Annotated in this window: 55 protein-coding genes (2 of these 55 cut by a window edge); 34 read left to right on the forward strand and 21 right to left on the reverse strand. The window is 63.2% G+C overall.

All coding sequences use genetic code 11. The annotated features are described in order from the left end of the window. The 6 genes from EN804_RS13765 to lpxK form a co-directional block, all read left to right on the forward strand. Window positions 1-1,316, forward strand: partial view of a TldD/PmbA family protein gene (locus EN804_RS13765; RefSeq protein WP_127869691.1) — the 3' portion only. 28 nt of this gene lie to the left of the window's left edge; the window shows 1,316 of its 1,344 coding nt (coding positions 29-1,344); its start codon lies off the left edge, out of view; it ends in the stop codon at window positions 1,314-1,316. Further along, the gene (locus EN804_RS13770; protein WP_135919791.1) at window positions 1,303-2,106 is read left to right on the forward strand and encodes a 3'(2'),5'-bisphosphate nucleotidase CysQ; all 804 of its coding nucleotides are present in this window, start codon (window positions 1,303-1,305) and stop codon (window positions 2,104-2,106) included. Before EN804_RS13765 ends, EN804_RS13770 begins: the two co-directional genes overlap by 14 nt. A gap of 76 nt (window positions 2,107-2,182) precedes the next feature. Further along, window positions 2,183-2,428, forward strand: a complete 246-nt coding sequence (locus EN804_RS13775; protein WP_015318348.1) for a DUF4170 domain-containing protein — start codon at window positions 2,183-2,185, stop codon at window positions 2,426-2,428. 5 nt (window positions 2,429-2,433) lie between these two features. Next, window positions 2,434-3,225 carry a lysophospholipid acyltransferase family protein gene (locus tag EN804_RS13780; protein WP_127280825.1) on the forward strand — a complete coding sequence of 264 codons (792 nt, stop codon included), beginning with the start codon at window positions 2,434-2,436 and terminating at the stop codon, window positions 3,223-3,225. Further along, a complete protein-coding gene (gene waaA / locus EN804_RS13785) occupies window positions 3,222-4,538 on the forward strand; it encodes a lipid IV(A) 3-deoxy-D-manno-octulosonic acid transferase (RefSeq protein ID WP_127869690.1) in 1,317 nt (438 codons plus the stop codon). Before EN804_RS13780 ends, waaA begins: the two co-directional genes overlap by 4 nt. A gap of 1 nt (window position 4,539) precedes the next feature. After that, a complete protein-coding gene (gene lpxK, locus EN804_RS13790; RefSeq protein ID WP_135919793.1) occupies window positions 4,540-5,565 on the forward strand; it encodes a tetraacyldisaccharide 4'-kinase in 1,026 nt (341 codons plus the stop codon). On the opposite strand, the gene EN804_RS13795 is transcribed toward lpxK, so the two are convergent. Next, window positions 5,562-5,795 (reverse strand): DUF2093 domain-containing protein, encoded by a 234-nt coding sequence (locus EN804_RS13795; protein ID WP_127278225.1) that lies wholly within the window; start codon window positions 5,793-5,795, stop codon window positions 5,562-5,564. The genes lpxK and EN804_RS13795 overlap by 4 nt on opposite strands. 114 nt (window positions 5,796-5,909) lie before the next feature. Here EN804_RS13795 and EN804_RS13800 point away from each other — a divergent pair, with 114 nt between their 5' ends. Continuing rightward, window positions 5,910-6,503, forward strand: a complete 594-nt coding sequence (locus EN804_RS13800; RefSeq protein WP_135919795.1) for a hypothetical protein — start codon at window positions 5,910-5,912, stop codon at window positions 6,501-6,503. Window positions 6,504-6,610: 107 nt separating this feature from the next. On the opposite strand, the gene EN804_RS13805 is transcribed toward EN804_RS13800, so the two are convergent. After that, a complete protein-coding gene (locus EN804_RS13805; RefSeq protein ID WP_135919797.1) occupies window positions 6,611-7,537 on the reverse strand; it encodes a LysR substrate-binding domain-containing protein in 927 nt (308 codons plus the stop codon). Window positions 7,538-7,628: 91 nt separating this feature from the next. On the opposite strand from EN804_RS13805, the gene EN804_RS13810 reads away from it, so the two are divergent. Both EN804_RS13810 and EN804_RS13820 read left to right on the forward strand, forming a co-directional pair. Continuing rightward, on the forward strand, window positions 7,629-8,522 hold the full coding sequence (locus EN804_RS13810; protein ID WP_135919800.1) for a DMT family transporter: 894 nt from the start codon (window positions 7,629-7,631) through the stop codon (window positions 8,520-8,522). Window positions 8,523-8,656: 134 nt separating this feature from the next. Beyond that, window positions 8,657-9,418, forward strand: a complete 762-nt coding sequence (locus EN804_RS13820) for a hypothetical protein (protein ID WP_210237367.1) — start codon at window positions 8,657-8,659, stop codon at window positions 9,416-9,418. A gap of 22 nt (window positions 9,419-9,440) precedes the next feature. Here EN804_RS13820 and mutL read toward each other — a convergent pair whose 3' ends face one another. Together mutL and EN804_RS13830 are read right to left on the reverse strand one after the other, a co-directional pair. After that, window positions 9,441-11,330, reverse strand: coding sequence for a DNA mismatch repair endonuclease MutL (mutL, locus tag EN804_RS13825; RefSeq protein ID WP_135919880.1), 1,890 nt, complete (start codon window positions 11,328-11,330; stop codon window positions 9,441-9,443). Between the two features lie 68 nt (window positions 11,331-11,398). Continuing rightward, window positions 11,399-12,301, reverse strand: a complete 903-nt coding sequence (locus EN804_RS13830) for a LysR substrate-binding domain-containing protein (RefSeq protein ID WP_127278231.1) — start codon at window positions 12,299-12,301, stop codon at window positions 11,399-11,401. 92 nt (window positions 12,302-12,393) lie between these two features. Here EN804_RS13830 and EN804_RS13835 point away from each other — a divergent pair, with 92 nt between their 5' ends. The 7 genes from EN804_RS13835 (at window position 12,394) to EN804_RS13865 (ending at window position 21,020) form a co-directional block, all read left to right on the forward strand. Then, window positions 12,394-13,944: a trimethylamine methyltransferase family protein gene (locus tag EN804_RS13835; RefSeq protein ID WP_135883610.1), complete on the forward strand. Its 1,551-nt coding sequence runs from the start codon at window positions 12,394-12,396 to the stop codon at window positions 13,942-13,944. Between the two features lie 45 nt (window positions 13,945-13,989). Further along, complete coding sequence (locus tag EN804_RS13840) at window positions 13,990-15,639, forward strand: ABC transporter substrate-binding protein (protein WP_135919805.1); 1,650 nt, start codon at window positions 13,990-13,992, stop codon at window positions 15,637-15,639. A gap of 118 nt (window positions 15,640-15,757) precedes the next feature. After that, window positions 15,758-17,740 (forward strand): FAD-dependent oxidoreductase, encoded by a 1,983-nt coding sequence (locus tag EN804_RS13845; protein WP_135919807.1) that lies wholly within the window; start codon window positions 15,758-15,760, stop codon window positions 17,738-17,740. A 52-nt stretch (window positions 17,741-17,792) separates the two neighbouring features. Next, a complete protein-coding gene (locus EN804_RS13850) occupies window positions 17,793-18,902 on the forward strand; it encodes a mandelate racemase/muconate lactonizing enzyme family protein (protein ID WP_135883658.1) in 1,110 nt (369 codons plus the stop codon). Between the two features lie 124 nt (window positions 18,903-19,026). Continuing rightward, the gene (locus EN804_RS13855) at window positions 19,027-19,503 is read left to right on the forward strand and encodes a DUF3828 domain-containing protein (RefSeq protein WP_127280283.1); all 477 of its coding nucleotides are present in this window, start codon (window positions 19,027-19,029) and stop codon (window positions 19,501-19,503) included. A 4-nt stretch (window positions 19,504-19,507) separates the two neighbouring features. Next, window positions 19,508-20,116, forward strand: coding sequence for a hypothetical protein (locus EN804_RS13860; protein WP_127280282.1), 609 nt, complete (start codon window positions 19,508-19,510; stop codon window positions 20,114-20,116). A 28-nt stretch (window positions 20,117-20,144) separates the two neighbouring features. Further along, window positions 20,145-21,020, forward strand: coding sequence for an alpha/beta fold hydrolase (locus EN804_RS13865; protein WP_127869684.1), 876 nt, complete (start codon window positions 20,145-20,147; stop codon window positions 21,018-21,020). A gap of 7 nt (window positions 21,021-21,027) precedes the next feature. Here the strand turns inward: EN804_RS13865 and queF are convergent, their stop codons facing one another. Next, on the reverse strand, window positions 21,028-21,489 hold the full coding sequence (gene queF, locus EN804_RS13870; protein WP_127869683.1) for a preQ(1) synthase: 462 nt from the start codon (window positions 21,487-21,489) through the stop codon (window positions 21,028-21,030). 56 nt (window positions 21,490-21,545) lie between these two features. Here queF and EN804_RS13875 point away from each other — a divergent pair, with 56 nt between their 5' ends. Further along, window positions 21,546-23,591, forward strand: a complete 2,046-nt coding sequence (locus tag EN804_RS13875) for an NADH:flavin oxidoreductase (RefSeq protein ID WP_135919809.1) — start codon at window positions 21,546-21,548, stop codon at window positions 23,589-23,591. 100 nt (window positions 23,592-23,691) lie between these two features. Here the strand turns inward: EN804_RS13875 and EN804_RS13880 are convergent, their stop codons facing one another. Continuing rightward, window positions 23,692-24,099, reverse strand: coding sequence for a hypothetical protein (locus tag EN804_RS13880; RefSeq protein WP_127280021.1), 408 nt, complete (start codon window positions 24,097-24,099; stop codon window positions 23,692-23,694). A 175-nt stretch (window positions 24,100-24,274) separates the two neighbouring features. On the opposite strand from EN804_RS13880, the gene EN804_RS13885 reads away from it, so the two are divergent. Further along, window positions 24,275-24,673 (forward strand): MarR family winged helix-turn-helix transcriptional regulator, encoded by a 399-nt coding sequence (locus EN804_RS13885; protein WP_246693428.1) that lies wholly within the window; start codon window positions 24,275-24,277, stop codon window positions 24,671-24,673. An 18-nt stretch (window positions 24,674-24,691) separates the two neighbouring features. On the opposite strand, the gene EN804_RS13890 is transcribed toward EN804_RS13885, so the two are convergent. Both EN804_RS13890 and EN804_RS13895 read right to left on the reverse strand, forming a co-directional pair. Beyond that, window positions 24,692-25,432, reverse strand: coding sequence for a polysaccharide deacetylase family protein (locus EN804_RS13890; protein ID WP_127869681.1), 741 nt, complete (start codon window positions 25,430-25,432; stop codon window positions 24,692-24,694). A 73-nt stretch (window positions 25,433-25,505) separates the two neighbouring features. Then, window positions 25,506-27,578 carry an EAL domain-containing protein gene (locus EN804_RS13895; RefSeq protein WP_127869680.1) on the reverse strand — a complete coding sequence of 691 codons (2,073 nt, stop codon included), beginning with the start codon at window positions 27,576-27,578 and terminating at the stop codon, window positions 25,506-25,508. Between the two features lie 35 nt (window positions 27,579-27,613). On the opposite strand from EN804_RS13895, the gene EN804_RS13900 reads away from it, so the two are divergent. From EN804_RS13900 to tdh, 3 genes are read left to right on the forward strand one after another with little or no spacing between them, the layout of a single operon-like run. Then, a complete protein-coding gene (locus EN804_RS13900) occupies window positions 27,614-27,883 on the forward strand; it encodes a hypothetical protein (RefSeq protein ID WP_127280017.1) in 270 nt (89 codons plus the stop codon). 2 nt (window positions 27,884-27,885) lie between these two features. Then, entirely contained in the window at window positions 27,886-29,073 is a 1,188-nt protein-coding gene (locus EN804_RS13905; protein WP_135919811.1) for a glycine C-acetyltransferase, read from the forward strand. A 45-nt stretch (window positions 29,074-29,118) separates the two neighbouring features. Continuing rightward, complete coding sequence (tdh, locus tag EN804_RS13910; protein ID WP_127869678.1) at window positions 29,119-30,153, forward strand: L-threonine 3-dehydrogenase; 1,035 nt, start codon at window positions 29,119-29,121, stop codon at window positions 30,151-30,153. Here tdh and EN804_RS13915 read toward each other — a convergent pair. Further along, a complete protein-coding gene (locus EN804_RS13915) occupies window positions 30,065-30,619 on the reverse strand; it encodes a hypothetical protein (RefSeq protein WP_135919813.1) in 555 nt (184 codons plus the stop codon). The genes tdh and EN804_RS13915 overlap by 89 nt on opposite strands. A gap of 77 nt (window positions 30,620-30,696) precedes the next feature. Beyond that, the gene (locus EN804_RS13920; RefSeq protein WP_127869676.1) at window positions 30,697-31,146 is read right to left on the reverse strand and encodes a MarR family transcriptional regulator; all 450 of its coding nucleotides are present in this window, start codon (window positions 31,144-31,146) and stop codon (window positions 30,697-30,699) included. A 93-nt stretch (window positions 31,147-31,239) separates the two neighbouring features. Here EN804_RS13920 and hmgA point away from each other — a divergent pair, with 93 nt between their 5' ends. The 4 genes from hmgA (at window position 31,240) to EN804_RS13940 (ending at window position 35,081) form a co-directional block, all read left to right on the forward strand. Next, a complete protein-coding gene (gene hmgA, locus EN804_RS13925; RefSeq protein WP_135863939.1) occupies window positions 31,240-32,553 on the forward strand; it encodes a homogentisate 1,2-dioxygenase in 1,314 nt (437 codons plus the stop codon). Window positions 32,554-32,564: 11 nt separating this feature from the next. Beyond that, on the forward strand, window positions 32,565-33,419 hold the full coding sequence (locus EN804_RS13930) for an MBL fold metallo-hydrolase (protein ID WP_189343644.1): 855 nt from the start codon (window positions 32,565-32,567) through the stop codon (window positions 33,417-33,419). 89 nt (window positions 33,420-33,508) lie between these two features. Continuing rightward, entirely contained in the window at window positions 33,509-34,522 is a 1,014-nt protein-coding gene (locus tag EN804_RS13935) for a fumarylacetoacetate hydrolase family protein (RefSeq protein ID WP_135883621.1), read from the forward strand. Between the two features lie 22 nt (window positions 34,523-34,544). Next, window positions 34,545-35,081 (forward strand): DinB family protein, encoded by a 537-nt coding sequence (locus EN804_RS13940; protein ID WP_135919815.1) that lies wholly within the window; start codon window positions 34,545-34,547, stop codon window positions 35,079-35,081. Window positions 35,082-35,099: 18 nt separating this feature from the next. Here the strand turns inward: EN804_RS13940 and EN804_RS13945 are convergent, their stop codons facing one another. The 3 genes from EN804_RS13945 to hppD all read right to left on the reverse strand — a co-directional run bounded on the left by EN804_RS13945 (window position 35,100) and on the right by hppD (window position 36,883). Further along, complete coding sequence (locus tag EN804_RS13945) at window positions 35,100-35,477, reverse strand: type II toxin-antitoxin system VapC family toxin (protein ID WP_135919818.1); 378 nt, start codon at window positions 35,475-35,477, stop codon at window positions 35,100-35,102. Continuing rightward, window positions 35,474-35,698, reverse strand: coding sequence for a type II toxin-antitoxin system prevent-host-death family antitoxin (locus EN804_RS13950; protein ID WP_023780515.1), 225 nt, complete (start codon window positions 35,696-35,698; stop codon window positions 35,474-35,476). Before EN804_RS13950 ends, EN804_RS13945 begins: the two co-directional genes overlap by 4 nt. 72 nt (window positions 35,699-35,770) lie before the next feature. Beyond that, a complete protein-coding gene (gene hppD / locus EN804_RS13955; protein ID WP_135919820.1) occupies window positions 35,771-36,883 on the reverse strand; it encodes a 4-hydroxyphenylpyruvate dioxygenase in 1,113 nt (370 codons plus the stop codon). 139 nt (window positions 36,884-37,022) lie between these two features. On the opposite strand from hppD, the gene EN804_RS13960 reads away from it, so the two are divergent. Together EN804_RS13960 and EN804_RS13965 are read left to right on the forward strand one after the other, a co-directional pair. Beyond that, window positions 37,023-37,490, forward strand: coding sequence for an Lrp/AsnC family transcriptional regulator (locus EN804_RS13960; protein WP_032933331.1), 468 nt, complete (start codon window positions 37,023-37,025; stop codon window positions 37,488-37,490). Window positions 37,491-37,510: 20 nt separating this feature from the next. Then, window positions 37,511-37,837, forward strand: coding sequence for a hypothetical protein (locus tag EN804_RS13965; RefSeq protein WP_135883624.1), 327 nt, complete (start codon window positions 37,511-37,513; stop codon window positions 37,835-37,837). A 33-nt stretch (window positions 37,838-37,870) separates the two neighbouring features. On the opposite strand, the gene EN804_RS13970 is transcribed toward EN804_RS13965, so the two are convergent. From EN804_RS13970 to aztA, 6 genes are all read right to left on the reverse strand, one after another. Beyond that, the gene (locus tag EN804_RS13970) at window positions 37,871-38,209 is read right to left on the reverse strand and encodes a TIGR01244 family sulfur transferase (RefSeq protein ID WP_135919823.1); all 339 of its coding nucleotides are present in this window, start codon (window positions 38,207-38,209) and stop codon (window positions 37,871-37,873) included. A gap of 67 nt (window positions 38,210-38,276) precedes the next feature. Further along, window positions 38,277-38,714, reverse strand: a complete 438-nt coding sequence (locus tag EN804_RS13975; protein WP_127279827.1) for a DUF6691 family protein — start codon at window positions 38,712-38,714, stop codon at window positions 38,277-38,279. 2 nt (window positions 38,715-38,716) lie between these two features. Continuing rightward, on the reverse strand, window positions 38,717-39,139 hold the full coding sequence (locus EN804_RS13980) for a YeeE/YedE family protein (RefSeq protein WP_127279828.1): 423 nt from the start codon (window positions 39,137-39,139) through the stop codon (window positions 38,717-38,719). Window positions 39,140-39,292: 153 nt separating this feature from the next. Then, window positions 39,293-40,234 (reverse strand): zinc ABC transporter substrate-binding protein AztC, encoded by a 942-nt coding sequence (gene aztC / locus EN804_RS13985; protein WP_135919825.1) that lies wholly within the window; start codon window positions 40,232-40,234, stop codon window positions 39,293-39,295. Window positions 40,235-40,261: 27 nt separating this feature from the next. Beyond that, window positions 40,262-41,137 carry a zinc ABC transporter permease AztB gene (gene aztB / locus EN804_RS13990; protein WP_135919828.1) on the reverse strand — a complete coding sequence of 292 codons (876 nt, stop codon included), beginning with the start codon at window positions 41,135-41,137 and terminating at the stop codon, window positions 40,262-40,264. Further along, window positions 41,137-41,949 carry a zinc ABC transporter ATP-binding protein AztA gene (aztA, locus tag EN804_RS13995; RefSeq protein ID WP_127869669.1) on the reverse strand — a complete coding sequence of 271 codons (813 nt, stop codon included), beginning with the start codon at window positions 41,947-41,949 and terminating at the stop codon, window positions 41,137-41,139. The genes aztB and aztA overlap by 1 nt, the downstream gene beginning before the upstream one ends. A gap of 227 nt (window positions 41,950-42,176) precedes the next feature. Between aztA and EN804_RS14000 the strand changes: the two genes are divergently transcribed. Continuing rightward, window positions 42,177-42,521 carry a RidA family protein gene (locus EN804_RS14000; protein ID WP_127281273.1) on the forward strand — a complete coding sequence of 115 codons (345 nt, stop codon included), beginning with the start codon at window positions 42,177-42,179 and terminating at the stop codon, window positions 42,519-42,521. Between the two features lie 264 nt (window positions 42,522-42,785). Here the strand turns inward: EN804_RS14000 and hutC are convergent, their stop codons facing one another. Further along, window positions 42,786-43,532 carry a histidine utilization repressor gene (gene hutC / locus EN804_RS14005; RefSeq protein WP_189524515.1) on the reverse strand — a complete coding sequence of 249 codons (747 nt, stop codon included), beginning with the start codon at window positions 43,530-43,532 and terminating at the stop codon, window positions 42,786-42,788. Between the two features lie 5 nt (window positions 43,533-43,537). After that, on the reverse strand, window positions 43,538-44,893 hold the full coding sequence (locus tag EN804_RS14010; RefSeq protein WP_135919830.1) for a formimidoylglutamate deiminase: 1,356 nt from the start codon (window positions 44,891-44,893) through the stop codon (window positions 43,538-43,540). Between the two features lie 98 nt (window positions 44,894-44,991). Between EN804_RS14010 and hutI the strand changes: the two genes are divergently transcribed. The 6 genes from hutI to EN804_RS14040 all read left to right on the forward strand — a co-directional run. Next, complete coding sequence (hutI, locus tag EN804_RS14015) at window positions 44,992-46,224, forward strand: imidazolonepropionase (RefSeq protein ID WP_135919832.1); 1,233 nt, start codon at window positions 44,992-44,994, stop codon at window positions 46,222-46,224. Further along, the gene (gene hutH / locus EN804_RS14020; protein ID WP_127280648.1) at window positions 46,221-47,756 is read left to right on the forward strand and encodes a histidine ammonia-lyase; all 1,536 of its coding nucleotides are present in this window, start codon (window positions 46,221-46,223) and stop codon (window positions 47,754-47,756) included. Before hutI ends, hutH begins: the two co-directional genes overlap by 4 nt. Then, a complete protein-coding gene (hutG, locus tag EN804_RS14025) occupies window positions 47,753-48,568 on the forward strand; it encodes an N-formylglutamate deformylase (RefSeq protein ID WP_135919834.1) in 816 nt (271 codons plus the stop codon). The genes hutH and hutG overlap by 4 nt, the downstream gene beginning before the upstream one ends. A gap of 28 nt (window positions 48,569-48,596) precedes the next feature. Next, on the forward strand, window positions 48,597-50,267 hold the full coding sequence (gene hutU / locus EN804_RS14030) for a urocanate hydratase (protein ID WP_135919836.1): 1,671 nt from the start codon (window positions 48,597-48,599) through the stop codon (window positions 50,265-50,267). A gap of 11 nt (window positions 50,268-50,278) precedes the next feature. Further along, window positions 50,279-50,857: a HutD family protein gene (locus EN804_RS14035; RefSeq protein ID WP_135883633.1), complete on the forward strand. Its 579-nt coding sequence runs from the start codon at window positions 50,279-50,281 to the stop codon at window positions 50,855-50,857. 289 nt (window positions 50,858-51,146) lie between these two features. Beyond that, window positions 51,147-56,658, forward strand: the 5' portion of a protein-coding gene (locus tag EN804_RS14040; protein ID WP_135919838.1) for a glucoamylase family protein. 3,074 nt of this gene lie beyond the right edge of the window; only the first 5,512 of its 8,586 coding nucleotides appear in the window; its start codon is at window positions 51,147-51,149; its stop codon lies off the right edge, out of view.

Raw genomic sequence — 56,658 nt, forward strand, 5'->3', positions numbered from 1 at the left:
TGACGGACCGCGTCGCGGCCCTGGTCGAGGCCGCCAAACGCGCTGGCGCCGATGCCGCGGACGCCGTCGCGGTGCGTGGCCGCTCGACCGGTGTTTCGGTGCGGCTTGGCAAGGTCGAAAACACCGAAGCATCCGAGGGCGACGATGTTTCGCTGCGGGTCTTCGTCGGCCAGCGTGTGGCCAGCGTATCGGCCACCGCCGCGTCCGATCCGAAGGCGCTTGCCGAGCGTGCCGTTGCCATGGCCAAGGTGTCTCCCGAGGATCCCTACCAGGGTCTTGCCGACCCTGCGCTGCTCGCCAGGCAGACGCGCGACCTGGACCTGTTCGACGCGACCGAAGTGTCGGCCGACCAGTTGAAGGAAGCGGCCCTTGCGGCCGAAGCGGCGGCTCTCGCCGTCAAGGGCGTGACCAATTCGTCCGGCAGCAATGCCAGCGCCGGGCTGGGCGGGATGGTTCTGGCCACCTCGCACGGTTTTCTCGGCCAGTATGTCGCCTCGCGCTTTTCGCGCTCGGCCAGCGTCATTGCCGGCGAGGGCACCGGCATGGAGCGCGACTATGAATTCTCCTCGCGCCAGCATTTTGCCGATCTCGACGCGCCCGAGGATATCGGCCGCATGGCCGGCGAACGGGCCGTGCGTCGTCTTGGCGCGCGCAAGGCGGCGACCGGACCGGTCGACGTGGTGTTCGACCCGCGCGTCGCGCGCGGCATTGCCGGCCATATCGCCGGCGCCATCAACGGTGCTTCCGTTGCGCGAAAAACCTCGTTCCTGCGCGACATGATGGGCAAGCAGGTGGCCGCTGCCGCCATCACCGTCACCGACGAGCCGTTGCGGCGCCGTGGCCAGGCCTCGCGTCCATTCGATGGCGAAGGCGTCGAGGGCGAGAGGCTCCTGATGATTGAAAAGGGTGTCCTCAACCACTGGTTCCTGTCGACGTCGGCGGCGCGGGAGCTCGGCCTTGTCACCAACGGTCGCGGCGCGCGCGGCGGCTCCTCCGTCTCGCCGTCGTCGACGAACCTTGCCATCGAGGCGGGCGAGCGCTCGCCGGAGGATTTGATCGGCTCGCTCAAGACCGGCTTCTACGTCACCGAAGTGTTCGGCCAAGGCGTGGACATGCTCACCGGCGAATACAGTCGCGGCGCCTCGGGCTTCTGGATCGAAAATGGCGCGCTCGCCTATCCGGTCGCCGAAGTCACCATCGCCTCGAACCTGAAGACGATGTTCCTCAACATGGTGCCGGCCAATGACCTCGACCGCAATTTCGGCACCGCGGCCCCGACGCTCCTGATAGAAGGCATGACCCTTGCCGGAGCATGACCTGACCACTGCCGGTGCCGATCAGGACTTGCCGCTGCTGCGTGACGCCGCCCGCGAGGCCGGTCTTATCGCCATGCGCTACTTCGGCAACAATCCGCAGGTCTGGATGAAGGGCGGCACCTCGCCGGTCAGCGAAGCTGATCATGCCGCCGATGCGTATCTGCGCCAGACGCTGCTTGCGGCACGGCCGGATTATGGCTGGCTGTCGGAAGAGACGGCCGACGATCCGGCACGGCTTTCGGCGCGCCGCACCTTCGTTGTCGACCCGATCGACGGCACGCGCGGCTTCCTCGAAGGCCAGCGGACATGGTGCGTCAGCGTTGCCGTCGTCGAGAATGGCCGCACGCTCGCCGGGGTGCTCGAATGTCCGGCGATGGATGAGACCTACTCGGCGCTGCCCGCTCAGGGCGCCTTCCGCAACGACAAGCGCATCGCGGTGCGCAAGCCTGGGGACAAGGCTGAAATTTCAGGATTGAAGCAGTTGATCGACCTGGTGCCTGCCGGCTGGCAGAAGCGGCTGCAGCGGGCACCCTACATCCCCTCGCTCGCCTACCGCCTGGCGATGATCGCCAACGGGACGCTCGACGCAACGTTCGTCAAGCCGAACGCGCATGACTGGGACATCGCAGCCGCCGATCTCATTCTGCGCGAGGCGGGCGGCCAGCTGCTGGATCCGAATGGCCGGGCGCCGCTCTACGCCGGCGAGGTGATCCGCCACGGCGCGCTCGCAGCCGGCAGCGGGGACCTGCTGGCGGTGCTTGTCGATGTCATCGCCGGGCTGGATGCCTGAAAGCGTTTTCGAAGGTTCCAAAGTCGGCGGCTTTGGTCTAGACCTGTCACAAACTCACGATATGTGAAGGACCGACATGGCCGCGGAAGACGGAAAGAAACAGCTTTTGCATCTGGTGTTCGGCGGCGAACTCAAGAAGCTTGGCGGTACCGAATTCCGGGATCTCGACGCGCTCGACATCGTCGGCGTCTATCCCGACTATCAATCCGCGCACACTGCGTGGAAAGCCAAGGCGCAAGCCAGCGTGGACAATGCTCATATGCGTTATTTCGTCGTTCATCTGCACCGCCTGCTGGATCCTGATAGCAAGGCCGCCGGTTGACCTCGATGGAGCATGATCTGGCGAAACAGCCAGCCAGCGAGGCCGCGCCCACGGGCAGGGGCGGCAGCCGCACGACCAAAGCCTTCTGGCGCCGCATTCGCGAGCCGCTCGCGCAGTCCCGATTCGTCAAGAACGCCATTGCCAGCCTGCTCGCGCAGTTCGTGCGGCTGGTTCGCCTGACCAGCCCCCTGGTCGCCGGATCGGCGCGCTTTTCGGGTGGCGCCTACGCCGAGTTCGAGCCGGGGATCATTGCTCTGTGGCATGGCCAGCATCTTTTGACACCGGCTTATTACCCCAAGCGCAAGCCGTTGGTCGCCATGGTGTCGCGCAGCGCCGATGCCGAGCTCAACGCGCTGATGCTTGAGAAGTTCGGCATCGAGGCGGTGCGCGGTTCGGGTGGACGTGACAATGCCAGGCATCTGGACAAGGGCGGGGCCAAGGCGCTCATCGCCCTCAAAAAGTCGCTCACCGCAGGCAAGAACGTCGCCATGATCGCAGACATTCCCCACGGTACCCCGCGCGATGCAGGGCTCGGTATCGTTCTCCTGGCTCGCCTCTCCGGCCGGCCGCTCCTGCCCGTCGCGATCGCCACCAGCCGCCGCAAGGTGCTGGAAAAGAGCTGGGACAAGACCACCATCAACCTGCCCTTCGGCCGCTCCGCCGTGACCATCGGCGCGCCGATCTTCGTGGCGGCGGATGCCGACGACGCCGAAATGGAACGCAAGCGCCTGGAAGTGACGGCCGCCCTCAACGCCGCGACCGCCGAGGCCTACCGTCTCGTGGACGGTCCTCGATGAGCGGCCGCTGGGCCCGCACCATGCTGTCGGCATATCGATTTGCCGGCGCGGCCGCCTATCCGCTGGTCGGACCCTATGTCGCCTGGCGCACTTCGCGCGGCAAGGAAGACCGCAACCGCCGCCGCGAGCGCTACGGCGTCGCCGGCCGGCCGCGCCCCGAGGGGCCGGTGATCTGGATCCATGCCGCGAGCGTCGGCGAGACCTTGGCCGTCGTGCCGCTGGTCGAAAGCATCCTCGACTACGGCGTCAACATCGTGCTGACGACCGGCACGGTAACCTCCGCCCAGGTCGTCGACGAGCGGCTCGGCGACCGCATCATCCACCAATATGTGCCGCTCGATCTGAAGCCGGCGGTCAGCCGCTTCCTCGATCACTGGAAACCGGATCTGGCGATCATCGCCGAATCCGAGATCTGGCCGATGACCATCCTCGAACTCGGTGCTCGCCACGTGCCGCAGGTGCTGGTCAATGGCAGGCTCTCCGATCGCTCGTTCACGTCGTGGAAGAAGCGGGCCAACATCGCCGAGGCGCTGTTCGAGAATCTGGCCCATGTCGTTGCCCAGTCCGACGTCGACGGCGAGCGCTTTCGCGCGCTCGGCGCCCGGCCGGTCACGGTGTCGGGCAACCTCAAGGTCGACACCAACCCGCCTCCGGTCGACGATCGCGCGCTCGGCATTTTGCAGCGGCAGATCGGCGATCGGCCGACCTGGGCGGCGATCTCGACCCATGATGGCGAGGAAGTGGTCGCGGCGGAAGTCCACGCGACGCTGCACAAGCGTCACCACGGCCTTTTGACGATCGTCGTTCCGCGTCACCCCGATCGGGCCGAAGCCCTTGCCGCGCAGATTTCCGGCATGGGGCTGAAGGTCGCGCGGCGCAGCAAGGGCGACCGTATCGGACCCGACACGGATATCCTGCTTGGCGATACGATCGGCGAAATGGGCTTGTACCTCCGCTTGACCGAAATCGCTTTCGTCGGCCGCTCGCTGACCTCCGAAGGCGGCCAGAATCCGCTCGAGCCGGCCATGCTCGACACCGCCGTTTTGGCCGGGCGCAACGTGCAGAATTTTCGCGAGGCCTATCAGCGCCTGCTCGACAGCGGCGGCGCCAAGCTGGTGCGCGACCGCGACATGCTGGCTGGCGCCGTCAATTTCCTCCTGACCAACGAAGTGGCGCGCCACGAGATGATGGCGGCGGGGATCGCCACCGTCGACGAGATGCGCGGTGCGCTGGCACGTACGCTCAAATCGCTCGAACCATATATCCAGCCGCTGGTGGTCAAGGCGCGCCTGAAAGGCGCGAACGGGCGTTAGCGTGGCCACCGAGGCACCGCCATTCTGGTGGGAAGAGCCGGACTGGAAGGTCCTGGCGCTGTCCCCGCTGTCGGCTGTCTACGCGCTGGCCGCTGGCCGCGGCATGCGCAGGGCCCGGCGAGAGAAGATCGACGCGCCGGTTTTGTGCGTTGGCAATTTCACCGTTGGCGGCACCGGCAAGACGCCGGTGGCGATCGCGCTCGCCCAACAGGCCAGGCGCATGCAGCTGAAGCCCGGTTTCCTGTCGCGCGGCCATGGCGGCTCGTTTGCCGAGCCGCATGTCGTCGATATCAGCCATGACAGCGCCAGACATGTCGGCGACGAACCGCTGCTGCTGGCCGAACATGCTCCGGTGGCGGTGACGCCCAATCGTGCCGCCGGCGCCCGGCTGCTGCTGGAAAAACACGGCTGCGATTTCCTGATCATGGACGACGGCTTCCAGAGCGCGCGCATCCATATCGATTATGCGCTGGTCGTCGTCGATGCCCGTTACGGGATCGGCAATGGCCGCGTCATCCCGGGCGGTCCTCTCAGGGCCAAGATCGTCGACCAGCTGGTCTTCACCAGCGGGCTGCTCAAGATGGGCGAGGGCACCGCTGCCGATGCCGTGGTCCGCCGGGCAGCGCGTGCCGGCCGGCCGATCTTCGAGGCCCACACCGAGCCGAGCAGCAAGGCCGGGCTTGCTGGAAAGCGGTTTCTGGCCTTTGCCGGTATCGGTCATCCCGAAAAGTTCTTCGACACGGTGCGCGAGGCCGGCGGCGAAGTGATCCTGTCCAGGCCCTTTCCGGATCATCACTTCTACGCGGAGGACGAGCTCGCCGAACTGGCCGCGACGGCGCGGACCGAAGGCCTAGGGCTGATCACCACCGCCAAGGACGCCGCCCGGTTGCGCCACGGCGCCCCGCGGGATTTTCTCGACCGTCTCGACGTGCTGGAAATCGACACCGTGTTCGAGCTTGATCACGTGCCCGAACGCATCATCGGGGAGACGCTCGATGCCTGGCGGCAGCGCAAGCTGAAAGGCTAGCCCCGTTTGCGCAACTCCGGGTGCATCTCGATTTCGCGGCGCAGCGAGGCAGTGGCGTTCACATAAGGCTCCTGCCTGGCGACGCTCCAATATTTCAGCTCGTCCAATGGGATGTTTTCGCCCGTCACCGCGCAGCGCACGAACGAGCCGGGGCTGGTGACCTGGAAATCGCCATCGAGGTAGCGGATGCGGGCTTCCTTGCCGCCGGGGCCTTCGAAACGGTTCATCATGCAATGGCACTTGAGTTCATCGGGATTCAATCGCCATAAATCGTCGGCAAGGTCAAGCTTGGCGCAATGCTCATGTAATATTGCCCTATGGCACAATGGTTGTCAGGAAGCGCCATGGACATCGCCAATGCAAGCATGCCGTCTTTGCTGAGAGAAGCGCTCACGCCCCAGCCGGTGCCTTCGCCCAAGGCCGATCCAGCGACCGCGGCGCTGGTCAAGGTGCTCGTCCAGCCGGCGGCGCCCGCTATGGTGCAATCGGCGCAGTTCGCCACCCAGGCGCTGCAAAGCTCGCTGCCGCGACCGGCCGCTCAAACCTCGCAACGCCTGTCGTCCTCCGAGATCGAGGATGCTTACCGAGCCGTCATGGAACCTGACGCCACCCACCATGCACCGGCCCGAGCCTCGGCGGGTGGGGCAGGGGCGGATACCGATCAGGCTTCGCGCGGCTTCGCGCCGTCGCAGACGACGGCCACCGACAGCACACCCAAACTGGCGCCGGCCCTGTCCACATTTTCGCCGGCCGTCGCTTCCGCGGCGGTCCTGGTCGCGGCCAATGCCAACGCGCCGCAACCGCGCGGCGCCTCCATCCGTCCGGCTGGCCATGCGCCACGATCCGAGCCAGCTCCGTTGTCGCTGTGGACGATATCGATTGTGACGGCCATCGTCTCGGCCGTGACCTCCATGATCGTGCTTTTGCTATTCCGTTAAGCAGGGTTCACGCGATTTCCGACAGGGAACCGCCACGCATTTTCCTGGGAGTTGCACTGGCGTGCATGTCCTGAAAGCGGGCCGGCGATGGCCGGATGCCTTCGAGCCTAATCGTCATCCTGCAGGAAAGCTTCCAGCCTTGCCGAAGCAAGCCCGGCCTGTTCGGCAATGCGCCTGGCGAGATCGGTGGCGGCCGCGCGCGGCCGGCCGACCGGACGATCCAGCCAGTAGGAAACCGGATTGAGCGTGGTGCGATCGTCGACGGCGACGAGGCGCCCCGATTCTATCTGGTGCTCGGTGAGCGGCGGCCGGGCTAGCGCGATGCCGAGGCCATGGGCTGCTGCATCGAGTACCAGATTGTAGTCCTCGAAGCGGCGGTCCTGCGGGCGCGGCCGGTAGTCCACGTCCTGCGCGGCGAACCAGGCACGCCAGCCCGACGCGTCGGAATCGTTGATCAGCGGGAATTTGAGCAGCCGGGCCGGGTCACCACCGCCGATCTCCCGTGCAAGGTCTGGCGAGGCGATCGGGAAGAGATGTTCCTCGAACAGTTGCACCGAGACGCGGCCCGGGATGCGGCCGCGACCGCAGCGGACCGAAAGATCGATGCCTTCGTCGGCGAGATCGGCCTGACGGTTGTCGACGTCGAGCACGATGCGCAGGCGGGTAGGGTCGTTTTCCAGCGTTGCCATGCGCGGCATCAGCCATAGGCCGCTCACCGATGGAATGGAGGCCAGACGCACCACCGCGGTGCCACGCGGCTCCACCCAGCGGTCCGAATCGACCGAGATCAGGGCGAAAGCTTCGGTGGTCCTGAGATGCAGGCGATTGCCTTCGTTGGTCAGCGTCACGCCGCGCGCGCCGCGTTCGAACACCTTCAGACCAAGCCAGTCCTCGAGCTTGGCGATCTGCCGGCTGACGGCGCCATGGGTAAGGTTGAGCTTTTCAGCGGCGGCCGAAAAGCTTCCCGTGCGCGCCGCGGCGTCGAAGGCGCGCAATGTCTCCAGCGGCAGCATAGTGTTCGAGCTGTGATCCATGCTCACAGGTGACCCTCGATTTGGTCGTTTGTCAATCGACCCGGAAAGGCGTTTTCTGCTCTCGAAACTCGAAGATTCCGAGGGCACAGAGATGAGCACGACGACAGGCACGTTGAATTCGACACAGCGGATGGACACCACGGCCGCCATCGCCGTGGCGCTGACGGTGATCGGCTGGGCTTCCGCCTTCCCGGCGATCCGTGCCGGACTCGCCGCCTTCCAGCCGCTGGAGCTTGGCGCCCTGCGCTTTGCTATCGCCGCCGTGCCGGCGGCGATCTACCTTGCCGTCAAGCGCCCGGCACTGCCCCGGATCGGTGATTTGTGGCGCCTCGCCTTCGGCGGCGCCATCTTCGTCGCGCTCTACACCGCGATGCTCAATTTCGGCGAACTGACCGTCTCGGCTGGAGCCGCCGGCTTCATTATCAATGTCAGCCCTATCTTCACTGCCATCATGGCGATGGCGCTGCTTGGCGAGCGTTTCTCCGGCATAGCCTGGATCGGTACGGTCATTTCCTTCGCCGGCATCGGCATCATTGCCATCGCCGACGGGCATGGCCTGCATTTCAATGCCGGCGCACTGCTGGTGCTCGGCTCGGCACTCTGCTCGGCCGTCAACACCATCGTCCAGAAGCCGCTGTTTGCCCACCATCATCCGCTGACCATCGCGGCGTCCAACATGGTGCTCGGCGCGCTCTGCCTGGCGCCCTTCCTGCCCGCCGCTCTCCAGCAAGCCGCCGTCGCCAACACCGCCGGCCTCGGCGCCGTCATCTATCTCGGCATCGTGCCAAGCCTGATCGCCTATGCGGCCTGGGCGACCGCGCTGTCGCGCCTGCCCGCGGCGCGTGCTTCGAACTTCTTGTACCTGGTCTCGCCGATGTCGGCGCTGATCGGCTTCTTCTGGCTGGGCGAAGTGCCGACGCTGCTCGGCATCCTCGGCGGCGCGCTGGCGCTCGGCGGCGTTATCGTGGTGAATTTGAAACGCTAAATCAAAAGGTTGCGGTCTTTCCCTGACTCGTATCAAGAACCGCGGATTTCATCGCCAGTTGACGGCCGCCCCAACGCAAGGCAACCGTCACGTGGTCTTGGCGGATTGTCATCGCGGAGCGCAGCGAGGTTGGGATGGGAAGACGTTTTATCTCAACGGTCGTTTGCTTGTTGCTGCTCAACGCAAAAGCCGTTGCGGGTTGGTATCACGTGGAAAACTACGAGGGTTTCCTCGGGTCGTCTCCTATCCATTTCTCCATACAGACATATGACAGCTTGGGCAGCGCGCCAAGGGTCGATGGAAGCTACTTCTACGACGCGGAGCAAATCCCGATTGCGCTGTATGGCATCGTCAGCGGTACCAGGTTCGTACTGTGCGAGATTTCAGACGATAAGGAGCTTTATCGGATAATGGTGCAGGGACCGAGACCCCCTGTCGACACCACGAGGTGCCCGTTCTCCCTTGACCTCAATGAAGGCGTTGCGACAGGAAGCTGGAGCAAGGGCACGGATAGATATCCCGTCACCCTCAAGAAAATTGCGAGCCTGGATGACACCGGCGAGGGAAAGATCGACGGCACCGTCGAGATTCCGTTCTGGGCGCAGACAGCCACCGACAGGTTCTCGGGAGTTTACACGAATACCAGCGCCGGCCTTTGCATGGAAAAAATGCAGGTCATCAAAAAGAGCAGCCGCAAGGTTGTCCAGGAAATTGCCTTCGCCGATGACGACGCTTGCAGTGCCGGCATGCTGATGACGACCATCTACATGAACGTCGAGAAATGGGTGGAGCGAGGCAAGGACATTATTTCCGTGAATTTTCGAGGCGGCGGCGCCGGAACCGCGGTCGATTACGTCTTCAATTCACGAACAAGGAAATATCAGCAGAGCAAGTGAGGACTGGGCCGTTGAAACCGGTTCACCGCCGCCCGAACAGCCGCTCGATGTCCGCCAGCTTGAGTTCGATATAGGTCGGCCGGCCGTGGTTGCAGGTGCCCGAGCCGGGCGTCGCCTCCATCTGGCGCAGCAGCGCGTTCATCTCCTCGGCCTTGAGCAGCCGGCCGGAGCGCACCGAGCCGTGGCAGGCCATGGTGGCCGCGATCGTGTCCAGCCGTTCCTTGAGTGTCTCGACCGTATCGTTGTCGGCGATTTCGTCGGCGAGGTCGCGCACCAGTTGACCGACATTGGTTTCGCCCAGCATCGACGGCGTCTCGCGAACGGCAACCGCGCCCGGGCCGAAACGCTCGATGCCGAGGCCGAAGCGGGCGAGTGTTTCGGAATGCATGGCGAGGCGCTCGGCGTCCTCTTCCGGCAGGTCGATGATCTCGGGCAGAAGCAGCATCTGCGAGGGCACCGGCCGCGAGTGGAGGGCGTTCTTCAGCGCCTCGTAAACCAGCCGTTCATGCGCCGCGTGCTGGTCGACGATGACGAGTGAATCCCTGGTCTGGGCGATGATGTAGTTCTCGTGCACCTGGGCGCGTGCCGCACCCAGCACCGCGCCGAGCAGCGTCTCGGTTGCCTCATTCTGCCCCGCACGCGCATCGGCGCTGGCGAGCGGGCCGGCATCGAATGCCGCCTGGTCGCTCTCGCCGAAGCCGCCGGTTCTTGCGTTGCCGCGTTCAAAGCCTGCGCCTGCGAATTGCATGTCGAGCGGCCGCTGCGGCGAGCGCGAAGGGTCGAAGCCCGTGGGGCCGGACGCATGGAAAGCCGCTTCGTAGCTGCGATGGCCATTTGTCGGGCCACCGTGATCATAAGATGCGGCGCCCGGACGGAACGCAGCCATCATGCCGGCTGCACCCGTGGTGGCGGAGCGGATGCCGGCCTCGGCCAACGCCTGCCGGATCGCGCCGACGATCAGCCCGCGCACGAGACCCGGATCACGGAAGCGGACATCGGCCTTGGCCGGATGGACATTGACGTCGACGATGGCCGGGTCGAGCGAAAGAAACAGCACGGTCACGGCGTGGCGGTCGCGCGGCAGGACATCGGCGAATGCGCCGCGAATGGCGCCGGCGATCAGCTTGTCGCGCACCGGCCTGCCATTGACATAGGCATATTGCTGCAGCGCGTTGGCGCGGGTGAAGGACGGGATCGACACATGGCCGGTCAGATGCACGCCTTCGCGCATCGCGTCGATGGCAATGGAATTGTCGGGAAAGTCGGCGCCCATCACCTGCGCGACACGACGCAGGCTGCCGTCCGCGCTGTCCTCGGTCGCCGGCAGGTCCAGCGTCGTGCGGTCGGATCCGGCCAGCGTGAAACGCACCGTGGGGAAGGCGATGGCGATGCGCTTGACGATGTCGCTGATGGCCGAGCTCTCGGCGCGTTCGCCTTTCATGAATTTCAGCCGCGCCGGCGTGGCGAAGAACAGGTCGCGCACCTCGACCGTGGTGCCTCGATTGGCGGCCGCCGGCTTGACCGGCAGGACGCGGCCGCCGTCGATGCCGATCTCGGCGGCGCTGTCGCCCGAAGCGGTGCGCGAGCGGATCGACAGTCGCGACACCGAGCCGATCGACGGCAATGCTTCGCCGCGAAAGCCGAGCGAACGGATGTCATGGATATCCTCGGCGAGCTTGGAGGTGCAATGGCGCGCGATGGCCAGCGCCAGTTCCTGTTCGGGAATACCGAAGCCGTCATCGGTGACGCGGATCAGGTTCAGCCCGCCACCCGCTGTGACGACCTCTACCTTGCTTGCACCGGCATCGAGCGCGTTCTCGACCAGTTCCTTGACCACGCTCGCCGGACGCTCGATGACTTCGCCGGCGGCGATCTGGTTGATCATCGTTTCGGAAAGCTGGCGGATGGGCATGACGATAGTATAGGCGGATTCGTGTCGTGCGGGCGAGGGCGAACTGCGGCCGAAACGGTGAAACGACTTCACGCCTGCGCCAGCAGCCAATCCCTTACCTTGCGCGCATTGTCGCTGAGCTCGCGGTTCTTCGGCCAGATGACGTAGAATGCCGTGCCTGTCTTCATAACGTGGTCGGTGACCGGCACAAGCAGCCCCGTCGACAGCAGCCGCTCGACAAGGTGGCGCCAGCCGAGCGCGATGCCTTGCCCTTCCATGACGGCCTGGATCACAATCGCATAATCATTGATGCGCAAGCCACGCTCGGCATTGCGGAGACTGGCTCCGGCCGACTGGAACCATTCGTCCCAGTTCGGGGCCTCGCGATATGGCTCCTCCAGATGAATGAGGCGGTGTGTCGCTAGTTGTTCCACGGTCTCGGGCCTGCCGAATTTCGCCAGATAGCTGGGGCCGGCGACCGGAAAGATCTCTTCGTCCGAGAGCGACAGCGAATGATAATCCGGCCAGTCGCGCGGCACGCCGCCGCGCACCCCGAGCGGAATCCCCTCGGCGATGATGTCGAGGTCGCGATCGGCGGTCTGGATGCGCAGATCGACGCCCGGCAGTTCGTCGCGGAACTGCTGCAGGCGCGGCATCATCCAGAACGAACCAAAGGCCGTCGAGGCGGCGAGCGTCACATGGCCGCCGGTCGCCTGCAGGCGCAGGTCCTCGGCCGACTTGCGGATGTGGGAAAGGCCGAGTGAGACGTCGGCATGGAAGCGCTCGCCGGCCTCCGTCAGGAGCACCTGGCGATGGCGGCGCTGGAAGAGCTGGGCGCCGAGCTGTTCTTCCAGCCCGCGCACCGCATAGGAAACGGCGGCCTGGGTCATGCCGAGCTCGCGCCCGGCGGCGGTGAAACTCGACAACCGGCCTGCCGCCTCGAAGACGATCAGGCTGCCGGCGGAGGGCAATAGATGGCGCAGGCTTCGCATAAGCACAGCTTATACAAGAGATCAGGATTTTCCAGCGTCACATCTATATTTCGCCTCGCTAAGTTGACCGGGATCGAAGGGATGGAGGCTCCATGAACGCACCGGCCGCTGAATTGACCGAACAGACCCACCGCCGTGGCGGCGGCCGTCTCGGGCGCAAGGCGCTCCGCAGCGCACCAATTGCCTCCTTTCCGACCCTGGTACGGCAGATTCCCGTCTATCAGATGGTTCCGGACGAGGCGGTGGAACTGATCCATGAGGAGTCGCTTTCGATCCTGGAAGAGGTCGGCTGCGAATTCCGCGACGACGAGGCCATTGCCTTATGGAAGGCGGCCGGCGCCGACGTCCGGGAAACGCGGGTCCGCATCGATCGCGCGCTGCTGATGGAACTCGTCGCCAAGGTTCCCTCCGAGTTCACGCTGAACGCGCGCAATCCCGAGCGCACCGTGCGCGTCGGAGGCAAGAATTCGATCTTCGTGCCGATGTATGGCGCGCCTTATGTGCGCGACCTCGACAACAACAGGCGCTACGGCACGATCGCCGACCTCAACAATTTCCACAAGCTCGCCTACATGGCCCCGGCGCTGCACTCGTCGAGCTCGATCATCTGCGAGCCGATGGAAATTGCCGTGCCCAAGCGGCACCTGCACATCATCCATTCGGCGCTGAAATATTCCGACAAACCATTCATGGGCATCGTGACCTCCAAGGAGCGGGCGGAAGATACCATGGCGATGGCTGGCATCGTGTTCGGCGAGGAGTTCGTCCGCGACAATCCGGTGCTGGTGGCCATCACCAACTGTAATTCGCCGCTGGTCTGGGACGCCACCATGCTGGACGCCATGAGGGTGTATGCGCGTCACAACCAGCCGCTGATCCTGGCGCCCTTCGCGCTCTGCGGCGCCTCGACCTCGGCGTCCGCCGTTGGCGCGGTCGCGCAGGTCAATGCCGAGGCGCTTGCCGGCGTCGCCTTCACCCAGCTCATCCGTCCGGGCTCGCCCCAGATCTACGGCCAGTTCATGGTCACGGTCGACATGAAGACCGGCGCTCCCATGGGCGGCACGCCAGAGGCCGCCCAGATGATGTATTTGATGGGGGCGCTGGCGCGGAAATACAAACTGCCGTGGCGCACGTCCGGCTTCCATGTCGGCTCGAAGCTCAACGACGCCCAGGCGGGTTACGAAGCGAACATGCTGATGCATGCCGCCATTCTCTCCGGCGCCAATTATATCTGGCACTCGGCAGGATGGCTGGAAGCGGGTCTCACCTGCGGCTATTCAAAATTCGCCACCGACTGCGAACAGCTTGTCGGCTGGTACAAATATGCGGGCGGGCTGCCGTTCGACGATTTCAAGGAGGCCATGGCGGCAATCCGTGAGGTGGGGCCGCAGGGCCATTTCCTCGGCACCCAGCACACGCTCGACCATTTCGAGTCTGCGTTCTTCATGCCCAGTATCATGGACTTCAATTCGTTCGAACAGTGGAAGGCCGAGGGAGCAAAGGACCATGACACGCGCGGCCGCGAGAAAGCGCGCAACATGCTGGCCGACTATGAGGAGCCGAAACTCGATGAGGGCATCGCCGATGGTCTCAAGGATCTGATCGCGCGGCGCGAGGAAAAATTGCCCGACAGCGTTAGTTGAGGGAACGGGCAAAGACCCGACGGGAACAACAAGGGAGGAATGGACATGACGATTTTCCAAAGCAACGGCGATCGTGTGCCGCAGGCTATCGAAGCGATGGCCGCGGAGGCGCAAGCAGGCCGTGTCGACAGGCGCGAATTCCTGGCGCTGGCCAGCGCACTTGGGGCATCGACGGCATTTGCCTATGGCATGATCGGCCTTGCCGCGCCGACACAGGTTTTGGCCGAGGAGCCGAAAAAGGGCGGGACGCTGCACGTCTCGATGTCGATCAAGGCGCAGAAGGATCCGCGCACTTACGACTGGGTGGAACTGGCCAACATCTCGCGGACCTGGCTGGAGCCGCTGGTGCGCTATACCAAGCAGTTTACCTTCGAGCCCGTGTTGCTCGAAAGCTGGGACATTAACGACGACGCCACCGAGTACACGCTGCATGTGCGCAAGGGCGTCACCTGGAACAATGGCGATGCCTTCAACGCCGATGACGTGGTGCACAATGTGACGCGTTGGTGCGAGAAGGGCGTCGCCGGCAACTCGATGGCGGCGCGCGTCGGTGCGCTGATCGATGCCAAGACCGGCAAGGCCAGGGATGGCGCCATCACCAAGGTCGATGACAACACGGTCAAGCTGAAGCTCAGCGAGCCCGACATTTCGCTGATACCCAATTTCACCGATTATCCGGCACTCGTCGTGCACCGCAATTTCGACGCCGATGGCGCCGATCCGATCAAGAAGCCGATCGGCACGGGAGCGTTTGAGCTGGTGTCTTACGACGTCGGCCAGAAGGCGGTGGTCAAGCGCCGCGAGAACGGCAAATGGTGGGGAGGCGAGGCGCCGCTCGACGGGATCGAATTCATCGATTACGGCACCGACTTCAACGCTACGGTCAATGCATTCGATTCCGGTGAAATCGACCTCAACTTCGAGTCGCCCGCCGACTTCATCGACATTCTCGACAAGATGGGGCTGCAGAAATCGGAGGTCGCGACCGCCACCACGCTGGTTGCCCGCACCAACATCACGCACAAGCCTTATGACGACCAGCGCGTTCGCAATGCCCTGCAGATGGCAGTCGACAACAATGCGGTGCTGCAGCTCGGCTATAATGGGCGCGGCACGGTCGGCGAGAACCACCATGTCAGCCCGATCCATCCTGAATATTATCCGCTCCCCAAGAAGGAGCGCGATGCCGCCGGCGCCAAGAAGCTGATGGCGGACGCGGGTCAGGCCGACTTCGAGCATGAACTGATTACCATCGAGGACGACTGGCAGAAGAACACCGGCGATGCGATCGCCGGCCAGTTGCGTGACGCCGGCATCAAGGTCAAGCGCACCGTGCTGCCGGGCTCCACCTTCTGGAACGATTGGACGAAATATCCCTATTCGATGACCATCTGGTACATGCGCCCGCTCGGCGTCCAGGTGCTGGCGCTGGGATACCGCACCGGCGAGGCGTGGAACGAATCGGCTTATTCCAATCCTGATTTCGACGCCAAGCTCAAGCAGGCGCTCTCGCTGATCGACGTCGCCAAGCGCAAGGAGGTGATGAAGGATGTCGAGCAGATCCTGCAGGACTCCGGCGTCATCATCCAGCCGTTCTGGCAGAAGCTCTACAGCCATACGAACAAGAAGGTGAAGAACTACGGTGTCCACCAGACCTTCGAAATGGACCTCCAGAACGTCTGGCTGGACGCCTAGCTTCAAGGATCGTGGCAAAGCCGGCACCCCCGAGGTGTCGGCTTTCCGGCAAAGAGCGACTTGGGTTGCGAGCGCTGGCGCCCGGGTGCCGCCGCCAAGGCTTTGAAGGGAGCGGTGCATGTCTGGGCGGGTCTTCAACCGGCTGTTCACGCCGGCTACTCTGCGCGGCAAGACGTTACGCAACAGGATCGTGTTCGGAGCCCACACCGCCAATATGGCGGTGGAGGGGCTGCCGACCGCGCGGCATGTCGGTTATTACGCGGAACGCGCCATCGGCGGCGCCGGCATGATCGTGGTCGAGCCGATGCCCGTGCATCGGGCCGCCGTGCTGACACGCGGCAACTTCAGCCCTTCCGATGACCGCGTCATCCCGCATTTTCGCAAGGTGACAGAGGCGATCCGCGGCAACGGCGCCGTCGCCATCCAGCAGCTCTATCATGTCGGTCAGCACGCGGACGCGGACAACTCGTTCCATGCCGGCTGGTCGCCTTCCGGCCTGCCCAGCTATCACGACTCCGACGGCTCGCATCGGATGTCCGAAGCCGAGATTGAAGAAACGATCGACGGCTTTGTCCAGGCGGCGCGCCGCTGCCGCGAGGCCGGCTTCGACGGCGTCGAGGTCTGGGCGGCGTACCATTCGATGCTGGACCAGTTCTGGACGCCCTGGTCGAACCGCCGGGACGACCGGTGGGGCGGCAGCCTTGAAAACCGCACGCGGGTGAGCCGTGAGGTGATGACCAGGATTCGCCGGGAATGCGGCGATGATTTCATCATCGGTCTTGCAGTCAATGACGAACCGGAAGTCGAAGTGGCGCTGAAGCGCGAAGCGCTGGCCGAGATAATCGACCTCCACGACCGCGATGCCTTGATGGACTATGTGACTTGTGGAACGGGTTCCTACTTCGATTTCTACAAGATCATGCCGACCTTTGTTTATCCCGAAAAGCTCGGCGTGGATCTTGCGGCGGTGCTCAAATCCACCGTGCGCCACGCGCTGATCACCGCCGAAAGCCATATCCGTACCCCCGAGAACGCCGAGAGCGTGCTGAGCGAAGGCCGCGCTGACCTCGTTTCCATCGTGCGCGGGCAGATCGCCGATCCGCATCTGGCTGCAAAGGCTGCCGCCGGACGGCCGCAGGACATTCGCGGCTGTCTGTCCTGCAACCAGATGTGCTGGGGCCGGCGCAGCCGCGACTACTGGATCAGCTGCGTCATCAATCCCTCGGCGGGGCGGGAATGGGAGTGGGGCGGCGATCGCTTTACTCCGGCCGCCCAGCCGAAGCGCGTGCTGGTCGTGGGCGGCGGCCCGGCCGGCCTCGAAGCGGCGCGCGCCGCGGCCGAGCGCGGTCATCGCGTCACACTGGCCGAGGCTTCCGACCGCCTTGGGGGACAGTTCCGTCTTGCCGGACTGCAGCCGCGCCGTGCCCAGATTCTGGATCTGATTAGCTGGTACGAGCGTCAGCTCGGCCAGCTTCAGGTCGACATCCGTTACGGGCAATATGTCGAAGCCGATGATGTCGAGCACGAAGGCGCGGATCACGTCATCATCGCCACCGGCTCGATGCCGCCAGACGGCGCTTTCCAGCGGGCCTTGCCGCAGTGGGACAGCATTCCGGGCGGTGGCCCGGTGCTCTCGGCCGAGGCGGTGATGGCTCGTGAGGCGAGGCCGGGAAAAAATGTTCTGTTGCTGGACGATGGCGGCAATTGGAAAGGCTGCGGCACCGCCTGGAAACTCGCCGAGGACGGTCACGATGTGACGCTTGTGACCCCGGACGCCCTGGTCGGCAAAGAGCTTCAGCGAATGGCCGTCGACGCGCCGCTGCGCCGGGCGCTCGCCAAACTGCGCGTGCGGTTCGTGACCGAGAGCGGCATCGTGCACTGGGATGGCAGGATGGCCAGGATTGCTTCGCTGCTCGACGGGACCGAGCAGGAGGTCGAGGCCGACGCTTTGGTCTTCGCCGCCACCAGCATGGCGCAGCACAGCCTGTCCATCGAGCTCGAACGGCGCGGAATTGCGCATACCTCCATTGGCGATTGTACCGCCTCCAGACAGGCGGCATTTGCCATTCATGACGGGCGCAAGGTGGCGCTTGGTCTTTGACGATCGCGAAAGGCGCCGGACCAGGCAAGGCATGAACGGGGCTGATGTCCGAATGCGTATCCAGTCAATCAAAGTCTATCAGGTGCTTCTGCCTGTCAAAGGCGGTGCCTACCGGATGGCCAGTGATAGCGTGCGGAATTTGGACAGCACGCTGGTTGAAGTGATCACCGAGGATGGACTGTCAGGCTGGGGTGAGACGTGCCCGATCGGCCCTGTTTATCAGCCCCAACATGCGCTGGGCGCGAGAGCGGCAATTGCCGAAATAGCGCCTGGACTTGTCGGCGAGGATACAACGTCCATGCGCCGCCTCGCCAAAAGAATGGACGAGCGGCTGAACGGGCACAACTATGCCAAGGCGGCCTTGGATATAGCTTTCCTCGACCTCACCGGCCAGCGGCTGGGCGTCCCGGTCTCAACCCTTCTCGGTGGTGCGCTCACCGATCGTGTGCCGTCTTACTACTCGACGATCGTCGGTGCTCCCGACGAGACCGCGCGTATTGCCGCCGACAAGGTCAACGCCGGATATGCACGGCTTCAGATCAAGATCGGCGGACGGGATCTCGAACAGGACGTCGCCACCGTGCACAAAGTATGGGAGGCCGTTGGCTTCAAGGCCCGGATAGCCGTCGACGCCAATCGTGGCCTGACCGCTGCCGCGGCGCTGCACATCGATCGGCTTTGCCAGGCAATCCCATTCGTGTTCGAACAGCCTTGCAACACCATGGAGGAAGTGGCGGGTCTCAAGGGACGCGTTACACATCCGATCTATCTCGATGAGAATACCGAGGATTTGAATGCCGTGTTGCGGGCAGTTTCGTCAGGTATCGCGGATGGATTCGGATTGAAGGTCACCCGCCTCGGCGGCCTCACCAAGATGGCCACGGTCCGCGACCTGTGTGCGATACGATCTCTTCCGCACAGTTGCGACGACGCCTGGGGCGGAGACGTCATCGCCGCGGCCTGCGTGCACCTCGCCGCTACCGTCGAGCCGAGACGTTTTGAGGGAGCCTGGATCGCGCAGGAATACATCGAAGGGCATACCGATCCCGTAAACCCGATCGTGATCGAGAACGGGCATATACGCGTCCCGCAGATCCCAGGGCTCGGCGTCAGGCCTGAGCGCTCCCAACTCAACGCGCCGATCGCTACTTTCGGAGACTAAGGATCGTTGGATGTGATCTATGCAAGTAGACGAGCCACCCGAAGGCTTCATGAGCCGCAAAAAAGCCGATATGCACGATGCGTGGTATTGATTGCTTTCCGCAGCCAAACATTCGGGGAAATCCATGAAACTGCTGCTCGCCGCCGTCTTGTCGATTGCCGCACCAGCCGCCGCATTGGCCGGTCCGGCGTCCGACGCCGTGAAGTTCTTCTATGTCCCGCAGGTCAAGTTCGAGGCCGACGCGCAATACCGCGATCGCTTCACCGAGCCGGTGACGAAACTGTTCGACCTCAACGACCAGGCGACCAAGAAGAATCCGGACCAGGTCGCCTGCATCGACTTCGACCCGGGCCTCGACGCGCAGGATTTCGACCAGAAGACCATCTCCAAGACCTTGAAATTGTCCGAGACGGTGGATGGCGACGCGGCACAAGTGGTGGCGAATTTCAGTCTCTTGCCGGAAGGAGACGATTCGCAGCGCGAAATGCACTGGTCGCTGAAGAAGGTCGACGGCAAGTGGAAGATATCGGACATTGCATCGAAGACCAGCGCCTGGACGCTGAGCCAGCTCGAATGCATGGCAGGCCAAGATCCGGAGTGATGCAATGGCCGGTCGCGCGCTCCTGTTATTGTCGGCCATGTGCCTGCTGGCGGCTGGCTTGAACGGCGCGGCTGCTCAGGGCCTGTTAGGCGCGCCGCCGGCAAATGCTCCGGCCGGGACCGCGCCCGATGACAGCGGCACGCCGCCGGCGACCGCGCCTGGCGGAGCTGCGGAGCCGGCGACGCCACCTGTCGCATGGCCGCCGAGCGGGCCCGCCACCCCCATCCAGCCGGGATCGCCGACAGCGGTTGTGCGGCCGTTCTACGATCAGGTCGGCCTGGAGATCGATCCGGCTCAGCGCGGCCATTTCATCGACCCGGCGAAAACCGTGCTCGACAAAAGCGATGCCTTGCGCAAATCCGGGCAGGGCGAGTGCCTGGACCCCAACATGGCGTTCGACAATGCGGACTATGACAAGGCCGAGATCGACAAGAGCCTGAAGACGCTCGAATCAATCAATGGCGATCAGGCCAAGGTCATCGTCGCCTTCGTCGTCGCCGGCAACCCGCACCGCCTTGAATGGAAGTTCAAGAAGGTCGACGGCGAATGGAAGATATCGGACCTTTTGTCGGTGACCGGCGAATGGGCGCTCAGCCAGTACCAGTGCGAATGAGCCGTCGTCAGCTTCCGGGTGGTCGGCAATGAAGCTTGGCGGTTTGCTCGCGATAGCGCTAGTCGGACTCGGCGCTGCCGCTTGCGTCGTCGATTGGCGGATCGGCACGATGCTGATCGCCCGCGAACCCTGGCAAGCTTTGGCGCTGCCCGGCGACTTGCCCGTCGAGCGCGTCGTGCTCGACCAGCCCGGCGCGCCCGAACTGGTTGGCTGGGTGGCCGATCGAAAGGGCAGTTGCGGTACGATCGTTCTACTGCACGGCCGCGGCGCCAACAGGCTCGCTTTGGTGCAAAGGGCAAAATTGCTGCTCGACGCCGGTTATTCCGTCATCCTGTTCGATCTGTCGGGGCACGGCGAGAGCGGCGGGGCCGTTCAAGGTTTTGGCTACAGTGAAGGCCAGGATGCGATCCGCATCATGGCCTTCGCCAGGCAAAGGTTTCCCGACCAGAAGCTTGGCGCCGTCGGCTCATCGCTTGGTGCCGCCGCTCTCGTCTTTGCCGCCCCGCAAGCGCCTGCCGATGCCTATGTGCTGGAGCAGCTCTACGCGACCTTGCGCGAAACAACGGCTTGGCGAATGCCTTTCCACTTCTGGCGCGGTTTCCAGGCCGACGTCCTGCTGGCGCAGATGCCGCTTCGCCTCGGGTTGAGCGCCGATGACGTCAGGCCGGTCGACCGTCTCGGCAAAATCGGCAGGCCGCTGATGCTGCTCGCAGGTAGCATCGATCCCTTCATCGATCGCGGTCAGGTACTGGCGCTGCGGAATGCTGCCGACGGCTCTCAACTGGTCTGGTTCGAAGGGGCAGGTCACGTTGACCTGCTGCGCTACGACCAGCCGCGCTATCGCGATGCTGTCCTCCCCTTCCTTGCAACAAGCCTTTGCCGGACCGGTGCCGGCAATGGCTGACATCAGCTCAGCCGCGCCCGCGATAGGGGGCGACGCCGGTGTCCGGCAGCCAGGCGCCCTCGGGCGGAGTGCCGGTCTGCCAGAAGACATCGATCGGAATGCCGCCGCGCGGATACCAATAGCCGCCTATGCGCAACCACAACGGCTTGGTCGCGGCCACGATGCGACGGCCGATCATCACCGTGCAGTCTTCATGGAAAGCGCCATGGTTGCGAAACGAGGTCATGAACAGCTTGAGCGACTTCGATTCCACCAGGGCCGCGTCGGGTGCGTAGTCGATGACGATATGGGCGAAATCCGGCTGTCCGGTCACCGGACAGAGCGAGGTGAATTCCGGGACGGTGAAACGCACGATCGCCGGCGGTCCGTCACCGCGCTGAAACGGCACGGTTTCCAGGACCGCAGCTTCGGGACTCTGTGGCGTCTCGACGTGCGTGCCGAGTTGGGTGAGATTTTTGGTATCGATCATGAGCGGTTTCCTTGGATTTGCCGCTCATTAGCACAAATTAAAACGGCAGGAAGACGATGACGAGCAACGACCCGCTTCTCCAACCCTACCAGCTCAAGCATTTGACGCTGAAGAATCGGGTGATGTCGACCAGCCACGAGCCGGCCTACTCGGAGGACGGCATGCCGAAGGAGCGCTATCGGCTCTACCATGCCGAAAAGGCCAAGGGCGGCATGGCGCTGACCATGACCGCCGGCTCGGCCATCGTTTCGCGCGACAGTCCGGCCGCCTTCGGCAATCTGCACGTCTATGACGACCGCATCGTGCCGTGGCTGGCCGAACTCGCTGACGCCTGCCACGAGCATGACTGCAAGGTGATGATCCAGATCACCCATCTCGGCCGCCGTACCGGCTGGAACAAGGCCGACTGGCTGCCGGTGCTCTCGGCCTCGCCTGTGCGCGAGCCGGCGCATCGTGCTTTCCCCAAGACCATAGAGGAGTGGGACATCGAGCGCATCGTCGCCGACTATGCATCGGCCGCCCAGCGCTGCCAGGCAGCCGGTCTCGACGGCATCGAGTTCGAATCCTACGGCCATCTGATGGACGGCTTCTGGTCGCCTGCCACCAATCATCGCGACGACGAGTATGGCGGTTCGCTCGACAACCGGTTGCGCTTCACCAACATGGTGCTCGATGCGGTGCGGGCGGCGGTTGGCGACAAATTCGTCGTCGGCATCCGCATGGTCGCCGACGAGGATTTCGAGAAAGGCCTGTCGAAGGAGGAGGGCGTCGAGATCGCCAGGCGACTGGCCGGCTCCGGCAAGGTCGATTTCCTCAACATCATCCGTGGCTCGATCGAGACCGACGCGGCACTGACCAAGGTCATCCCGGTGACTGGCATGCGGTCTTCGCCGCATCTCGATTTCGCCGGCGAGGTGAGGGCGGCGACGAAATTCCCGACCTTCCACGCTGCGCGCATTTCCGACGTCGCCACCGCGCGCCACGCGATCGCCACCGGCAAGCTCGACATGGTCGGCATGACGCGTGCCCACATCGCCGATCCGCACATCATCAAGAAGGTGATGGAGGGCCGCGAGCACGAGATCCGTCCCTGCGTGGGCGCCACCTATTGTCTCGACCGCATCTACGAGGGCGGCGAGGCGCTGTGCGTCCACAATGCGGCGACCGGCCGCGAGGCGGATATTCCGCACGTGATCGCCAAGACGGAAGGGCCCAAGCGTAAAGTCGTGGTCGTCGGCGCAGGGGCAGGCGGACTGGAGGTGGCGCGGGTCGCGGCCGAGCGCGGCCATGAAGTAACGATCCTGGAAGCATCATCACAAGCGGGTGGGCAGGTCCGTCTGGCGACCCAGAACCCGCGCCGTAAGGAATTGATCGGTATCATCGACTGGCGTCTGGCCGAACTCGACCGGCTCGGCGTCGAGATCCGCTACGACACATGGGCAGAGAAGGACGACGTCCTGGCCCTGGCCCCTGACGTGGTGGTCGTCGCCACCGGCGGACTGCCGCAGAACCCGCCGCTGGCCTCCGGTGACAATCTCGTCACGTCGAGCTGGGACATCATGGCCGGCAGCGTCAAGCCGGCCGAGAATGTTCTTCTCTTTGACGACAATGGCGGCCATCAGGGCATGGGCGCGGCCGAACTGATTGCCAACAGCGGCTCGAAGCTGGAACTGGTTTCACCGGAGCGGTTCTTCGCCCCCGAAATGGGCGGCATGAACCACGTTCCGTACATGCGGGCCTTCCAGGAAAAGGGCGTCACCATCACCATCAACACGCGCCTGCGCTCGGTGCGGCGCGAGGGCAATCAATTGGTCGCTGAACTCGCTTCGGACTTTGCCGATGGCTGGCACGGCGAACGCAGGGTCGACCAGGTTGTGGTCGAACACGGCACGCTGCCGCTCGACGATCTGTATCTGTCGCTGAAGCCGTTGTCGAAGAACACTGGGGCGGTCGACTACGAACGTCTGGTCAATGGAGGCGACGTTTTTCCCCCACGCAACCCCGAAGGGGGCTTCGTGCTGTTGCGCATCGGCGACGCGGTTGCCTCCCGCAACATCCACGCCGCCATCTATGACGGGATCAGGTTCGGGATCAGGATTTGATTACGATCAGGTGGCGCGCAACGGCCTTTGCAAGGAGAGCCACCTGCCGCTCTGGTCCGTTGCGCGCCGCGCATGATCGGCTTTCACCGGCCGTGCGATTCTAAAACAATTTGGCGGTCGCCATGCAAAGTACGGTGATGACCAGCAGTCCGCCGGCGATGCGTTCGCCCCTGGTCATTTTCGCGCGCAGCTCCGTTTGGGTCGCTGCATCGGCGCCAGCGAGCTGCCTGCTGGCGGAGCCCACAAGCGCGCCTTGCACACCGGCGGCGATTAGCGCCGTCAAAATGCCGAGCGCCAGTACCTTCTCCATCGAGCCGAAAGCACCCTCATGAAAGAAATACCAGAGCAGCAATCCGGTCAGAAAAGCCAAACCGGCCGCGCCCATTTGCGGCCGGAAGAACCGCTCTGCTCGGATGTCCGGATCGCGGGCAACCGCGATGGTCGTGCCAGCCCAGAATACGCCGGCCATGACGTGCAGGCCGATGACGACGATATAAACATATTGCATGACTGCATTCCTCTCATTCGCCCGCCGCCTGCGCGCCGCAACCATGCCGCGATGCCATCAATAAGACAAAGTTAGATATCTAACGGTTAGATGTCAATCATGAAGCGGAGTTTCACGTTCCCACTGCTTGCTCTACTGTCAGATCATGACACCGTTTGAACGCCCGCCGGTTGGTATGAACCTTGGCCGTACCGCCAAGCTTGTCGCACAGGCTTTCGACGCCGCCTTGGTTGAAGCAGGCGGCACATTGCCGGTCTGGCTCACGCTGCTGTCGGTCAAGTCGAGCGAGCTCGCCAATCAACGCGAACTTGCCGGCATGATCGGCATCCAGGGTGCGACGCTGACCCATCATCTCAATGCGATGGAGGCGCAGGGCCTGCTGACGCGGCAGCGCGATCCCCTCAACCGCCGGGTTCATCTGGTCCGGTTGACGGAGGCGGGAGAAGCGCTGTTCGAAACGTTGCGGCAAGCAGCACTTGTCTTCGACAAGCGGCTTCGCACAGGACTACCCGACGAACGTCTCGCGGAGTTTGCGCGGGTGCTGGCCGTATTGCGGGAGAATGTGGAGAGCTAGGAGTGCCGACCTGATGGCTTAGTTATCATAGCTCGGGATTGTTCCAAACGCATAGTGGCGCAGTTTCAGTGCGGTGATCAGCTTGGTCAGTTGCGTCTTGCCGTCAAAGCCGTCCTGGAACATCTGGTCATGCATCAAAAGGATCAGCTTGCCGGGCTTGGCAAAGTGGCCGTAGCCGAACAAATGATCGATCTCGCTGACCAGATGATCGACGCTCTGGACCGGCTCGCCGCTGTCCTTGTGCACCCACTCGTGGTCCCATCCATAGAGATAAAAGCCGGACGCTGCGACGAACTCATAGTCGGGGTCTTCGCGCCCGGCTTGCGCTTGCCCAAGCGAATTGTCGTTCTTCGACATCGAAGGCAGCCGGAACACGTCGCGCCCCGGCAGGCGGGCGTGCACCGCGGACTTCAGGCCCAGAACGGCATTGGCCATGAGCATGTCGGCAACCACGCCTTCCGTATCGCCATAGAAATGCCGGTAGTGATTGTAGGCGTGACTGTAGCTGTGGTTGCCGATCGTCACCAGCGGCATCGCCTTGGCGCGCCGCACCAACGTCTTGTTGGACGCACTGGCCTCGGCATGCATGCCGACCATGAACAGCGTTGCCGGAACCTGCGCCGCCTCCAAGACGTCGAGGATGTTGCTTGTGCCGTTCAGAGGACCGTCGTCGAAGGTGAGGTAGATGGTGCGATCCGCGCCATGGGCCGGCAACGCCGACATCAACATGGCTGCCAGGGCAAGCCGAAAGAATGTCATGGGCCACTACCCGTTTGCGATCAGGACAGGCCGCCATTTCATCGGCTGGTTGTCAAGCCAGGCCCGGCTCCGCCTACGCCAGGCTTCCCTGCAATACCGTCAGCCTGGCCTTCTTCGGCATGCGGGCGGTCAGCCATTCCAGCGCCTTGTCATGCGGCATCGGGAAGGCGATGGAATAGCCTTGCACCTGGTCGCAGCCGATCGCCATCAGCGAGTCGAGCTCCGCCTCGGTTTCGGCGCCCTCGGCGACGATGGAGATGCCCAAACCCCGTGCAAGTTCGGTGATGGCGCGCACGATCTTGGAGTTGTCGCCATTTTCGTGGATGTTCTGGACGAAGCGGCGGTCGATCTTGAGCCGGTCGATCTCGTTGGGATTGACGTGGCTGAGCGACGCATAGCCGGTGCCGAAATCGTCGAGTTCCAGATGGACGCCGGCCGCCCGGATGTGCCGCAGCTTGGCCGCGATGCCTGTCTTCTCGTCGTCGAGGATGACGGATTCGACGATTTCCAGCGACAGTTTCTGCGGCGGCAGCCCGGCTCTCTCCAGCGTGTCGAACAGAAACGCATCGAAATCGTGCTCACGCAACTCGGTGCCCGAGACGTTGACGGCAAGCCGGCCGAAGGCAATGCCGGCACGGTTCCATTCGGCGGCTTCGTTGATCGCCTTGCTGATCACGATGCGGCCGATCTCCGGCATGAAGCCGCATTTCTCCGCGACCGGGATGAATTCGCCCGGCGAGATCATGCCGCGCTCGGGATGGTTCCAGCGCACGAGGGCCTCTATGCCGCTGATGGTGCCGTCGGTTAGCGAAACCTGTGGCTGGAAATAGACTTGGAACGCTTTTTCGGAAATGGCGACCTTGATGTCGTGTTCGAGCTGCTTGCGGTAGTCGAGTTCCCTTCGCAGTTCCTCGGAGAAGAACGAGAAGTTGCCGCCACCCATCTTCTTGGCGGAATAAAGCGCCAGATCGGCGTGGACCAGCAGGTCTTGCGCATTGTCGGCGTCGATTGGATAGACGGCGATGCCGCCGCTGGCGCCCGGAAGAATGGTGGTGCCCTGGAACACGATCGGCTCGTTGATGTGCACCAGTATGCGCCGTGCCAGCATGTTGATGTCCTCGGTGCTGCCGGCTCCGTTGAGGATCATCACGAATTCGTCGCCACCAAGCCGCGCGCACAGATCCGACGCCCGGCAGGAATCGCGCATGCGCTGTGCCGTCACCACCAGGACATAGTCACCGGCGGCGTGGCCCAGCGTATCGTTGATCTGCTTGAAGCGGTCGAGGTCGAGCTGGACCACGGCCAGGCGCTCGCGCCGGCGATGCGCGCCTTTGATCAGCGTCTCGAAATGGTCGGTCAGGAAGGTGCGGTTGTGCAGGCCCGTCAGGCCGTCATGCACCGCGATGAAGGCCATCGAATTGCGAGCGTCGACCAATTCACGCGTTTTGCGCAGGATCGCGTTGGACATCGGCCTGAAGATGAACAGCGCCACCAGCAGGATGACGCCGAGGGTGGCATAGAACAGCGTGCGGTGGAGAGTGAGCAACTTTTCGGAGCGCTCGTCGGCGTCGGCACTGATGCGCTGGCCGAGCGCGGCATAGCCCGACAGCGTGGCATTGGCGACAGAGGCATCGAGGTTGACGCGTTCGGCGCCGCCCTTGTAGCCGCCATTGTCGCCAAGGTTGAGCTGCGATTCCAGTGCAGAGATCAGACGATCGCCGTTGGCGATCAGGCCAACCGAGAAATAGTCGAGATGGAAGGGTTTGGCGAAAAGCACGCTCTCGATCGACTTCGGATCGAGCTTGGCAGGCGATTGCGGATCCGCGCCTGTCTGCTTGAGCAGCAGATCGTAGTTCGTCTCGAACTCCGCCGTGGCCTGCTTCAGCGCGCTGACCAGCGCCGGCTGCTTGTCGCGCGAGGCGACGCCTGTCGCGCTGGCAAGGAAGACGATGCGCTGCGACAATGTCTTCTGCGTGCCGACGATGTCGAGCAAGGTGTTGTTGTGCTGCTGCGTGGCCATCGTCTGCTGCAGCAAAACGAAGGAGGCTGCCACCATGGCGGCAATGATCAGCAGCGCCAGCCAGTAGCCAGCCTTGATCAGCAGTATGAGCTTGCCTGAAACGGTTTGCACCGGCTGCTGAGACATGTTCGGGGGCGGCCCTCTCGCCAACGGATTTCTGTATGAGCACCATTGAACTGCAAACGTTAACAGGACCGGAAGTCGACGGCTGGCCGGCAAGGGGGAGGCGCGGAAAGATCGCGAAATGGTTATCGGGTTCTTTCGCGGCCGGCCCGCATTTGAGCATTCGTCAATCCATGCGTGCCGGATGGTCGCTTGGGCAATGTCCATCGCGTCCCCCTGATGCTGCCCGGCCACCTGATCCGGTCGCTTTTGCGATGGATTTTTTGCGCGGGCCGGACGACAGTCTGCCCACGTCAAACGAGGCCTGATCATGACCGCAGCATTTCTCTCCCATATCGACAGTGAGCTTGCAGGGCTGAAATCCGTCGGCCTCTACAAGTCCGAGCGGGTGATTTCCTCGATGCAGTCGGCCGAAATCGAGGTGGGCGGCGAGAAAGTGCTGAATTTCTGCGCCAACAACTATCTCGGCCTCGCCGACAGCGCGGACCTGCGCGCTGCGGCCACGCAGGCGCTCGACCGCTACGGCTACGGCATGGCGTCGGTGCGCTTCATCTGCGGCACGCAGGAGGAGCACAAGCAGCTCGAGGCGACGATTTCATCCTTTCTCGGCCTGGACGACACGATCCTTTATGGCTCTTGCTTCGATGCCAATGGCGGCCTGTTCGAGACGCTGCTGGGCGAGGAGGACGCGATCATTTCCGACGCGCTCAACCACGCCTCGATCATCGATGGTGTCCGGCTGTCGAAGGCCAAACGCTTCCGCTACGCCAACAACGACATGGCCGATCTGGAAGCGCGATTGAAGGAAGCGAAGGATTGCCGCTTCCGGCTGATCGCCACCGATGGGGTGTTTTCCATGGACGGCATCATCGCCAATTTGAAGGGCGTCTGCGATCTCGCCGAAAAGTACGATGCCATGGTCATGGTCGATGACAGCCATGCGGTCGGCTTCGTTGGCAGGAATGGCCGTGGCTCGGCCGAGCATTGCGGCGTCGAGGGCAGGGTGGACATCATCACCGGTACGCTCGGCAAGGCGCTTGGCGGCGCTTCCGGTGGGTATACCTCGGGCAAGAGGCAGGTGGTCGACTGGCTGCGCCAGCGCTCGCGGCCCTATCTCTTTTCCAATACGCTGATGCCGGCGATCGCCGGCGCCTCGATCAAGGTGTTCGAGCTGATCCGCAATGGCGATGCCTTGCGCGAGCGCCTATATGCCAATGCGGCGCGGTTCAGGTCCGAGATGGGCAAGCTTGGCTTTACTTTGGCCGGGGCTGATCATCCGATCATACCGGTGATGCTGGGCGATGCGACGCTGGCGCAGGAGATGGCCGCGCGCATGCTGAAGCGCGGCATCTATGTCATCGGCTTCTCTTTCCCGGTGGTGCCGAAAGGCCAGGCACGCATCCGCACCCAGATGTCGGCGGCCCATTCCAGCGCCGACATCGACCGCGCGGTGGAGGCCTTCGGTGCCGTCGGCAAGGAATTGGGCGTGATTTCCTGAGCGTCGAAAAGCGATTCCGGATCAAGAGATTCAAGGGACAAAAGAATGTCGAACATGATGAAGGCGCTGGTGAAGGCCAAGGCCGAGCCGGGCATCTGGATGGAAGAGGTGCCGGTGCCGGAGATCGGCCCCAACGATGTGCTGATCAAGGTCAAGAAGACCGCGATCTGCGGCACCGACGTCCACATCTACAATTGGGACCAGTGGGCGCAGAAGACGGTGCCGGTGCCGATGGTGACCGGCCATGAATTCGTCGGCACCGTCGCCGATTTCGGCGCGGCGGTCACCGAATACAAGGTCGGCCAGCGCGTCTCGGGTGAAGGCCACATCGTCTGCGGCCATTGCCGCAACTGCCGCGCTGGGCGAGGGCATCTGTGCCGCAACACGCTCGGCGTCGGCGTCAACCGTCCGGGTGCTTTTGGCGAATATCTGGCCATTCCGCAGCACAATGTCGTGCCGATCCCCGACGACGTGCCGGACGAGATCGCGGCCATCTTCGATCCCCTTGGCAATGCCGTCCACACCGCATTGTCCTTCGACCTGGTAGGCGAGGATGTGCTGGTCACCGGCGCGGGGCCGATCGGCATCATGGGGGCGTTGGTGGCGCAGTGCGTCGGCGCACGCAAGGTCGTCATCACCGACATCAACCCGGTGCGGCTGGCGCTGGCGAAGAAGCTCGGCGTCCAGCACGTCGTCGACGCCTCGAAGGAAAAACTGCGCGACGTCATGCCGGCGCTCGGCATGACCGAGGGGTTCGACGTCGGGCTGGAAATGTCGGGCGCCGCGCCCGCCTTCCGCGACATGATCGACACCATGAACAATGGCGGCAAGATCGCCATCCTCGGCATCGCGCCGACCGGCTTCGAGATCGACTGGAACAAGGTCATCTTCAAGATGCTGCATCTGAAGGGCATCTATGGACGCGAGATGTTCGAGACCTGGTACAAGATGATCGCGCTGGTGCAAGGCCCGCTCGATGTGACCGGGCTGATCACGCATCGCATCGGTATCGATGATTTCCAGTCGGGTTTCGACGCGATGCGCAGCGGCAGTTCGGGCAAGGTGGTGATGGATTGGTAAGCGGCCGCCTACCCATCTTGCAAATGCTGAATGAGTTTGTGACCTTCATATCAAGCTTGGCATCCCAACTCTTGATCATGAGATTGCGGGCGATATGGGCCAATTCGTAAGATGCGGTCCGAAGGTCGTCGAAAGGCAGGGCAGGGATTTCAGCCTGCTTCGTCGGCGGTATGATCTCCCCCAACTTTACCATGCAATTCTCGACACGAACATCTTCGACCAAACTCAACGGACCCCAGTAGAGAGTCCAGAAGCGTGAACGAGCGTTCTTCCAGACAGCCGGATCTGTGGTATTCGCTAGGGTTGAAACGGTTTCACTGGCTTCAAACAACAGCCTGGTCTGCTCTTTAAGGAACGGCTCGCGATTTGCCTGGGCCTGTTTGTCAGAATATTGCCAGATACCGAGCAAAACGGTCGCGATGCTGATCGCCCAAGGGACAAATGTCTTCCAATCAAGGTGGTCCATCACGACCTCTCCAAGCGGAAGAAATACCTCGACTTTATGACCGTATAGCGAAAATGAAAATGGTCTTGCCCGCTATTTCAGAATTGCGCTTCGAGTTTCGCGATAGCTGCGAGAATTAGGGAGCGGTCCGATAAATCGAGCCGCGCTAGCAACTGTGACTCGAACGCCTTCGCCAACGGCACCATTTCGCGATATGCGGCAAGGCCCGCTTTGGTCAGCGTCAGATGCTCGACGCGCCGGTCGCTCTCATCCGGCGCGCGGGTCAGCCAGCGCCGCCGTTCGAGTTCCGCGACGGCACGCGAGACTTTGGTCTTGTGCATGGCTGATTGCTCGCCAAGCGCCGTCGCGGTCATCGTGCCGCGTTGTCCCAAGCCCGATAGCGTGCGCCATTCCGGTCGGGTCAGCCCGAGGCGGTCGCTGTAGATTTTCGAGAATTCCCGGCTGACCGCATCGGCAAGCCGGTAGAGCCGGTAAGGCAGGAAACTTTCCAGCTCCAGGATCTCGGGATCGGTCGCTTTGCTCGTCATGTTTCAGCGCTCGCATATGTCTCGCGTCGCCATTGATAGTTACATTTTCGATGGTTACAAATGAAACCAGTTTGGTCAATCCGGGAGGAAGCGATGGCCTTTTCCTATATGCCGGGCTTCGGCAACGATTTTGAGACCGAGACATTGCCCGGTTCGCTGCCGCAGGGGCGAAACTCGCCGCAGCGGCCGGCCTACGGCCTCTATGCCGAGCAGCTTTCCGGCTCGCCCTTCACCGCGCCGCGCGGCACCAATGAGCGTTCCTGGCTCTATCGCATCCGGCCAAGTGTCAAGCACACCGGCCGCTTCAAGGCAGCCGGCTACCCGCTGTGGAAGACTGCCCCCAATGTCGGCGACCACGAACTGGCGCTTGGCCAGTACCGCTGGAATCCGGTGCCGATGCCGAAGGAGCCGACCGATTTCATCCAGGGCATGCGCAGCATCACCACGGCCGGTGACGTGCTCGGGCAGACCGGCATGGCCGCCCATGTCTATGTCGCCAATCGCTCGATGGTCGATGATCATTTCTTCAATGCCGACGGCGAATTGCTGGTCGTCCCGCAGGTGGGCAGCTTGCGGCTGGTCACCGAGATGGGCGTCATCGAGCTTCGACCCGGCGAGATCGCCGTGCTGCCACGTGGCCTCGTCTTCAAGGTCGAACTGGCCGACACCGAAGTGCGCGGCTATGTATGCGAGAATTACGGCGCCAAGCTGACACTGCCTGATCGCGGCCCCATCGGTGCCAATTGCCTGGCCAACCCACGCGACTTCAAGACGCCCTGCGCCTGGTTCGAGGAGAAGGAGACGCCGTGCCGGCTGATCGTGAAATGGTGCGGCAATTTCCATGTCACCGAGATCGGCCATTCGCCGCTCGACGTGGTGGCTTGGCACGGCAACTACGCCCCCTACAAATATGATCTGGCGACGTTTTCGCCGGTCGGCGCGCTGCTGTTCGACCATCCCGATCCATCGATCTTCACCGTGCTGACCGCGCCGAGCGGCGAGGAGGGCACGGCCAATATCGATTTCGTCATCTTCCCGCCGCGCTGGCTGGTGGCGGAAGATACGTTTCGGCCGCCCTGGTATCACCGCAACATCATGAGCGAGTTCATGGGTCTGATCCACGGCCAGTACGATGCCAAGGAGGAAGGCTTCGTTCCCGGCGGCATAAGCCTGCACAATCTGATGCTGGCCCACGGCCCGGATGCGCCTGGCTTCGAAAAGGCCTCGCGCGCGGACCTGAGACCGGTCAAGCTCGACAACACCATGGCCTTCATGTTCGAGACCCGCTATCCGCAGATGCTGACCCGATACGGTGCCGAACTGGAAACCCGGCAGGACAATTATATCGACTGCTGGGCCGACCTGAAGAAGCGCTTCAACGGCACGCCCGAGGGCGACTGGTCTTGAGCGGTAATTCAATGCCGGATCGGCTGGTGCTGTTGGGCTCCAAAGGCGGCCCTGCGCTACGGCCGGGCGGGCCGTGGCCGAGTTCGTCGCTGCTCGAGATCGGCGGGCGGGCCATCGTCGTCGATTGCGGGCTCGGCGTCACGCGCGGCCTTGTCGATGCCGGTGTCAGCCTGAAGGCGCTCGACCTGATCTTCATCACGCATCTGCATTCCGACCATGTGCTGGAACTGGGTCCGCTGATCCACACCGCCTGGACGGCCGGATTGGCGACGCCGGTCAGCCTGTTCGGCCCGCCCGGCACCGGCCATTACTGGCGGCGCTTTTGTCAGGCGATGGAATTCGACATCGAAATCCGCATCGTCGACGAGGGCCGGCCTGATATTCGCGAGCTGGTTTCTGTCGAAGAATTCGGCGAAGGCCATGTGGTCGAGCAGCGCGGCCTGAAGGTGACGGCGCTGCGCGTCGACCATCCGCCGGTGACCGACTGCTTTGCGCTGCGCTTCGAGCATGGCGGCAAGAGCGTGGTGTTTTCGGCCGATACAGCCTTCTTCCCACCGCTCGCCGATTTCGCCGAAGGCTCTGATATCCTCGTCCACGAAGCCATGCTGGAGGAGGGGATCGAGCGGCTGGTTGCCAGGACCGGCAATGGCGCGCGGCTCAGGGAACACCTGCTCGCCAGCCACAGCTTTGCCGAAGAGGCAGGCCGCATCGCCAGCGATGGCGGCGTGAAGAGACTGGTGCTCAACCACCTCATTCCGGCCGACGACCCCCAGATTGGCGAGACCGATTGGACTGCTGCCGTCAGGAAAACATGGGCCGGCGACTTGACGATCGCTCGCGACGGCCTTGTTGTGGAGCTAGCATGATCCCGAAAAGTGGAAACCGGTTTTCGGAAAAAGATCATGCGTAAGAAAAGCCAAAGCGGCGCCAAGGCCGCCTCAGGAGAGGGAACCGCATGAAGCTTGCCACACTGAAGGATGGGACGCGCGATGGAAAACTCGTTGTCGTTTCGCGCGACCTGACACAGTACACAGACGCCTCGTTCTTGGCGCGCACGCTGCAGGCGGCACTCGACGACTGGCGCAGGATCTCGCCGCATCTCGCGACAATCGCCGAATCGCTGGAGAACAGTGCGATGCCGGCGGCTCGCTTCCACGAGCACGACGCGCATTCGCCGCTGCCACGCGCCTATCAATGGGCCGACGGCTCCGCCTATGTGAACCATGTCGAACTGGTGCGCAAAGCGCGCGGCGTCGAGATGCCGGCAAGCTTCTGGACCGATCCGCTGATCTATCAGGGCGGCTCGGACTCCTTTGTTGCGCCGCGCGATCCGATCCGCATGGCCGACGAAGCCTTCGGCATCGACATGGAGGCCGAAATTGCCGTCATCGTCGACGATGTGCCGATGGGCGCCAGCCTCGATGAAGCGCGCGCCGCGATCCGGCTGGTCATGCTGGTCAACGATGTCACGCTGCGCGCGCTGACCGGCCCGGAACTCGCCAAGGGTTTTGGCTTCTTCCAGTCGAAACCGTCCTCGGCCTTTTCGCCGGTCGCGGTGACGCCGGACGAACTGGGCGACGCCTGGGATGGCGGCAAGGTCAGCCTGCCGCTGCTCGCCGACATCAACGGCAAGCCGTTCGGCCGCGCCAATGCCGGTGTCGACATGACCTTTGACTTCCCGGCACTGATCGCTCACGCCGCCCGCACAAGGCCGCTGGTATCAGGCACCATCATCGGCTCGGGTACGGTGTCCAACAAGCTCGACGGCGGCCCGGGCAAGCCTGTGTCGGCCGGCGGCGCAGGCTATTCCTGCATCGCCGAACTGCGCATGATCGAGACCCTCGCGAGCGGCGAACCAAAGACGCCGTTCCTGCGCTTCGGCGACACGGTACGCATCGAGATGAAGGACAAGGCCGGGCATTCGATCTTCGGTGCCATCGAGCAGAAGGTCGAGAACTACGCGAGATAGAGGCTAGGACAGATTTTCAGCGATGAATCTTCTGGATCATCTGCGCCGCATGGCGGGCAACAATCTCTGGTCGAACGACCGGCTCTATCGCGCAGTGCTTGCTCTGAAGCCCGGCGAGTTCGAGGCTGAGCGCACCAGCTTTTTCCCGTCGGTCAAGGCCACGCTCAACCATGTGCTTGCGGTCGATTATCTCTATCTGGACTTTCTCGAAGAGGGCGGCGTCGGTGCCGCTGCCCATGATGACTTCGTGCCTTTCGACGAACCACAGGAGCTTTTTGCCGCGCAGGTCGCGGCCGACCGGCGGCTGATTGCCTTCTGCGATGGCTTGTCGGAGAGCGATCTAGATCGCCGCGTCATCACCGACCGGCGCGAGGACGGCATGATCCCGGAAAAGATCGGCAATATCCTGGCGCACGTCTTCCTGCACGACATCCACCATCGCGGCCAGGTCCACGCCATGCTGTCCGACACCTCCGTCGCGCCGCCGCAACTCGACGAGTTCCTGCTCGATTATGATGTCAGGGTTAGGCGGGACGAGGTTGAGAGGCTTCGGTTGTGAGACCAGGTCCTTCGCTAGTCATGTCACAGCCACATCATAATGGGCGAAATGCGGGTCGGATGTGAGGATGGTCAGATTTTCCACTTGCGCCTGCGCAATCAGCAGTCTGTCGAACGGATCACCATGGTGGCGAGGTAGGCCACCAACGGCGTTCGCGTGCTGTAAGGTTACGGTGAGCGGCTGAAATCGCATCCTTGGAAGCAGCGCCGGCAGATCGTCCGGCGCGTTGAGCTTTCCGATCGAACGTTTGATGGCAATTTCCCAAACGCTCGCCGCGCTCACGAACACCACCGCTTCCGAAGCCAGGATCGTGCGGTGGTGCTCGCTGAGACGTCGATCGTCCGAAATTGACCAGAGGATGATATGGGTGTCGGCGAGGAACGGGCCGACCGTCATTTTACGTACTCGTCCCATTCAGGACCGAGTTCGTCAAAATCATCCGCAATCCAGATCTTGCCCTTCAAAGCGCCGATACGCGGCAGAGGTTCGGCCACCGCCGGAGGTACAATGCGCGCCGCCACCTTGCCGTGGCGCGTAAGAACGATCTCCTCACCTGCTTCCGCGCGGCTGACAAGTTCCGACAGTTTGGCCTTGGCTTCGGCGATGGAAACATTCATGTGCTCGATCCTTTATGACTAGAATTTAGGTCATAATCGACCGAGCGGCAAGTGTTCCTGTGTTAGACCGGCCTATTCCGCCGCCTGTACCTTGATCACGCCGCGCTTGATTTGATCCTGCTCGATCGACTCGAACAAAGCGCGGAAATTGCCCTCGCCAAAGCCTTCGTCGCCCTTGCGCTGGATGAACTCGAAGAAGATGGGCCCGATCACGGTCTTGGAAAAGATCTGCAGCAGGATCTTGGTCATGCCGCCATCGACCACGCCTTCGCCGTCGATCAGGATACCGTGCTTCTTCATCCGCTCGATCGGCTCGTCATGGCCGTTCACGCGGTCATACGACATGTCGTAATAGGTCTCGGGCGGGCCGGGCATGAATTTCAGCCCGTTCTCGGCGAGCTTGTCGGTGGCGGCGTAGATCTCGTCCGTGCCAACCGCGATGTGCTGGATGCCTTCGCCATTGTACTTCTTCAGGTATTCGGCGATCTGGCTGGTCTCGTCCTTGGATTCGTTGAGCGGGATGCGGATCTTGCCGCAAGGCGAGGTGATGGCGCGGCTGACCAGGCCGGTGATCTTGCCGTCGATGTCGAAGAAATGGATCTGCTTGAAGCCGAACAGATTGCGATAAAAGTCCCACCACTTGTCCATCTGGCCGCGATAGACATTGTGGGTCAGGTGGTCGAGGAAATAGAAGCCGACGCCTTGCGGCCGCGGGTCGCGCGCGCCGAGCCATTCGAACTCGGCGTCGTAGGCCGAGCCTTTCTTGCCGTAGCTGTCGATGAAATAAAGCAGCGAGCCGCCGATGCCGACAATGGCAGGCACGTCGAGCGCCTTGTCGTCGCCTTCATAAGGCGTGGCGCCCATGGAGACGGCATGCTCGAAAGCATGTTTGGCATCGACCACCCGCCAGGCCATCGAGGCAGCACAAGGGCCATGCTTGTCGGCGAACTTCATCGCGTGCGAGCCGGGCTCGGCATTGACGACATAGTTGATGTCGCCCTGCCGCCAGACGGTGATGTCCTTGGTGCGATGCCTGGCCACCGCCACATAGCCCATGCGAGTGAAGAGCTCGGCCAGCTTCTGCGGCTCGGGATGCGCGAATTCGACGAACTCGAACCCATCGGTGCCGGCAGGGTTGTCCCTGCTGATCGTGGCGGGCGGGGCGTCGTGCGGGAAGGGACCCATGACATTCCTCCGAAAATCTCGTTTGGCCTGAAAGGGCCATTTGAAACCATGATAGCGTGGAGCCTGTGCATGGTGCTTGCATTCAAACGCTTGAAATGATGATGTCATGCGGGAAGCATGCATGATTAGAGAAAAAACCATGGATGAGACGCGCATCGATCAGTTTGACCGCAAGATAATGGCTCTTTTGCAGGGCGATGCCCGGCTCACCAATAACGACCTTTCCGAAAGGGTGAACCTGTCGGCGTCGCAATGCTCGCGCCGTCGCCAGCGGCTGGAGGAAGACGGCTATATCAAGGGTTATCGGGCCGTGCTCGACCGCGACAAGCTCGGTTTCTCGCTGGTCAATGTCATCTCGGTGACCTTGGCCACCCACAACCGCGACAATGCACGGCGCTTCGGCGAACTGGTGGCGCGGCTGCCCGAGGTGCAGGAGGCGCACGCGCTGACCGGCGAGATGGATTACATCCTGAAGGTGGTGACGCCCGATCTGAAGTCGCTATCTGAGTTCGTCAACGGCGTGCTCCTGCCGCACGAATCCGTCCAGCATGTGAAGACCGCGATCGTTCTCGAGACGCTGAAGGAAACCGGCGCGCTGCCGATTTGATTGTAGATACAGGAGGCGACATGGAAAGAAAGTCAACGCGATACTACATATTGTTGTCTCTATCGATACCTGCCGTTCTATTGGTAACGATCTTCATTGCTGTCTACCTTGTACCAAAATCTATCTACCTTGTGCCGCCAATTGTTGTAATGATCGGATACATAAAGCCAGTTGGCGCGAGAATTTCCTTCAGAAATGCGCTGTTGTCTTTGGTATATCTTATAATAGGAAACCTCCTTGCATACCTAGTTGCCGAGGGCAATGATGCCGCAAGAGGAACGTTCATCAGTGTGTCTCTGGCGTTGCTCTACCTTGGATGCATCAAAGATAGAGGTGCAAGGAGCTGAATCGGCCAGCCGCATTGGAGTTGCTCTGGCTCGTCAATTCTTCGACTGTTGGATCAGCCCATACAGATTCGTGCAGCGCGCACCCGAGCGGCAATAGGCAAACACCGGGCCTTCGAGCGCGTCCAGCGCCTCGGCCTGGTCCTCGACATTCCCGGCTGTGATCTGGCCGCTGATCACGGGGATGTAACGGAAGGCGAGGCCGGCGGCTTCGACCGCCGAGCCGATGCTCTTGGCCGAAGGCTGGCCGGGCTGTTCGTCATCCGGCCGGTTGCAGATGACGCTCTTGAAGCCGGCTTCCTTGATGGCGGCGACGTCTTCGGGCTGGATCTGGCCCGAGACCGAATAGTCTTCGCTGATTTCGCGGTATTCCATGACGATGTCCTCGCAATCTGATTTGGCAGGAGTTTTGCCACTCCCTGACGTGGCCGGCAACCAATTCCTATGCCGTGGCCGGCTGAGCGATGCGCGCCCGGGCAAAACGCGCCACGACGATGCCTGCGATCACCGAAGCGACGAAGATCGGCGTCTGTGAATAGCCGAGGCCCAGCGCCGGAATGGCGCCGCCCGGACAGAAGCCGGCAATGCCCCATCCGATACCGAACACGGCGGCGCCGCCAACCAATTCCAGATCGATAACGCGCTTCGTCGGCAGCGCAAACTCGGTTTCGAACACCGGGGCCTTGTACCGGCCGAACACCAGTCGGTAACCGATAAAGGCGACAGCCAAGCCGCCGCCCATGACGAAGATCAGGCTGGGGTCCCAGGTGCCAGCAATGTCGAAGAAATTCAGCACCTTGGCCGGATTTATCATACCGGAAACAGCGATGCCGAGGCCGAAAATCCCGCCGATCAGGAATGCCGAAACGAGCCTGTTCATGGTTAGCCCCCGACGACGTGGCGGATGATGAAGACGGTGATTAATGCGGTGACCATGAAGGTCGCGACGGCGGCCATCGAGCGTGGCGACAGGCGCGCAATGCCGCAAATGCCATGCCCGCTCGGACAGCCACCGCCGAAATGCACGCCGATGCCGACCACGAAGCCACCGACAACGAGGGACAGCGTTGGCAGCGGCACGCTGAAGGCAATATGTCCGCCAACAGTCCGATAGAGGAGCGGCGCCACGACTGCGCCAATGAGAAACGCGGCTCGCCAGCCCCAATCCGGGGCAAGCGGCGGAATGACCCCTGTTAGGATACCGGTCATCCCGGCAATCCGTCCATGCAACGCCATCAGGAGCACCGCCGACAGGCCGATGAGGGCACCGCCGAGCAGCGACTGGAAGGGCGTGAAATCTGTCATGGCAGTGCCGGCCTCAATCTGCGCTTCATGCGCGTCCCGCGCGGATCGACATCATAGCGCAGATGGACGTTGCCAGCGAAGATTCTGACTCGGATTGCCCAGAGGGGAATGAAAAAAGGCGGAGACTGGCTCCGCCTTTCGAGAACGCTCTTCTCAGCTGCCGAGAATGGCGCCTTTGATCTGGCGGATGTTGTTGTGCATCATGTCGATGTAGGTCGAGCCGGGGCCATCGGGCTGCGACAGCGCATCCGAATAGAGCGTGCCGCCCACCTTGATGCCGGTCTCGCTGGCAATCTGTTCGATCAGGCGCGGATTGGTGATGTTCTCGACGAAGATCGCCGACGCCTTGTCCTGCTTCACCTGCTCGACCAGTTTGGCGACATCGGCGGCCGACGGCTCGGAATCGGTCGAGATGCCTTGCGGGGCAAGGAAGGTCAGGCCGTATTCATGCTCGAAATAGCCGAAGGCGTCATGCGAGGTGATGACGACGCGCTTTGCCTCGGGGATCGACTGGATCGCCGCCTTCACTTCGCCTTCCAGCGCATCGAGCTTCTTGGTGTAGGCGGCGGCGTTGGTCTGGTAGGAGACGCAGCCGTCGCTGTCGGCCGCGCAGAAGGCTTCGGCGATGTTCTTCACATAGATCCTGGCATTGGCGATCGACTGGAAGGCGTGCGGATCGGTGACGGTCTTGCCGCCGCCGGTGCCGGCACCCTCCGCCGCGTCGGCGTCGGCGAACTCAGGCTTGAAGTCGATCGGCGTCACGCCCTTGGTCAAGGTGATGATCGAAGCCTTGGTGGCGCTGGCATCGACCAGCCGCTGCAGGAAACCTTCGAAATGCAGGCCGTTGACCAGAACGATGTCGGCCTTGGCCATTGCCACCGCGTCGGCGGGGCTCGGCTCATAGACATGGGCATCGCCGTCCGGCCCGACAATGGTGGTGATGTCGACGCGGTCGCCGCCGACATTTTTGGCGAAATCCGCTATGACCGTGAAGCTGGCGACCACTTTCAGCGGCTCGGCGAAGGCCGATGAAGCTCCAAAGGCTGTTAATGTTATAACGCTCATCGCCAGGGCGGCGCAGAGTGATTTCAGCATGGTTGGGTCTCCTTTTGGGGCGGGGGATCAGGCCGTTCTGTGACGGTGATGGACGATGCGGGCGCGCAGAATGCCGCGCGTGCCAAACAGGATAGAGGCGAAATAGACGACGCCGGCCGACAGGATGATGGCCGGGCCTGACGGCAACGACGCATGATAGGACAGGAGCAGCCCGGCAATGCAGGAGGCAAAGCCGATCAGCACGGCCAGCACGCACATCGGCTCGACGCGCGTCGTCCAGAAGCGCGCGGCTGCCGCCGGCAGCATCATCAATCCGACCGATAGAAGCGTGCCGAGCGCCTGGAAGCCGCCGACGAGATTGAGGACGACGAGACCGAGGAAGATGAAATGCACCGGGCTGCCCATGCGGCTGACCGAACGCAGGAACAGCGGGTCCAGGCATTCCGCCACCAGCGCCCGCCAGAAGATGGCAAGGCTGACCAGCGTCACCGCGACGATGCCGCCGATCAGGGTCAAAGCCTCGTCGTTGAGCGCCAGCACCGTGCCGAACAAAACATGCATGAGGTCGACGCTGGAGCCGCGGATCGAAACCATCAGCACGCCGATGGCGAGCGAAATCAGGTAGAAGGCCGCCATCGAGGCGTCCTCACGCTGAATGGTGAAGCGCGAGACGGCGCCGGCGCCGAGCGCCACGATGATGCCGGCGATCAGGCCGCCAATGGTCATCGGCAGGATTTCGAGGCCGTAGAACAGGAAACCGGCGGCCGCCCCCGGCAGGATGGCGTGCGCCATGGCGTCGCCCGACAGGCTCATGCGCCGCAGCATCAGGAAGACGCCGATCGGGCAGGCGCCGAGCGACAGCATCAGCGAGCCGAAAAGCGCCCGCTGCATGAAACCGAAATCGGCGAATGGCGCGATGAAAAGGCCGTAGAGCGCGTCCATCAGGCAGCCCTCGGTCCGGCGCCATGGTGATGGTCGTGATCGTGGCCGTCATGATGATGATCATGATCATGAGCGTGCTCGTCAGGCTCGCACCAGGGCGCGTTCTCTTCCCAGGCTTCGTGGAAGCGGCGCGCGCGCAACAGGTTCTCCGGCTTCAGCGTCTCCCGGGTCTCGCCCCAGGCTACCGGCTGGCGGGCAAGCAGCAGTGTTTCGGGAAAATTCTGGCGCACAAGATCCAGATCATGGACCACCACCATGATGGTGCGCTCTTCGCCGTGCCAGCGCTTGATCAGGGCAATGAGGTCACCGACCGTCTTGGCGTCGACCGCATTGAAGGGCTCGTCGAGCAGGATCAGGTCGGCATCCTGCAACAGCACGCGGGCAAACAGCGTGCGCTGCAACTGGCCGCCCGACAGCGTGTCGATTGGCCGCTTCTCGAAGCCGCCGAGGCCGACGGCCATCAAAGCCTGGCTGACGGCCTCGCGATCTTCCTGGGTGTAGCGGCCAAGCATGCCGCGCTTCGGCCACAGGCCGAGCGAGACCAGGTCGACGACGCGGGCGGGAAAGGAGCGATCAAGCTCCGATTGCTGCGGCAGGTAGGCCGCCCGCACGCCCGGCGCGCGGATAACCTCGCCGGCCATCGGCTTCAACACCCCAACGATACCTTTCATCAGCGTCGACTTGCCGGAACCATTGGCGCCGACCACGGCCGTCAGCGAACCCTTGCGGATCGCGCCATTGAGATGGTGGATCGCCGGGTGGCTGTTGTAGCCCAGCGTCAGGTCACGGAATGTCAGGCAGGTCTGGGTCATATCGTTCCGTTGGCCAAACGCGGCTGCAGGCAGGCGGCTTGGATATGTGATGTTATTACATTAGTCAACAAGCCAATCCGGCGGAATTGCGACGCGGTGGTCAACTCGCCGTGTACGCGCCTGGCCCTGGATGGAGCGATTGGCTCAAACGGTTTCGGTTCAGGCGGCCTTGCTCGAAGCGGACGGCGACTCTAGAGAGGCGCGACCACAACGGAAGGAACCTCGCAATGAGCATTCGTCGCATCGATGTTGGCCCGCGCATGAGCCAGATCGTCATCCACGGCAACACAGTCTATCTGGCCGGCCAGGTCGGCGAACCCGGCGGCAACGTCGCCTCGCAGACCCGCGACATCCTTGCGACCATCGATGGGTTGTTGGCCAAGGCCGGCACCGACAAGACCAAGATCGTCCAGGCGATCATCTGGCTGGCCGACATGGGCACCTTCGCCGAGATGAATTCCGAATGGGACAAGTGGGTACCGCAGGGCCACACGCCCGCCCGCGCCACCGGCGAGGCAAAGCTTGCCGGCCCCGAATATCTGGTCGAGATCATTATTACGGCTGCGATTTAAGCCGCGCCGCCCGAACTGCCAATCTCCCCCCTTAAGGGGGGAGATGCCCGGCAGGGCAGAGGGAGGCGCTGTCCCTCCAGCCCACCGATGTTCGTCATCCTCGGGCTTGACCCGAGGATCCATGCCGTGACCTTTGTCGAGGAACGCGGCGGTGCAGAATTCTGTAAACATTGCAAAGCTTTAGCGTCACGGCATGGATCCTAGGGTCTGCGCGCGTCACTTCGCTCCTTGCTTCGCCCTAGGATGACGAAAGCGAGGGCGCACTCACCCCTGCGACGGCGTGAACCTTGCCACCAGCGTATGGCTTTCCGCTGGATAGATGAAGCGCACATGGGTAACCGGGTGCTCGGCGCTCCAGGTGCGACGTTCGACCACCAGGCACGGCGCGCCGGTATCGATGTCGAGTGAATCGGCGATCGTATCGTCGGCGGCCATGGCGCGGATGCGGTGCTCGGCTTCGCTCCACGGCACGCGGCCGATCAGCCACGGCCCCGCCGCGATTTCGAGGAACGCCTCGTCCGCTGCCTCGGCCACCGCTGACAGGTTGATCAGCCGCTGCTCGAGAGCGAAAGGCCGTTCGCCGGCAAAATGCAGCCCTTCAAGCCCCAGGACCGAGCCGGCGGCCGAGAGCCCAAGCAGCGCCCTGTCTCCGGCATTGCTGCGCCGCTGCACGCGTTCCAGCCGCTCGTAGCGGTAGGGCAGGCCGAGCGCCTCGACCTCGATCCTGATATCGTGCAGTTCCAGCACGGCTGCCTGCGATTGTGGCTGGCTGACAAAACTGCCCGACCGGCGACGGCGCTCGATGAGACCTGCCTTGGCTAACTGCGACAGAGCCTTGTTCACGGTCATGCGCGAGCATTTGTATTCGGCGGTCAGCTCATGTTCGAACGGGATGCGGTGGCCGGGCGCCCAGGTGCCGGACAGGATTTTTTCCCGGATATCGGAAAGGATGCGCTGATGCAGCGACACGGTCTCGCTGTCGTCGATCTCCGTCGGTTCGGCCATGGTCATCTAGGTCATCCCTCGGAAAGCGCCGTCATCACGCTGCCAAACCGTTCGGCGAAGGCCTCGCGCCTGGCATGCCTGCCGCCGCTGACCTGTTTCTTGCCATGCACCCAGACGCAATCGACCTTGCTGCCATTGGCGAAAATCCAGGCGTCGAGGATCGCATCGCCCGTCTTGCCCGCCAGCGAGGGATTGCGGGCGTCGAGCGAGACGAGATCGGCTGATGAACCAGGCGCGATTTGCGATGCGCCGGCGCCAAGCGCGACGCTGCCGCCTTCGATCGCTGCATCGAACAGCGCGCGGCCCGTCGAGCCACCGGCTACCGCAAGCACATTGCGGGCGCGGTGCGCGAGGCGCTGCGAATATTCGAGCTGGCGCAATTCGTCGGGCAGGCCGATCAGCACGTTGGAATCGGAACCGACGCCGAAGCGGCCGCCATGCTCCCTGAACAACGGCGCGGCAAAGGTGCCGTCGCCGAGATTGGCCTCCGTGATCGGGCAAAGGCCGGCAATGGCGCCGCTTTTGGCCATGCCGATGGTTTCGGCGTCCGTCATATGGGTGGCGTGGATCAGGCACCAGCGCTTATCGACATCGGCAGCCCCAAGCAGAAATTCGACCGGGCGCGCGCCGGACCAGGCAAGACAATCGTCTACTTCTTTCACCTGCTCGGCGACGTGGATGTGGATCGGACCGTCCGGCGTGATCGCTGCAATCGCCGTGAGTTCCTCCGGCGTCGCGGCGCGCAGACTGTGCGGGGCGACGCCGACAATTGCTTGATTCAAAGTGCGAACAGATTCGCGGCTCTTCTCAACAAGCCGGGCGAACCTGTCCACATCGTTGATGAATCGGCGCTGGCCCTCATTCGGAGCTGCGCCACCGAAAGTGGAATGAGCGTAAAACACCGGCAGCAGCGTCAGGCCGATACCCGTTTCGCCGGCCGCGGCAGCGATGCGTTCGGCCATCTCGGCAGGGTTGGCGTAAGGTTTTCCGTCGCGGTCATGATGGAGATAGTGAAACTCGCCAACACGGGAAAAGCCGGCCTCCAGCATTTCGACATAGAGCTGCGCCGCAACCGCCTCGACCTGGTCTGGAGTCATCGAGAGCGCGAAGCGGTACATCACCTCGCGCCAGCTCCAGAAACTGTCGGCGGAGGGGCCGCGCAACTCGGCAAGCCCGGCCATGCCGCGCTGGAACGCGTGGCTGTGCAGATTGGGCATGCCCGGCAGGAGAATGGCATGGCGCTCGTCACCTGCCGACGCGGTGCCCCCCGGCTCCACGGCGGTAATGCGCCCGTTGGCGAAAGTGATCCGCACATTGTCGTTCCAGCCATTGGGGAGAAGCGCCTGTTCCGCAAAGATATAGGTCACTTTTCTCTCCACTTCCCGGTCTCGCATGCGATGATGGCACTTGCAGTGCGTTTCAATATGTATATACATAATCGCCACCGATTGAAACGGAAAAGATGATGGCTGTAGAGAGCAAAAGCCGGGCAGGGGGGCTTCGCCTGTGGCGCAATGCGCGTCTGGCGACCATGGCTGAAAATTCTGCCGATCTTGGTATCGTCGAGCATGGTGCGCTGGCCGCGCGTGATGGCCGCATTGTCTATGCCGGTCCGGAATCCGAGATGCCCTCGGGGCTTGCCCAAGGCGAGATCATCGATTGCGAAGACCGCTGGATCACACCCGGCCTGATCGACTGCCACACCCATCTCGTCCATGCCGGCAACCGTGCCAACGAATTCGAGATGCGGCTGGCCGGCGCCTCCTATGAGGAAGTCGCCAGGGCAGGCGGCGGCATCGTCTCGTCGGTCAAATCCTTGCGTGCCGCCAGCGAGAGCGACCTGGTCGCCCAGACGCTGCCGCGCCTCGATGCGCTGATGGCGGAAGGCGTCACCACCATAGAAGTAAAGTCGGGCTATGGACTCGATCTCGAAAACGAGCAGAAATCGCTGCGCGCCGCGCGACAGCTGGGCAATGAACGCCCGGTGACGGTCCGCACCACATGTCTCGCGGCCCATGCGCTGCCGCCCGAAGCCAAGGGCGACAAGGATGCTTTCATCGATCTCGTCGTCAAAACGATTCTTCCCGGCGTCGCCGCCGAAGGCTTGGCCGATGCCGTCGACGGGTTCTGTGAAGGCATTGCCTTTTCGCCCGAGCAGATAGCGCGGGTCTTCGATGTCGCCAAGGCGGCTGGCTTGCCCGTCAAACTCCACGCCGACCAGTTGTCCAACCTGCACGGCGCTGAACTTGCCGCCCGCTATGGCGCGCTGTCGGCCGATCATCTCGAATACACCGACGAGGCGGGCGCCATGGCGATGGCCAGGGCGGGGACCGTGGCGACGATCCTGCCCGGCGCCTATTACTTCATCCGCGAGACCAAGAAGCCGCCGATCGGCCTCTTCCGCCAGCATGGCGTGAAAATGGCTGTCGCCACCGACAACAATCCCGGCACCTCGCCGCTGACCTCGCTGCTTCTGACCATGAACATGGCGGCGACCCTGTTCGGCATGACGGTCGACGAATGTCTCGCCGGCGTCACCCGCGAGGCCGCGCGTGCGCTGGGACTGCTCGACGAGACCGGCACGCTGGAGGCTGGAAAATCCGCCGACCTGGCGATCTGGGACATCGAGCGCGCCGCCGAACTCGTCTACCGCATGGGCTTCAACCCGCTGCATGCACGCATCTGGAGAGGACAATGACCGAACTGACCTTGAAGCCCGGCAATGCCACGCTGGCCGACTGGCGCGCCATCTACCGTGGCGCCGTGCCCAAACTGGACGACGCCTGCCGGCCAAAGATCAAGGCAAGCGCCGAGGCCGTTGCCAGGATCGTTGCCAAGGGCGAGCCGGTCTATGGCATCAACACCGGCTTCGGCAAGCTGGCCAGCGTGCGCATCCCGGCCGAAGATCTCGAGACCCTGCAGCGCAACATCGTTCTGTCGCATGCCGCGGGCGTCGGCGAGCCGATGCCAGTCGCCGTTGCCCGGCTGATGATGGCGCTGAAACTTGCGAGCTTGGCTCAGGGTGCGTCCGGCGTGCGCTCGCAAACCATCGAGTTGCTGGAAGCGATGCTCGCCAACGACGTCATCCCGGTGGTGCCGGCGCAAGGTTCCGTGGGCGCCTCCGGCGACCTTGCCCCGCTGTCGCACATGACGGCGGTGATGATCGGTGTCGGCGAATGCTTTACCCCGCATGGCCGTTTTCCGGCCAAGGTCGCCTTCGTCTCGCACGGGCTGGAGCCCGTGACATTGGGCGCCAAGGAAGGTCTGGCGCTGCTCAATGGCACGCAGTTTTCGACGGCCTATGCGCTGGCCGCCCTGTTCGAGGCCGAAGTGCTCTACCAGTCGGCGCTTGTCGCCGGCGCGCTGTCGACCGACGCAGCCAAAGGGTCGGACGCGCCCTTCGATCCGCGCATCCACCTGTTGAGAAAGCATCGCGGCCAGATCGAGACCGCGGATGCGCTACGCAATCTGATGGCCGGCAGCGCCATCCGCGAGTCGCACCGGGTCGGCGACGAGCGTGTGCAGGATCCCTATTGCTTGCGTTGCCAGCCGCAAGTCATGGGCGCCGCGATCGATGTCCTGCGCAAGGCCGCCGATACGCTCGAAACCGAGGCCAATGGCGTCACCGACAATCCGCTGATCTTTGCCGAGGACGATACCGCGCTTTCGGGCGGCAATTTCCACGCCGAGCCGGTGGCTTTCGCCGCCGACATGATCGCGCTTGCCGTCTGCGAGATCGGCTCGCTGTCGGAACGCCGCATCGCCATGCTGGTCGACCCCGCGCTGTCGGGCATGCCCGCCTTCCTGACGCCCAAGCCCGGCCTCAACTCCGGCTTCATGATCCCGCAGGTGACGGCGGCGGCACTCGTTTCGGAAAACAAGCAGAAAGCCTATCCGGCCAGCGTCGATTCCATCCCGACCTCTGCCAACCAGGAAGACCATGTTTCGATGGCCGCGCATGGCGCGCGCCGGCTGATCGGCATGGTCGAGAATGCGACTGCGGTGATCGGAATCGAATTGCTGGCCGCCGCCCAAGGCTGCGATTTCCATCAGCCGCTGGCCTCGAGCGCAGCGCTCGAAGCCGTGCGCAAGCTGGTTCGCGCCGAGGTGCCGCATCTCGACAACGACCGGCACTTCCACCCCGACATGGAAAAGGCGATCGCCATGGTGCGCAGCGGCGCGGCCGTGGAGGCGGCAGGCGCGGTGGCGCTGCCGGGGATTGCGCGATGACACCTTCCTGGCTGACAATAAAACAAGGCACGGCACCGCTGCTTGTGTCGATCCCACACACCGGCATCGACCTCGCCGGCCTCGAAAACCGGCTGGTGTCGCCATGGCTCGGTCGTCGCGATTGCGACTGGTGGATCGACAATCTCTATGATTTCGCCGCCGGTCTCGGCGCCACGGTCGTGCACACCGCGATCTCGCGCACCGTCATCGACGTCAACCGCGATCCTTCCGGCGCCTCGCTCTACCCCGGTCAGGCAACCACCGGCCTATGCCCGACCGAAACCTTCGACGGCGATCCGCTCTATCGCGACGGCGAAGAGCCGGGCCCGTCTGAGATCGGCGAGCGCCGCGAGAAGTTCTTTGCACCCTATCACGCCGCCTTGCGGGCCGAGATCGACAGGTTGCGCGCCTTGCATGGCAAGATTGTCCTCTACGACTGCCATTCGATCCGCTCGGTGCTGCCACGGCTGTTCCAGGGCAGACTGCCGGTGTTCAATCTCGGCACGAATGACGGCAAGAGCGCCGATCCGATGCTGCAGGCGACGGTCAGCCAGATCATGGCCGAAACCGGTGAAACCTTTGTCGTCAACGGCCGCTTCAAGGGCGGGTGGATCACGCGCCATTTCGGCCAGCCGCTTCAGGGCGTGCATGCGCTGCAGATGGAACTCTCCAACCGCGGCTATATGCGCGAGCCCGAAGGGAAGGGCACGCCGGACAATTGGCCGGTACCCTACGATGCCGCGTTCGCCGCGCCGATCCGTGCCACGCTGACGCAGATTCTCCAAACCGCCATTGACTGGGCCGGGCGCTGACGCGCCGCCTCATCCGAAAGGGACAATGATGAACAACCCTCGCCACAATATCCGCGAAGTGCGCGCGCCGCGCGGTGACAAGCTCAACGCCCGGTATTGGACGACCGAGGCGCCGCTGCGCATGCTGATGAACAATCTCGACCCTGATGTCGCCGAGAATCCCAACGAACTGGTCGTCTATGGCGGCATCGGCCGGGCGGCGCGCACCTGGAACGATTTCGATCAAATCGTTGCGTCGCTGAAGACGCTTGGCCAGGACGAGACGCTGCTGGTGCAGTCCGGCAAGCCGGTCGGTGTGTTTCGCACCCACCCGGACGCGCCGCGCGTGCTGATCGCCAACTCCAACCTGGTACCGCACTGGGCGACCTGGGAGAAATTCAACGAGCTCGATAAGAAGGGCCTGATGATGTACGGCCAGATGACGGCCGGCTCCTGGATCTATATCGGCACGCAAGGCATCGTGCAGGGCACCTACGAAACCTTCGTCGAGGCCGGCCGCCAGCATTATGGCGGCAATCTCAAGGGAAAATGGATCCTGACCGGCGGCCTTGGCGGCATGGGCGGCGCCCAGCCATTGGCTGCCGTCATGGCCGGCGCCTGCTGTCTGGCAATCGAATGCAATCCCGATTCGATCGATTTCCGCCTGCGCACCCGCTATGTCGACGAGAAGGCCGAGACGCTCGACGAGGCCATGGAAATGATCGGGCGCTGGACTAAGGCCGGCGAGGCGAAGTCCGTCGGCCTGCTTGGCAACGCCGCCGAGATCGTGCCCGAAATGTTCAAGCGCGGCATCCGCCCTGATATGGTCACCGACCAGACCTCGGCGCACGACCCCATCAATGGCTATCTGCCGAAGGGCTGGACGATGGCCGAGTGGCGCGAAAAGCGTGTCAGCGACCCCAAGGCGGTCGAGAAGGCGGCCCGCGCCTCCATGCGCGAGCATGTCGAGGCGATGGTGGCGTTCTGGAACGCCGGCGTGCCGACGCTCGACTACGGCAACAACATCCGTCAGGTCGCCAAGGACGAAGGTTTCGAGAACGCCTTTGCCTTCCCCGGTTTCGTGCCGGCCTACATCCGTCCGCTCTTTTGCCGCGGTATCGGCCCGTTCCGTTGGGCTGCACTCTCCGGCGATCCCGAGGATATCTACAAGACCGACGCCAAGGTACGCGAACTTACTCCCGGCAACACCCATCTGCACAATTGGCTCGACATGGCGCGCGAGCGCATTTCCTTCCAGGGCCTGCCGGCGCGCATCTGCTGGGTCGGTCTCGGCGACCGGCACAGGCTGGGTCTTGCCTTCAACGAGATGGTGGCCAAGGGCGAGCTCAAGGCGCCCGTCGTCATCGGCCGCGATCACCTCGATTCGGGTTCGGTCGCTTCGCCAAATCGCGAGACGGAATCGATGAAGGACGGTTCCGACGCGGTCTCCGACTGGCCGCTGCTCAACGCGCTGCTCAACACAGCTTCGGGCGCCACCTGGGTGTCGCTGCACCATGGCGGCGGCGTCGGCATGGGCTTCTCCCAGCATGCCGGCATGGTCATCGTCGCCGACGGCACGCCTGACGCGGCAAGACGTCTGGAGCGGGTGCTGTGGAACGACCCGGCGACCGGCGTCATGCGCCACGCCGATGCCGGCTATGACATCGCCATCGAATGCGCCAAGGAGCACCAGCTCAACCTGCCCGGCATTCTCGGGTAACGGCTGACGTGATGCGCATCCTTCGCGCCGCCGATTACCGCGTCATGCCGTGGAAGAACGGCGGCGGCACGACGACCGAGATCGCCGTCTCGCCCGACGGCGCGGGGCTCGACGATTTCGACTGGCGCGTCTCGATGGCCCGGGTCGAAGGCAGCGGGCCGTTCTCCAGCTTTGCCGGCATCGACCGCACGCTGTCGGTGCTGGAGGGCGAGGGGATCGTGCTTGATGTCGCGGGCCGTCCGCCGGAGCGGATGACAGCGGCTTCCCAGCCATTTTCCTTTCCAGCCGACCAGCCGACGCGTGCCGCGCTGATCGCCGGCCCGATCACCGATCTCAACGTCATGACCCGCCGCGGCCGCATGTTGCATCAGGTCGAGCGTCTGGCGATTTCGACGCCCGTGGAAATCCCGACCGAGGCCGGTCCCACCCTCATCCTTTGTCACAGGGGCCATGCCATCTTCCCCGGCGCCGCGCCCATTCGTCTCGGGCCGCTCGACACCCTGCTGCCCGGACCTGATGCCTCTGTCTTGCGGGTTCAGCCCGCACCGGATGCGACCCTTTTCGTGATCCGGATAATCGCTGCCGCCTGACGCGTTTGGCGCCAACGGTTACCGCCTGTTTCCAAACATGATCGCGACGCCGGCGAAATATAGCGTAAGCTGGCGGTGGCATCACGAAAAAGCCCGAATCCTCCCCGTCGATCGGTCCTGACGGGAGCGAGGGGCGCTCGTCTTTGAGTTTGCTCGAAAGATGACGCCCTGTCGTGGTGCGGAAACAAACTTTCGGCATAGGGGTTGATGCAACCGATTGCATTTGAACCGGTTTTAGGGCCATTGCCGTGGCGGTGATGCCGCTGAGTGCCCGCTTACGGAATTTTCAATGAATATTCAGACGAACCCAGCCCAGATCGAGAAGACAAGCGCGAGCTTCCCAGCCATCACGGAAGAGCCGATAAGATCGACATTCCTGCCGGAGGAACGGCTCCGGCTGCTCGGCGAAAGCCTGGCCAAGGGCGATCTGACGGACCTGTTCGGACTGATACCATTCGACTTCCAGGCCCGCATCCGTGACAGCGCCAAGAAGATCCTCGAAGTCTACCGGTCGACCAACGCCGCGCAGGCGAGGGGCGAAACCATCACGCCGGCCGCGCAATGGCTGCTCGACAACAACTACCTGATCGAGGAAACCATTTTCCAGGTCAAACGCGACCTGCCGCGCCGCTTCTACCGGCAATTGCCGACGTTGAAACTGCCCGACGGCGGCACCGTGCCGCGCGCATTGGCGCTGGCCTGGACCTATGTCGCGCATTCGGACAGTTCCGTCTCGGCGACCATGTTCAAGTCCATCGTCCAGGGTTTTCAGTCGGTCGAGCCGCTGAAGATCGGCGAACTCTGGGCCCTGCCGTCACTGCTGCGCTTCGTGCTGATCGAGAACCTCCGCCGCCTGGCGGTCAGGGTCAACCGCACCCGTCAGATGCGCCAGATCGCCAACGACGTGGCCGACAAGGTGCTTGCGACCGACGACAATCCGGATCGGCAGGCAATTCTCGCCAACTTCAGCGCGCATGCGCAGGACACCACCTTCGCCACTCAGCTTCTCTATCGCCTGCGTGACGGATCGCAGAACGCCGGCAAGGCGCTGGAGTGGCTGGAAGGCGAACTCGAAAAGACCGGCTCGGATGCCGAGGAAATCATCATTTCCGAGCACCAGACGCTGTCCAGCGGCAATGTGACCACCGGCAACATCGTGCGCGGTCTGCGCCTCATCAACGACGTCGACTGGACGGTGTGGTTCGAAGGCGTCAGCCGCATCGATACCGTGCTGCGCGAGCGCACCGATTTCGCCGCGCTCGACTTCTTCTCGCGCGATCAGTACCGCACCGCGATCGAGGAACTGGCACGCCGCTCGAACCTGTCGGAGTACCGTGTCGCCGAAAAAGCCATCGAACTGGCCGGCCGCGCCGCCGGAGAAACCGTCGCGGAGGGCGTTGAAGGAGCTGATGCTCAGGCATCTTCCGCTCACACCGATGTCGGTTTCTATCTCGTTGGCCCGCGCCGGCTGGAGCTGGAAAAGGCAATCGAGTACCGGCCTACGGTCAGCCAGACGGTCAAGCGGACCTTCGCCAAGACAGGCTGGCTGGGCATCGTGCTCCCCGTCTTCGCGCTGACCGCCCTGCTGCTCGTCCTGTCCGGCAACGCCCTTTCCAATCTCGGCCTGTCGGTGCCGTCGATCGTGCTGATGCTGGCTCTGTTTGCCGTGCCGGCCAGCGAAGGCGCGCTCGCTTTCTTCAACACCGTGGTCTCGCTGTTTCTCAAGCCGACACGCCTGATCGGTTACGACTACAGGCACGGCGTGCCGCCCGAGGCGCGCACCCTGGTGGTCGTGCCGTCGCTGATCGGCTCGCGTGACGATGTCGAGGAAAACATCCGCAACATCGAAGTGCACTATCTTGCCAATCTGGCGGACGAGATCCATTTCGCGCTGCTTTCGGATTGGCCCGACAGCAAGATCGAGATCGATGCGGCGGACACTGAGATTCTCGACTTCGCCCGCGCCGAAATCGCTCGCCTCAACGCACGCTATCCCTCCGAAGGCGCCCCGCGCTTCTATATCCTGCACCGCCGCCGGCTCTACAATGCGGCTCAAGGGTGCTGGATGGGCTGGGAACGCAAGCGCGGCAAGCTGCACGAGCTCGACCTCTTGCTGCGCGGCGACAGCGATACCACCTTCCTGCCGCTCGAAGTGCCGCTGCCGGCAAAAGTCGTCCATGTGATGACGCTCGACGCCGATACCCGCACCACCCGCGATGCCGTATCGAGCCTTGTCGGCAAGCTTTGCCATCCGCTCAACCGCCCGCATTTCGACGCCACCAGGCGCGTCGTAACTGCCGGCTACACAATCCTGCAGCCGCGTATCACCGCTTCACTCACCAGCGGCGACGAAGCCTCGTTCTTCCAGCGCGTGTTCTCGGCCAATCGCGGCCTTGATCCTTACGTCTTCGCTGTTTCGGACCTCTATCAGGACGTCTTCAGCGACGGGTCCTTCACCGGCAAGGGCCTCTATCATGTCGATGCCTTCGAGGCCGCCTTGCAGGGCCGCATCGAGGAAAACACCATCCTCAGCCACGATCTGCTCGAAGGCGCTCTGGCGCGCGCCGCACTCGTCACCGACGTCGAACTGGTCGAGGACTACCCGACCCGCTACTCGGTCGACGCCTCGCGCCACCATCGCTGGGCGCGCGGCGACTGGCAGCTTTTGGGATACATCTTCAACCCCCGTTCCGGCGTTCCGGCCTTGTCGCGCTGGAAGATGGTCGACAATCTGCGCCGCTCGCTGACGCCGATCTTCTGGGTGATGGCGGCGATCGCCGGCTGGACCTTGCTGCCCTTCACGCAGGCCGCGCAGTGGCAGGCCTTGCTGATCCTCAGCCTGTTCATGGCGCCGACCTTCGACGTGGTCAACGCCATCCTGCCCAAGAGCGGCGACCAGACGCCGCGCGGCCATTTCTCGGCGCTGGCGCGCGACGTCGCCTTCGGCACCGCCATGGTGGCACTGAAGATCGTGCTGATGGCACACAACGCCTGGATGATGGGCGACGCCATCGTGCGCACGCTCTACCGGCTGTTCGTCAGCCGGCAGAACCTCCTGGAATGGCGCACCGCCTCGCAGGCGCACAAGGCCGGCGACAACGACGTCGGCTCCTATTACGGCATGATGTATGGCGCCGTGATCATCGGCTTTGTCGGCCTCGCCATTCCGGTGCTGGCCGATTCCACCGGTGCCTTCGTCGCCTTCTTCTTTGCCTTGTTCTGGATCGGCTCGCCGGCGATCGCCAGCTGGATCAGCCGCTCCGCCGAAACCGAGGACCGGCTGCGTATATCGCAGGCCGATATTCACACCCTGCGCACCGTGGCGCGGCGCACCTGGCATTATTTCGAGAGCTTCGTGACGGCCGAACATCACAATCTGCCGCCGGACAATTTCCAGGAGAGCCCCGCGCCCGTCGTGGCGCCCCGCACCTCGCCGACCAATGTCGGCGTCTACCTGCTCTCGGTCGTCTCGGCGCGCGATTTCGGCTGGATCAGCCTGTCCGATGCCATCACCCGCATCGATGCCACCATGACGACCATCGAGAGCATGCCGCGCAGCCGCGGCCATCTCTTCAACTGGTACGACACCACGACCCTGAAGCCGCTCTACCCGCTCTATATCTCGGCTGTCGACAGCGGCAATCTCGCCGGTCACCTGGTGGCGGTGGCGGCGGCCTGCGCCGAATGGGCGGAAGCCCCTTCCGTCCACCTGCAGGGTGATTTCGAAGGCATTCTCGACACCGTGACCATCCTGAGCGAAAGCCTAGATGAATTGCCTGACGATCGCCGTCAGTTGCGCCCATTGCGCCAACGCCTCGTCGATCGCCTCGACGGCATGCGGCGCGCCGTCGACACGATCAAGGCACAGCCGGAAATGGCCTCGATCCGCACCATCAACCTGGCGGTGCTGGCCGGTGAAATCCGCAAGCTCGCCACCGCCATTCACACCGAGGCCGCATCGCCGCAGAGTGACGTCATTGTCGACTGGGCGGCAAGGCTCGAAGCCACCTGCGAGGCGCACGTCCATGACGCCCACAGCGACGAAAACGCGGTCGAGGCTCTGCGTGCCAAGCTGCTCACCTTGCGCGAGCGCACCCGTCGTTTCGCCTTCGAGATGGAGTTCGCCTTCCTGATGCGGCCGGAGCGCAAGCTTTTGTCGATCGGCTACCGGGTCGAGGAACATCAGCTGGACGAAAGCTGCTACGACCTTCTCGCCTCCGAGGCGCGGCTGACCAGCCTGTTCGCCATCGCCAAGGGCGATCTGCCGACCGAGCACTGGTTCAGGCTCGGCCGCCCCATCGTCGAGATCGGCTTCCAGGGCGCGCTGATGTCGTGGTCCGGCTCGATGTTCGAGTACCTGATGCCGCCGCTGGTGATGAAGGAACCGCAAGGCTCGATCCTCAACCAGACCAGCAAGCTGATCATCAAGCGCCAGATGCAGTACGGCCGCCAGAAGAACGTGCCGTGGGGGATCTCGGAAGCAGCCTACAATGCCCGCGACCGCGAACTGACCTATCAGTACACCAATTTCGGCGTGCCGGGGCTGGGGCTGAAGCGCGGCCTTGGCCAGAACACGGTGATCGCACCTTACGCGACGATCATGGCGGCGCAGTTCAACCCGCGCGAAGCGGTGCAGAATCTGGCCCGGCTGCGCGAGATCGGCGCGCTTGGCCGCCATGGCTATTATGATGCGGTCGACTTCACCCCGCAGCGCGTGCCGGAAGGCACCAACCACGCGGTCGTGCTGAATTACTATGCCCACCATTCGGGCATGTCGATCGCCGCCGTCGCCGACGCCATTTTCGAAGGTCGCCTGCGCGATCGCTTCCACAGCGATCCAGTCATCGAATCAGCCGAACTGCTGCTGCAGGAGAGGGCGCCGCGCGACATTCCGACCGCCACCGTCCGCACCGAGGCCGACGAGCGCTCCAAGGACGAGACCGAAACCGAGAGCCCTGACACCCGCATTGTGCTCGATCCCGTGCGGGCGCTGCGTTCGACCAATGTGATGTCGAACGGCCGCTATTCGGTCATGGTGACCGCGACCGGCTCCGGCTACAGCCGCTGGGGCGATCTGTCAGTGACCCGCTGGCAGCCGGATCCGGTCGAGGACCGTCTAGGCTCATACATCTTCCTGCGTGACGTCAGCACCGGCGACTGGTGGTCGGCAACGGCGGAGCCAAGGCGCGCGCCCGAGGAAAAGACGCAGACCCTGTTTTCCGATGACAAGGCGAGCTTCGTCAAATCGGCCGGCACGCTACGCTCGGAGGTCGAATGCATCGTCGTTTCCGAAGGCAATGGCGAAGGCCGCCGCATAACGCTCTACAATGAGAGCACATCCGACCGTCACATCGAAGTGACGTCCTTTGCCGAGCTGGTTCTGGGATCGGAGGCTTCCGACAACGCGCATCCGGCCTTCTCGAAAATGTTCGTGGAAACGGAAATCGCCGCCAACAATGGCGCGATCTTCGCCACGCGACGCAAGCGCGAAACCAGCGAGCCCGATGTCGCCCTGGTGCATTTCGTCACCGATCCGTCGGGGCCGGCTCGTGATGCCGAGGCCGAGACCGACAGGCGCGCCTTCATCGGCCGTGGCCGCACCATCGTCGATGCCGCCGCCTTCGATCCAGGCGCCAGGCTGGGCGGCCATTCCGGCTTCACGCTCGATCCCATCGCCTCGCTGCGCCGTCAGGTGCGCGTGCCCGCCAACAAGAAGATATCGCTGACCTTCTGGACCGTCGTCGGGGCCAACCGCGCCGAGCTTGAGGAGGCCATAAACCGGCTCGACCATCAGGAGAGCT

The organism is Mesorhizobium sp. M8A.F.Ca.ET.161.01.1.1, from assembly GCF_004792105.1.
Taxonomy (GTDB): Bacteria; Pseudomonadota; Alphaproteobacteria; order Rhizobiales; family Rhizobiaceae; genus Mesorhizobium.

Coding starts and splice junctions, on each gene's coding strand:
- EN804_RS13775 (WP_015318348.1), top strand. CDS start 2,183: ATGGCCGCGGAAGACGGAAAGAAACAGCTTTTGCATCTGGTGTTCGGC.
- EN804_RS13780 (WP_127280825.1), top strand. CDS start 2,434: ATGGAGCATGATCTGGCGAAACAGCCAGCCAGCGAGGCCGCGCCCACG.
- waaA (WP_127869690.1), top strand. CDS start 3,222: ATGAGCGGCCGCTGGGCCCGCACCATGCTGTCGGCATATCGATTTGCC.
- EN804_RS13795 (WP_127278225.1), bottom strand. CDS start 5,795: ATGATGAACCGTTTCGAAGGCCCCGGCGGCAAGGAAGCCCGCATCCGC.
- EN804_RS13800 (WP_135919795.1), top strand. CDS start 5,910: ATGGACATCGCCAATGCAAGCATGCCGTCTTTGCTGAGAGAAGCGCTC.
- EN804_RS13805 (WP_135919797.1), bottom strand. CDS start 7,537: ATGGATCACAGCTCGAACACTATGCTGCCGCTGGAGACATTGCGCGCC.
- EN804_RS13810 (WP_135919800.1), top strand. CDS start 7,629: ATGAGCACGACGACAGGCACGTTGAATTCGACACAGCGGATGGACACC.
- EN804_RS13820 (WP_210237367.1), top strand. CDS start 8,657: ATGGGAAGACGTTTTATCTCAACGGTCGTTTGCTTGTTGCTGCTCAAC.
- mutL (WP_135919880.1), bottom strand. CDS start 11,330: ATGCCCATCCGCCAGCTTTCCGAAACGATGATCAACCAGATCGCCGCC.
- EN804_RS13830 (WP_127278231.1), bottom strand. CDS start 12,301: ATGCGAAGCCTGCGCCATCTATTGCCCTCCGCCGGCAGCCTGATCGTC.
- EN804_RS13835 (WP_135883610.1), top strand. CDS start 12,394: ATGAACGCACCGGCCGCTGAATTGACCGAACAGACCCACCGCCGTGGC.
- EN804_RS13840 (WP_135919805.1), top strand. CDS start 13,990: ATGACGATTTTCCAAAGCAACGGCGATCGTGTGCCGCAGGCTATCGAA.
- EN804_RS13845 (WP_135919807.1), top strand. CDS start 15,758: ATGTCTGGGCGGGTCTTCAACCGGCTGTTCACGCCGGCTACTCTGCGC.
- EN804_RS13850 (WP_135883658.1), top strand. CDS start 17,793: ATGCGTATCCAGTCAATCAAAGTCTATCAGGTGCTTCTGCCTGTCAAA.
- EN804_RS13855 (WP_127280283.1), top strand. CDS start 19,027: ATGAAACTGCTGCTCGCCGCCGTCTTGTCGATTGCCGCACCAGCCGCC.
- EN804_RS13860 (WP_127280282.1), top strand. CDS start 19,508: ATGGCCGGTCGCGCGCTCCTGTTATTGTCGGCCATGTGCCTGCTGGCG.
- EN804_RS13865 (WP_127869684.1), top strand. CDS start 20,145: ATGAAGCTTGGCGGTTTGCTCGCGATAGCGCTAGTCGGACTCGGCGCT.
- queF (WP_127869683.1), bottom strand. CDS start 21,489: ATGATCGATACCAAAAATCTCACCCAACTCGGCACGCACGTCGAGACG.
- EN804_RS13875 (WP_135919809.1), top strand. CDS start 21,546: ATGACGAGCAACGACCCGCTTCTCCAACCCTACCAGCTCAAGCATTTG.
- EN804_RS13880 (WP_127280021.1), bottom strand. CDS start 24,099: ATGCAATATGTTTATATCGTCGTCATCGGCCTGCACGTCATGGCCGGC.
- EN804_RS13885 (WP_246693428.1), top strand. CDS start 24,275: ATGAACCTTGGCCGTACCGCCAAGCTTGTCGCACAGGCTTTCGACGCC.
- EN804_RS13890 (WP_127869681.1), bottom strand. CDS start 25,432: ATGACATTCTTTCGGCTTGCCCTGGCAGCCATGTTGATGTCGGCGTTG.
- EN804_RS13895 (WP_127869680.1), bottom strand. CDS start 27,578: ATGTCTCAGCAGCCGGTGCAAACCGTTTCAGGCAAGCTCATACTGCTG.
- EN804_RS13900 (WP_127280017.1), top strand. CDS start 27,614: ATGAGCACCATTGAACTGCAAACGTTAACAGGACCGGAAGTCGACGGC.
- EN804_RS13905 (WP_135919811.1), top strand. CDS start 27,886: ATGACCGCAGCATTTCTCTCCCATATCGACAGTGAGCTTGCAGGGCTG.
- tdh (WP_127869678.1), top strand. CDS start 29,119: ATGTCGAACATGATGAAGGCGCTGGTGAAGGCCAAGGCCGAGCCGGGC.
- EN804_RS13915 (WP_135919813.1), bottom strand. CDS start 30,619: ATGGACCACCTTGATTGGAAGACATTTGTCCCTTGGGCGATCAGCATC.
- EN804_RS13920 (WP_127869676.1), bottom strand. CDS start 31,146: ATGACGAGCAAAGCGACCGATCCCGAGATCCTGGAGCTGGAAAGTTTC.
- hmgA (WP_135863939.1), top strand. CDS start 31,240: ATGGCCTTTTCCTATATGCCGGGCTTCGGCAACGATTTTGAGACCGAG.
- EN804_RS13930 (WP_189343644.1), top strand. CDS start 32,565: ATGCCGGATCGGCTGGTGCTGTTGGGCTCCAAAGGCGGCCCTGCGCTA.
- EN804_RS13935 (WP_135883621.1), top strand. CDS start 33,509: ATGAAGCTTGCCACACTGAAGGATGGGACGCGCGATGGAAAACTCGTT.
- EN804_RS13940 (WP_135919815.1), top strand. CDS start 34,545: ATGAATCTTCTGGATCATCTGCGCCGCATGGCGGGCAACAATCTCTGG.
- EN804_RS13945 (WP_135919818.1), bottom strand. CDS start 35,477: ATGACGGTCGGCCCGTTCCTCGCCGACACCCATATCATCCTCTGGTCA.
- EN804_RS13950 (WP_023780515.1), bottom strand. CDS start 35,698: ATGAATGTTTCCATCGCCGAAGCCAAGGCCAAACTGTCGGAACTTGTC.
- hppD (WP_135919820.1), bottom strand. CDS start 36,883: ATGGGTCCCTTCCCGCACGACGCCCCGCCCGCCACGATCAGCAGGGAC.
- EN804_RS13960 (WP_032933331.1), top strand. CDS start 37,023: ATGGATGAGACGCGCATCGATCAGTTTGACCGCAAGATAATGGCTCTT.
- EN804_RS13965 (WP_135883624.1), top strand. CDS start 37,511: ATGGAAAGAAAGTCAACGCGATACTACATATTGTTGTCTCTATCGATA.
- EN804_RS13970 (WP_135919823.1), bottom strand. CDS start 38,209: ATGGAATACCGCGAAATCAGCGAAGACTATTCGGTCTCGGGCCAGATC.
- EN804_RS13975 (WP_127279827.1), bottom strand. CDS start 38,714: ATGAACAGGCTCGTTTCGGCATTCCTGATCGGCGGGATTTTCGGCCTC.
- EN804_RS13980 (WP_127279828.1), bottom strand. CDS start 39,139: ATGACAGATTTCACGCCCTTCCAGTCGCTGCTCGGCGGTGCCCTCATC.
- aztC (WP_135919825.1), bottom strand. CDS start 40,234: ATGCTGAAATCACTCTGCGCCGCCCTGGCGATGAGCGTTATAACATTA.
- aztB (WP_135919828.1), bottom strand. CDS start 41,137: ATGGACGCGCTCTACGGCCTTTTCATCGCGCCATTCGCCGATTTCGGT.
- aztA (WP_127869669.1), bottom strand. CDS start 41,949: ATGACCCAGACCTGCCTGACATTCCGTGACCTGACGCTGGGCTACAAC.
- EN804_RS14000 (WP_127281273.1), top strand. CDS start 42,177: ATGAGCATTCGTCGCATCGATGTTGGCCCGCGCATGAGCCAGATCGTC.
- hutC (WP_189524515.1), bottom strand. CDS start 43,532: ATGACCATGGCCGAACCGACGGAGATCGACGACAGCGAGACCGTGTCG.
- hutI (WP_135919832.1), top strand. CDS start 44,992: ATGGCTGTAGAGAGCAAAAGCCGGGCAGGGGGGCTTCGCCTGTGGCGC.
- hutH (WP_127280648.1), top strand. CDS start 46,221: ATGACCGAACTGACCTTGAAGCCCGGCAATGCCACGCTGGCCGACTGG.
- hutG (WP_135919834.1), top strand. CDS start 47,753: ATGACACCTTCCTGGCTGACAATAAAACAAGGCACGGCACCGCTGCTT.
- hutU (WP_135919836.1), top strand. CDS start 48,597: ATGAACAACCCTCGCCACAATATCCGCGAAGTGCGCGCGCCGCGCGGT.
- EN804_RS14035 (WP_135883633.1), top strand. CDS start 50,279: ATGCGCATCCTTCGCGCCGCCGATTACCGCGTCATGCCGTGGAAGAAC.